This window comes from Amycolatopsis solani (genome assembly GCF_033441515.1).
In the GTDB taxonomy this organism is placed as follows: Bacteria; Actinomycetota; Actinomycetes; order Mycobacteriales; family Pseudonocardiaceae; genus Amycolatopsis; species Amycolatopsis solani.
On sequence record NZ_JAWQJT010000002.1, the window covers coordinates 108,530 to 164,863 of the forward strand.

Consider the following 56,334-nt stretch of genomic DNA (forward strand, 5'->3'; position numbering starts at 1 on the left):
TCTTCACCGCCTACGCCGAGATCTTCAAGGTGACCCTCGGGCTCATCGCGGCGCTGATGCTGCACCACATGCGCCGCGGGCGGGCGATCCTCGCCGGGGTGATCCTGCTGCCGTGGGTGATCCCGACGGTCGTCACGGCCTTCACCTGGCGGTCGCTGCTCGACCCGATCTTCGGCAGCGTCAACGTCCTGCTCACCGAGTCCGGGATCGGGCCCTTCCTCGCCACGATCGGGCTCGTCGACAAGTGGCCCGCGGAGTGGCTGTCCGACCCCGCGCTCGCGATGCCGTCGATCATCCTGGTCAACGTGTGGAAGGGCATCCCGTTCTTCACGGTGACGTTCCTGGCCGGGCTCAAGGCCATCGACAGCAACCTCCACGAGGCGGCGATGGTGGACGGCGCCTCGCCGTGGCAGCGGTTCGTGCACATCACGCTGCCGGGGCTGCGGCCCGTCATGATCGTGACGGTGCTGCTGTCGTCGATCTGGACGTTCAACAACTTCGACCTGATCTGGCTGATGACCCAGGGCGGTCCGGGGGACGCGACGGCGCCGTACGTGATGGTGGCCTACTCGAAGGCCATCCAGCAGCTGCAGCTGGGCGCGGGCGCCGCGGTCACGCTGGTGATGCTGCCGATCATCGCGATCCTCGTGGTGATCCTCGTGCGGATGATGCGCCGCAGCGACCAGCCGGGCGCGGCCGACCTGGGACGACGACGGCTGTCTCCCGCTCAGCGCCGGGCGCTGCCGTGGGTGATCGTCGCCGGTTCGGTGCTCGTGCTGGTCTGGGCGTCGCCGCACATCGTCTGGAAGGCCGCGCTCGTGCTGGGCGTGTTCGTGGTGCTCGCCGCCGTGGTCGGCCGGATCGTCTCGGTGCTCGCCACGCAGGGGAACCGCCTCGCCGCCCGCTTGGTCGCCGGCAGCGGCTCGGGGATCGCGCTCGTGGGGCTGCTGGGTTTCGTGCTCGCCCCGCTCTACTGGATGACGGTCACGGCCTTCAAGTCCGACGACCAGATCGTCGCGCGCACCGACGACCTCTGGCCCACCCCGTGGAGCACCGAGCAGTTCACCAACCTGTTCACCGGCCGGGCGTTCGGCACCTGGTACCTCAACACGATCCTGGTGTCGGTGGCGTCCACCGCGATCGCGCTGGTCTGCGCGGCGCTGGCGGGTTATGCGCTGGCCCGGTTGAAGTTCCGGGGTTCGGAGAGCTTCACGGTGACGATCCTGCTCACCTACGTGATGCCGGGCGCGCTGCTGTTCATCCCGCTCTACCAGCTGATGAGCGGGATCGGGCTCAACGATTCGCTGTGGTCCCTCGTGCTCGCCTACCCGACGTTCACCCTGCCGTTCGCGACGTGGCTGCTCGTCGGCTACTTCAAGTCGATCCCGGCCGACCTGGAGGAGGCCGCGCTGGTCGACGGCTGCACGCGGTTCGGGGCGTTCCGCCGGATCGTGTTGCCGCTGGCCAAGCCGGGCCTGCTCGCGGTCGCGCTGTTCACGCTCACCAACGCGTGGAACGAGTTCCTGTTCGCCTTCGTGTTCATCACCAAGGACGAGAACAAGACGCTGCCCGTCGGCATGCAGTCGATGATCTTCGGCGACGTCGTCCCGCAGGGGCAGCTGGCCGCGGCCTCGCTGCTGATCAGCATCCCGGTCGTGCTCATGTACGGGTTCGGGCAGCGGTTCCTGACCGAAGGCCTCACCGCGGGAGCCGTCAAGGGATGATCACCGAGGAGCACGTCGCGACGGCGTCCCGGCCGAGCGAGCTGCGCATCACCGACCTGCGGGTGGCCACTGTGGAGGGTGTGCCGTTCCGCTCGTCGATCATCCGCATCGACACCAACCAGGGACTCGCCGGCTACGGCGAAGTGCGCGACCAGGCCAGCGCCACCTACGCGCTCGTGCTCAAGAGCAGGCTGGTGGGGGAGAACCCCTGCAACGTCGACAAGATCTTCCGCAAGATCAAGCAGTTCGGGCACCACGGCCGCCAGGGCGGCGGGGTCTCCGGCGTCGAGATGGCGTTGATGGACCTCGCGGGCAAGGCGTACGGAGTGCCCGCGTACGCGCTGATCGGCGGCCGGTTCCGGGACGAGGTCCGCTGCTACGCGGACACGCCGTCGGTGCCGGACCCGCACGCGATGGGTGCCCGGCTGCTGGAGCGCAAGCAGCGCGGGTTCACGTTGCTGAAGATGGACGTGGGCGTCGACCTGCTGTGGGACGTGCCGGGGGCGCTGATCGCGCCGCCGGGCGCCCGCGCGGACGACACGACGATGCACCCGTTCACCGGCATCCAGGTCACCGCCAAGGGCGTCGACCACCTGGTGTCCTACGTGGACATCGTGCGGTCGGTGCTCGGCTACGACGTCGCGCTCGCCGCCGACCACTTCGGCCACATCGCCCTCGACTCGTGCATCCGGATCGGCCGGGCGCTGGAGCCGTTCACCCTGGCGTGGATCGAGGACCTGATCCCGTGGCAGCTGACCGGCCAGTGGCGCCGGCTCACCGAGGCGGTCGCCGTCCCGACGTGCACCGGCGAGGACATCTACCTGCTCGACGGCTTCCGGCCGCTGCTGGACACCGGCGCCATCCGCGTCGCCCACCCCGACCCGGCGACGGCGGGCGGGATCGCCGAGACCAAGCGGATCGGCGACTACGCGCAGGAGCGCGGGATCGCGATGGCGCTGCACCTGGCGGCGTCCCCGATCGCGACGATGGCGTGCGTGCACCTGGCCGCCGCCACGGAGAACTTCCTGGCGCTGGAACACCACGCGGCCGACGTGGAGTTCTGGAGCGACCTGGTCACCGGCCCCCTGATCACCGACGGCCGGATCACGGTGCCGGACACCCCGGGCCTGGGCTTCGGCGACCTCAACGAGGACCTGCTGCGCCGCCACCTCGACCCGCGCGACCCGGTGTTCTTCGCGGAGACGAAGCACTGGGACACCGAGTCGAGCCACGACCGGCTGTGGAGCTAGGCGCGCCCCCGCCCTTCGCGTCGGCGCCCGCCCATGCGCCCCAATGTGGCGTTGGGTGCGCTGGACGCACCCAATGTGGCGTTGGGTGCGCTGGACGCACCCAATGTGGCGTTGGGTGCGCTGGACGCACCTGTGGCGTTCGGTGCGCTGGACGCACCGAACGCCACATTGGGGCGCTTGGGGCCTGGGGCAGCCGGCTGTGGAGCTAGGCGCGGCCCTGTTCGGCGCGCCACCGCTCGTACTCGGGCCGGGCCTCCTCCGACAGCGGGTAGTACCGGCGCAGGTCGCCGCCCTCGGACAGCCGGATCCGGGAGAACTCCTCCCATTCCGCGTGTTCCTGGGCGTGCTCCACCAAAGCGGGGGCGAGCTTGACCGGCACCACGACGGCGCCGTCGTCGTCGGCGACCACGATGTCGCCCGGCTCGACGAGCGTGCCGCCGCACGCCACCGGCACGTTGACCGCGGCCGGGACGATTCCCGTCTGCGCGTGGAAGTTCGGGGTGGCGCCGCGGATCCACAGCCCGAGGCCGAGTTGCTTGGCCTCGCCGATGTCGCGCAGGCAGCCGTCGATCACCACGCCGAGGCCGCCGCGGCCCTTGAAGTAGGTCAGCATCATCTCGCCGAACACCCCGCTGCTCATGTCGCCGCGCGCGTCCACGACGATCATGTCGCCGGGCTGCGCGTGGTACATCACGTGGCGGTGCAGCTGCTTTTCCGGTTCCTCGTACTCGTCGACGGGGTAGAGGTCCTCCCGTTTCGGCAGGAACTGCAGCGTCAGCGCCGGGCCGGCCACGCGCACGCCGGGCGTCACCGTGACCGGGCCGCGGATGAACGCGCTGCGAATACCCATGCGGCTGAGCTCGCCGCTGGCCGTCGCGCTGCCGATGGCCGCGAGCGCCGCGCTGAGTTCGGCGGGCGGGCGGACGATGTCGTGCGTCTCGACCACGTCGGTGGCTCCCTCGGATCCGTGCTGATGCGTGCCTGTCGGAGAGTTCGAGCCTAGCCCGGTGAATCGCCGGGCAAAACCCGCTGCCGCACGGAATTCGTCGATCGCGCGTCAGCCGAGGGCGGCGTCGAGCGTGACCGCGGCGTCGATGAGGGCGAGGTGGGTGAAGGCCTGCGGGAAGTTGCCCAGCTGTTCGCCGGTCGGGGCGATCTCCTCGCCGTACAGGCCGACGTGGTTGGCGTAGGTCAGCATCTTCTCGAACGCCGTGCGGGCCTCCTCGATGCGGCCCGCGCGGGTCAGCGCGTCGACGTAGTCGAAGCTGCACAACGAAAACGTGCCTTCGGAGCCGGCGAGGCCGTCCGGGGACGCGGCCGGGTTGTAGCGGTAGACCAGGCTGTCGGTCACCAGGTCGGTCTGGATCGCGTCGAGGGTGGAAAGCCACAGCGGGTCGGTGGCCGGGAGAAAACCGGTGCGGGGCATGCGGAGCAGGGCCGCGTCCAGTTCGTCGCTCGTGTCGTGCTGGACGAACGCGTTGCGCGTCGGGTGCCAGCCGCGGCTCAGGATCTGGGCGTAGATGCTGTCGCGCTGCCAGGTCCAGTTCTCGATCGGCGCGGGACGGCCGTGGGTGCTCGCCAGCCGGATGCCGCGGTCGAACGCGACCCAGCTCATCAGGCGGCCGTAGGTGAAGCGGCGGCGGCCGGCCCGGGTCTCCCAGATGCCTTCTTCGGGCTGGTCCCAGTGTTCGCCGAGCCAGTCCAGTGCCGCGCGGACGGCGGTCCAGCCCTGGTCGGGGAGCTCGAACCCCGCCCGGTCGGCGGCGAAAACACTGTCGAGCGCTTCGCCGTAGATGTCGAGCTGCACCTGCCCGGCCGCGTCGTTGCCGATCCGGACCGGGCTCGACCCGCGGTACCCCGACCAGTGCGCGAGGCTCTCCTCGCGCAGGTCCGACGTCCCGTCCACCCGGTACAGCACGGCGAGCGGCCCGCCGGCCCCGCCGCCGCCTTCGCGGATGCGGTCGCCCAGCCAGCTCCCGAACCGGGCGGCCTCCTCGGCGAACCCGAGCGAGAGCAGCGCCGAGACCGAAAAGGACGCGTCCCGGACCCAGGTGTAGCGGTAGTCCCAGTTGCGTTCCCCGCCGAGCTGTTCGGGCAGCCCGAGGGTGGGCGCGGCGACCAGCCCGCCGGTCGGCGCGTACGTGAGCAGCTTGAGCGTGATCGCCGAGCGGGCCACGATCTCCCGCCAGCGGCCGCGGTAGGTGGAGCCCGCGAGCCACCCGCGCCACCAGTCCACAGTGGACCGGAAGAGCGCCTCGAACTCGGCGACGCGCAGTTCGCGCGGGGGCTCGGCGGCGTCGGTCTCGAGCACGACCCCGCGGACCTGGCCCGCGGTGAGGGCCAGCCGCAGGTGCACGTCACCGCCTTCGACACGGGCCTCGGCGAGGTGCTCGTCGCCGGGTTCGCGAACGGCGTGCAACACGAGGGACGTCTCGCGCGCGATGAACACCGCCCCGTTCGCGACGAGCATCGCCTGGTGCGGCCGCCTGCCGTAGTCGAAGCGGGGCGCGACCACGACGTCGAACGTCATCCGGCCGCGGACGCAGCGGATGAGCCGGGCGATCCGGTGCTCGGTGGTGGCGGTGGGGCCGCACGGCGGCATGAAGTCGACCACCTCGCCGATGCCGTCCGGGCCGGAGAACCGGGTGATCAGCACCGCGGTGTCCGGGTGGTACATCTGGGAGCTCGCGCAGGCGCCGGCCGGGCGGACGCGGAACCGGCCGCCGCGCTCGTCGTCGAGCAGGGCGCCGAAGACCGACGGCGAATCGAACCGCGGGGTGCAGAACCAGTCGATCGAGCCGTCGGTCGTCACCAGCGCGGCGGTCTGCAGGTCGCCGATCAGCCCGTGCTCGGCGATCGTGGTCTCGGTCATCGTTCCTCCAAGGGGGTCGCCTGCACCGTCGCCGGAGCGGGCGGCGGCTGCCTCATCCCCGCGGGGTGAGGTGGTCCGGCCCCGGCCACGCCACGGTGGGCGGCACCCGAGCAGGAAGGCCCGCCGATGATCGTGCTGCCACTGGCTTTGGCCCAGTTCGTCGCGAGTTACGCGGCCACCACGATGACCGTGGCCGTGAGCGCCATCGCCGCGGATCTCGGCACGACCGTGCTCGGCGTGCAGACGGCGATCACGGTGTTCACCCTGACCATGGCGTCGCTCATGGTGCCGGGCAGCAAGCTGAGCGACCTGCTGGGCCGCAAGCGCTGCTTCCTGGCCGGGCTGGCCGTCTACGGCTCCGGCGCGCTGCTCGCGTCGGCGGCGCACGGACCGGGGCTGCTGATCTTCGGTTATTCGCTGCTGGAAGGGATCGGGTCGGCGCTGATGATCCCGCCGATCTACATCCTGGTCACCGTGACCAGCCCCGGCCTCGAGGCGAGGGCGCGTGCCTTCGGCGTGGTCAGCGGCGCGGGCGCGCTCGGGGCCGCGGCCGGGCCGCTCGTCGGTGGCCTGGTCACGACGTGGCTCGGGTGGCGCGCGTCGTTCCTCCTGCAGGTGCTGCTGGTCGGCCTGATCGTCGTGCTGGCCCTGCGGATCACCGAGCCGCCCGCGCCGCCGCGCGAGCAGCGGTTCGACGTCGCCGGAGCGATCCTTTCGGCTGCCGGCCTGTTCTTCGTCGTCTTCGGCGTCCTGCAGGCGGGCACCTACGGCTGGCTGGTCTCACGCGCGGACTTCGCCGTCGGCGGGGTCGTCCTGCTGCGGGCCGGCGGCGTCTCCCCGGTGTGGCTGTTCGCCGGGATCGGTGCCGGGTTCCTCGCGGTGTTCTTCGCGCACGTCCGCGCGCGCGAGCGGGCGGGCCGGGAACCGCTGGTGCCCGCCGGGCTCTTCCGGGACCGCGTCACGCGGCTCGGGCTGTCGACCCAGCACGTCCAGTGGCTCGTCCTGCAGGGGTCGTTCTTCGTCGTGGCGGTGTACCTGCAGGAGGTTCGCGGTTACGACGCGATCGAAACCGGGCTGGTGCTGACCCCCGCGACCGTCGGCATCCTGGGTGCCTCGGCGGCCGCGGGCCGGCTGGCGCGGCGGCACTCCCAGCGCGGGCTCGTCCGCGCCGGTTTCGTCGTCACCGTCGCGGGGCTGGCCCTGCTGCTCCTGCTGGTCCGGGCCGACTCCGGCGTGGCGAGTACGGTGCCCGGCCTGTTCCTGCTCGGCGCCGGCGTCGGGATCATGCTGACGGCGTCGGTGAACCTGGTGCAATCCCGGTTCCCGGACTCGGCCCAGGGCGACATCTCGGGGGTGTCGCGCAGCGTGTCGAACCTGGGCTCGTCGGTGGGGACCGCGCTGGCCGGGTCCGTCCTGGCCGGCACGCCCCACCTCGGCGGCCGTTCCTTCGCGCTCTCCCTCGCCACGCTGGGCGTCGCGGCGGTGGCCGGGCTCATCGCGGCCCTGCGGCTGCCGGCGCCGGACTGAGCCGTCCTTTGTGGACGAACGACGCACGGCGGTCACGATCACGCGCAGCACCACGCCCAGCACCACCAGGTCGGTGACCATCTGCAGGGTCACCAGCACCCGGGCGGCGGCGGAAACCGGGGTGATGTCCCCGAAGCCCACCGTGGTGAAGACCGTGACCGCGAAGTACAGCGCGTCGGTCCTCGTCAGGCTCGTGCTGAAGGAACCCGCCCGGTTGAGCGCGAGGACGTAGTAGCCGTCGGCGAACAGCAGCAGGAACAGCGGGACGACGAGAGCGAGGGCTTGGACGCCCTGCCAGGCGGGGAACGGCGAGCGCAGGATCATCCGCACCTCGCCGACGACCAGCAGGGCCACGAGCGCGAGACCGGCCGCGAAGACGGCCGCCGTCCACGGCCGCAGGGCCTGGTCGACCGGCAGCAGGTAGTAGAGGCAGACGAGCGCGGTGACCGTCAGCACCGGCCGGAGCACCGCGAGGTGGACGAACCGCCACCGCCGCGCCGCGGTCAACGCGCGAGGGCCTTCTGCTTGAGCACGCGGTATTCCGCGTCGTCGATGATGCCGTCTTCCAGCAGCCGCCGGGCTTCGGCGATCTGTGCCGCGCTGGTCTTGTCCGATGTGGACACCGAGCGCACGTAGTCGTCGAACTGGTGCCGCGCGGCGACTTCTCGCGCCCGCTGCCGCTCCACGAGGTGCCGTCCCTGGGTGCCGAGGTAGAGCAGGACGCCGATGATCGGCAGCACGATCACCAGCACCGTCCACCCCGCCTTGGCCCAGCCGGACACGTCGGTGCGGCGGTACAGGTCGCCGAAGGCCACGAACAGCAGCCAGAACCAGGCGATCCAGCAGAAGAACACCAGCATCGTCCCCATGAGATCGAGAAACGGGTACTCCGCGCTCGCCAGGGCCATGACATCTCCTCGTCCGGGATCGGGGGCCAGGCACGCTCGCACGTGCCCGGCCCACTCGACCGGATCCGCGGCCCGCACGCCTCACCCCAACCGGGTGGGTCGCCCGCTCGATGCGCCCCAATGTGGCGTTCGGTGCGTCCAACGCACCGAACGCCACATTGGGTGCGTCTGACGCACCCAATGCCACATTGGGGCGCTGGGGGTCAGACCGTGAAGTCGGCGACCTCCGCGTCGAGCAGTCCGCGGGCCTGGGCGATCGCCACCGCCTCGCGTCGGCTGCGGACGTCGAGCTTCGCGTAGATGCCGCGGACGTGGGTCTTGACGGTGTTGGGCGAGACGGTCAGGTCCTGGGCGATCTCGTCGATCGACCGCTGCGTCGGCAGGAGGCGCAGGACGCTGCGTTCGCGCTCGGTCAGCGGCGCGGGCATCGGCGGGGTGTGCAGCCGGCGCCGCAGGGCGAGGATCTCGCCCGCGAACCGCTCGCCGGTGCCGAGGCCGCCCAGCCTGCTGGTGAGGAAGCCGACGAGCTCGCGGGGGGCGAAGACGAACGGGAACCGGACGCCCGTCGGTTCGGCCGTGCGCAGGGCTTCGTCGAGCAGCCGGGCCGCCCGGTCCCTGGCCCCGGCGGCCAGCGCGGCCTGCACCCCGACCAGTGCCGCCTCGATCGTGACCCACGCCAGCGTCATCGGGGTCCCGTCGTCCGCCAGTGAGCGCAGCACGGTGCTCGCCGCGTGGTGGCGGCCGAGGCGCAGCTGGGTGCGGGCGCGCATCAGGAGCAGCTCGCCCGAACCGGAGAGGACCGGCAGGGCCCAGCGGACGGTCTCCCTCGCCTGGCCGGCCGCCCCCAGCCGCAGGGCCGCGCGCTGCTCCAGGACGGCGCACAGCGCGACGTGCGCGGTGGGGCACGCCCGGCCGGTGCCGAGGCGGCCGCGGACCCGCCGCATCCGGCGCAGCCCGGCGTGCCAGCCGCCGAGCTCGAACTCGGCGGCGCCGCGCAGGGTTTCCGCGAAGAGCCGCAGGTCGCGGGCCGCGCGCGCCGGGGCGTCACCGAGCAGCTGCCCGGTCTCCTTCGCGTGCTTGACGCACTCGGCGGGCTCGCCGCGCAGCAGGGCGCCGTACGCCAGCGCGGCACTCGCCTGTGCGCCCTGGACCGACCGCAGGGGATCCGGCCGCGGCCGGCGGGCCTCCGCCCGGCGGGCCAGCGTCTCCATCACGCGGTAGTCGCCGTCGCGGCCGGCCAGCTCGGCGAGCGTGGTGAGGCACTGGGCGACCGTGAAGTCCTGCCGGAGTTCTTCCACCGTGCCGAGCAGGCCCACCAGTGCCTCGCGCGCCGGCTCGCGCTCGCCGCGCGCGGCGGTGATCCCGGCGCGGTGCAGCGTCGCGAGCCCGCTCAGGCCGGTGCCCGCCGCCAGGTGCTCGTCGACCTGCCGGGCCGCGCGGAGGGCCTGGGCCGGCGTGCGGTCGAGCTCGGCCAGGCGGGCGTAGGCCAGTTGCCGCAGCACGGTCAGCTCCGCCGCCGGCCGGTCCGGCCAGGCCGCCTCCGCGCGGGACAGCTGGAGGCGGGCCGCCGACGTCTCGGCCGCCTCCAGGCACAACGCGGCCGAGATCAGCGCGGCCAGGGGATCGGCCGCGACGCGGCGGTCTTCGAGCACGGTGAGCGCCAGGCGCAGCACGTGGTGCTCACCCGCGAGGAACAACGTGACGGCGTGTTCGCGCAGGAGTTCGCCCACGCGGGCGGGATCACCCGCGCGGACGCTGTGCAGCAACGCCGGCGCGGGCCGGTCGTGCTCGGCGAACCAGCGGGCCGCCGTCGCGTGCAGCGTCCGGACCCGGTCCGGTGCCCGTCGCCGCAGCTCGGCGCGCAGGTAGGTGCGCAGCAGCGGCGTCACGCGGTGCTGCGGCGGCGTGCCGGTGGAGTCGACGACGTGGGTGGCGGGCTCGCCGAGCTCGCGAAGCATCGCTTCGGCGTCCGCGCGGCCGCACAGCACCGGCGCGAGCCCGGCCGGGAGCTCGTCGCAGATGCTGATCATCCGCAGCACGTCCCGCTGCGGCGCGGTCAGCGAAGCGAGGACTTCGTCGGTCAGGTAGGCGAGCACGGCGGGCTCGCGTCCGGTGTCGAACTCGCGCAGGCTGCCGTGGCGGGCCGCGGACGACGCGGCGAGGCGCAGCCCGGCCGGCCAGCCGCCGGTCCGGGCGACGAGCGGGCCGGCCTGGTCCGGCGGGATCGCCGCGTCGGCGCCGGCGAACAAGGCTTCCGCCTCGGCGGCGGTGAACCGCAGCCGGGGGGCGCCGATTTCGACGAGCCGGTCCGCGAGCCGCGCCCGTCCCAGCGGCAGGGGTGGCTCCCGGCGGCTCGAGATCGCCAGGCACAGCCCCGCCGGCTGGTGGCGGACCAGCGCCTGCAGCCCGTGCCACGGACCGGGCGAGGTGATTTCCTGGGCGCTGTCGATGACGAGCACGACGGGGCCCGGCACCGCGTCGAGCGCGTCGGCCACCTGGGCCAGGAAGCCGAGGTCCGTGCTCGGGGACTCGGGGACCGCCAGCAGCCGCAGCGGGTTGCCCTCCGGGATCCGGCCGCAGCTGCCGAAGGCTTCGAGAACCGCCGACCAGAAGAGCCGGTCATCGTTGTCGTCGGCGTCGGCGGACAGCCAGGCGACCGCCTCGCGGTCCCGGCGCCGCGCCCACTCGGCGAGGAGCACGGTCTTGCCGAAGCCGGCCGGAGCACCGACGAACACCATGGCCGCATCGCTCGCCCCGTCGAGGACGCCGAGCAGCCGCGGCCGTGACACGAGGTCCGCCGGCGGGGCGGGGACGGTGATCTTCGTTCTCGGAACCCGTCTCCGGGACGCGGCACCGCGGCACTGGCGCATGCGCAATTCTCCTTTGTGATCGGTTTCGGGCAACCGGCGGATCTTGCCACGCCATTGGCGCGGCTCACCCCCTGTGGGCGAGGAAAACGAGGGCCGTGCGCAGAATCGTGTGCCGGGTGAAAAGCCGAGAGGATTTCCCCGAAAAGCGGCGCCGCCGATTCGCCGCGTCGCAGTTCTTCTGGCTCGGACCGGGTGAAGTCGTGGTGCTCGACGTGCTGCGGACGGGCCGGATCAGTGCCGGGTCGGTGCTGCTGTGGCTCGCCGTCCTGCTCAGCGCGCTGTCGCCGGTGACCGAGGTGCGGGTCGGCGTCCGCGCCGGTGCGGACCTCGTGGCACGCGTGATCTTCCTGCCGGTGCGCGGCTGGTCCGCGCTCGTGGTGGTGCTCGACGCGGTGGTGCTGGCTCGCGCGTGGTATTCCGCCGGACGGCCCCGGCGGGACGGCGGCGCCCGGTGACCCGGGCGGGTCTGCTCGGTCTCCGGGCCGGTGTGAATTACGTCTTCCGGGGCTGGGGCGCCATTCCGGATCGGGCCACCGAAGACGTCGATGATTTCCGGAACGTGCTCGTCGTACCCGTTCCGCCCGAAACAGTGGTTTTCGGGACCGTGGCCGACCCCGCGAGCCTGCCGCGAATCCTGGGCACGCTGGAGACGCTCGGGCTGCGCGTGGCGTCCGTCCACCGGGTCCGCGAGCTCCGCGGGGAGGGGCACCGCGCGACCCGGTGACGGGCCCGCGCGGTGCCTCCCGCGGCCGGAACGGCGTCACGACGCCGGCGCGGCCGCGATGTGGCCGCGCCGGATCGCCTGGCGCAGCGCGGCGTGGTCGCGTTCGTTCTGGTCGGCGCAGGCCACCGCGAACTCCCGGACGGCTTCGGCGAAAACCGGTCCGGAGCCGAGGTAGGCGGCGATCGCGAGCGCGTCCCCGGTGCGGGCGTGCGCCCTGGCCAGGGTCCACCCGCACAGCCGGGCGTTGGCGCGCAGGACGTCCGGTGTCATCGTCCCGGCGTCCGCCGCGTCCCGGCTGTCGCGCAGCCGGCGGACGTGGAACTCGCCGGCGTGCCCGTCGAACCCGGTGGCACGGGCCCAGCCGAGGAAGACGTCCCCGGTGGCCTGGATCCGCCGCTGCCCGGCGACCACCCGGCGGCCGGGGCCGCCCGGCACGGCGGCCCCGGTGTACTCCTCCAGCACCGACGGCCGGGCTTCCTTCACCTGCAGGAAGAGCGGATCCCCGGTGCCCGTCCGGACGAGCAGCACCACCCAGGACCGCGTCCCGGCGCCACCCGGCCCGGCGACCGTCCGAGCCGCGTCGGCGAGCCGGTAGCGGTCCAGCAGCGCCTGCCGCGCGGGGCCGAGCGTGCGCCGGTACCGCGAAAGCACGGCACCGAGGCGGTCGACGAGCGTCGCCGGGTCGCCGTCGCCGGCGAGGTGGCCGGCCGGGACGGCGAAGGGCGACCCGGCGGCCAGGCGCAGCTTGCCGTCCCGGATCTCGGTGAAGCGGTGCACGCCGGCGACGCGCCGCCCGGCCGGCCCGAGCCGGTGGGCCGCGACCACGCGCAGCGTCCGGGAATCGGCGGGGGTGAAGAAGATCTCGACCGGCGTCCGGCGCGCGAAGCCGTGCATCGCCAGCCGGTACGACTCGACCGCGGCCAGCACCGTGCGCCGGCGTTGCCCGGCCGGGTGCTCGTGGTGCCGCCCGGTGACCTCGAAGCTCGCGGCCAGCCGCTTGACGTCCCATTCCCAGGGCGCGGGCAGGGTTTCGTCGAAGTCCGCGAAGTCGAACACCAGCCGGCGGCCCTGGGCGGCGAAGATGCCGAAGTTGGCCAGCTGGGCGTCTCCGCAGGCCTGGACCGAAAACCCGGTCCGCGGGGTCGCGGCGAGGTCGGCCGCCGCCGGCAGCACGGCACCGTGGAAGTACGTCAGCGGGGAGGCGGCCAGCCTGCCGTAGCGCACCGGCAGCAGACCGGGCACCCGGTCGGCGTCCTGGCGGGCCAGCAGGGTGAGGGGATCGGTGCGCCGGAGCGTGGCGGGGAACTCCGCGTGGCCGGCCGCCGGCACGGCGAGGCGAGCGGCACGGGCCCGGGCGATCCGCCGGTCCGGTGCCGCGGTCTGCTTGGCAGTGAGAGGCATGGGACGGATCGTCGGACGTGGCACCCTCCGGGGGCGTCGCCCGCCGGGGGTGAAGCGGGGAGTCATCCACCGCGGGTGACGACCGGACGCCGCGTGGGCCCCAGGGTGGGCGGTGGAGGTGCGGTGATGGCGGAGCGGACGACGAGCGGTCGCAGGCGGCCCGGCGGGTGCGTCGAGGGGATCTCCCCGGCGGTGTCCGCCGCCTGCTCGGCGCGTGGCTTCGCTGTCCCGCCCAGCCGGCCCGGGCACTCTCGGGGGAGTGCCCGGGCCGGCTGAGCCTCTCGCCGGTGGCCGCGGCGGCGCGCGGGGGCGTCGCCGCGGCCCGGCCCCTGCGCGTACGGCTTTGCGGTCGAGCGCGCTGGACCGATCGGTTCAGCTACAACGCTTCCCGGTGCGGGGCTTCGCCGAAGGCGTCGCGCAGCCGGGCTTCCTCCTCGTCGGACAGGTTGGTGCTCAGCAAGGTCGCGCCGGTTTCCTTGAACGGTTCGACCACCCGGTCCAGCACGGTGCCCTCCGACATGACGAACAGCGCGGACGTCCCGGGCGTGACCTGGGTCCGGACCACGTCGATGAACTCTTCGTCGATCCCGACGTGGCTCAGCGATCCGGTCAGCGCCCCGATCGCCGCGCCGACCGCCACCCCCAGCAGCGGGACCAGGAAGATGAGGCCGAACAGCAGACCCCAGAAGGCCCCGCCCAGCGCGCCGGCGCCGGTCAGGGAGCCGAGATCCTTGGTCTTCGGCTTCTTCCGCCCCTCCGGCCAGGTCACGTAAGCCGCGTCCGCGATCGAGATCAACTGCTGCTTCTGCAGCTGCCGCAGCAGATCCAGTGCGGTTTCGGCACCTTCGACGGTCGGGAACCGCCACACGGTCAAGGTGGCCATGATGTCCTCTCAGTCCGGGATCGGTGGTCGTACCGCACTGTTTCCCCGGCGCCGTCGCCCGGCATCGCCCACGCCGTGTGAGCCGCGGACCAGCCTCGATCGGGCCGGCTGATCTCACCTGGGGCGGGCGAGGACCGCCGCCCGGGCGACCCTCCATGATCGCCCGGGTCCACAGCCCGTCGACGTACGAGGAAGAGGGATCATGACCGAACCCATGCCGCCCCGGACCGGACCCGCCGGTGCCCGGGCGCCCCTCCCGCCGGACCGGGCCGTCGCCCGGTCCCGGCGGGTCGGCTGGATCTGGTTCGCCGGGGCGATCACCGTCCTGGCCGGACTGTTCAACGTGGTCGAGGGCGTGGTCGCGCTGTTCGACCGGGACTACTACGTCATCGGCCCGTCCGGGTTGCTCGTCTTCTCCCTGGCCGGCTGGGGCTGGCTGCACCTGATCGTCGGCGCGCTCGTCGTGCTGACGGGCATCGCGTTGTTCACCGGCGCGCAGTGGGCGCGGGTCGTCACGGTCGCCCTCGCCGGCTTCAACGCGCTGGCGCAGCTGGCTTTCCTGTCCGCCTACCCGTTCTGGGGCGTCATCGTGATCGCCCTCGACGTCCTCGTCATCTGGGCCGTCATCGTGCACGGCGACGAAGCCACCTACGAAATCTGGTGAACCACCTCGGTCGCCCGCCGCGGGTGATCAGTACAGTCGTGGCCTCCGCCCGGCGTCGACCGCGGAGCCGGGGCGAATTCTCCCGACCGCCGAGAGGTTGACGTGCCCGATCCGAGAACGACTTCGTTCCGGCCGGTTCCCCACGGCAAAGTCGTGGTACCGCGCCTCCCGGGAACCTTCGTTCCCCGCGCGCGGCTGGCGGCCGTGTTCGACCGCGCCGTCGCCCGGCCCGTCACGGTGGTCCGCGCACCGGCCGGGGCGGGCAAGACCACCGCGCTGGCCGGCTGGGCGGGCGACCGTGGCGATGTCGCGTGGGTGTCGCTCGACGAGGACGACAACGACGAGTCGCGGCTGTGGGTGGCGATCCTCAGCGCGTTGCGCCGCTGTCCCGCGGTGTCCGGCGACCCGGCGCTGCACCGGCTCGGCCCGCCGTCGCCCGGGCGGCGGCGGGCTTTCCTGGCCGACCTGGACGACGCGCTCCCCGGGCCGGACCACCCGGTGCCGCTGGTACTGGACGACCTGCAGGAGATCTCCCGCCCGGAGCCGCTGGCGGCGCTGACCGCGCTCGCCCGCCACCTGCCGCCCGGGGTGCGGCTGGTGCTGGCCACCCGCGTCGAACCGCGGCTGCGGCTGGCCCGGCTGCACGTCGAAGGCGCCCTTTCCCGCGTGGAAGCCGCCGAACTCCGGTTCACCGCCAAGGAAACGGCGAGCCTGCTGCGGGCCACCGGTGGCGAGGTGGGCGACGACCGCGTCCGGGAGCTCACCGACCGGACGGCGGGCTGGGCCGCGGCACTCGGCTGGGCCGCGGTGTCGTTGCGCGAAGCGGAAGACGCGGACGCCCTCGTCTCTTCCGTCACCGGCGACGAGCGGGCCGTGGCGCGGTTCTTCGCCGACGAAGTGCTCTCGCGACTGCCTTCGGAGACGGCGGATCTCCTGCTGTGCACCAGTGTCTGCGACGCGGTCGGAGCGACCCTCGCGGTCCGCCTGTCGGGCCGGGCGGACGCCGGGGCGAGGCTCGACGAGCTCGAACGCACGATGGCCCTCGTCGTGCGCACGCCGGCCGACACCTACCGGCTCCCGCCGTTGCTGCGCGGTTTCCTGCGGGCCGAGCTGGCCCGGCGGGACCCGCGGCGGGTGCCGCGGCTGCACGGGATCGCCGCGCAGTGGTACGCCGGGGAAGGACGGTTCGGGGAGGCGCTCCGGCACGCCGTCGCGGGCCGCAGCCGGCCGCGGGTCCTGGCGCTGGCGCAGGACCACGCCGTGCGCCAGGCGCTGGCCGGCGACGGGGATCCGGTGCGGGGCGCGCTCACCTACCTCGGCACCGAGACCGTCGCGGCGAACCCCTCGCTGCGGCTGGCGTCGGCGGTGGAACACATCCAGCGCGGAAAGCTCGCGGAAGCGACGGCCGACCTCCAGGAGGCGGAGGCGGACGACCTGTGGCCGCTCGCCGCCCGCCACTTGGCGTCGGTGACGGGAAAGCACTTGCCGGGCGCCGGGCGGCCGGCGGCGCGGTGCCCGGAGTTCGAAGCCTGGGTCACCCTCGATCGCGCGTGGCGGTCGCTGCACCGCGGCGCCCGCCGGTACGCCGTCACCCAGGCCCAGGAAGCACTGCGCCTGGCCCACGACGGGCGGCTGGACCACCTCGTGCTCCACAGCAGACTCGCCGTGGCCCTCGCCACCGCGCTCGGCGGGCAGTACCCGGCGATGCGCCGGGCGTGCACGGGAGCCCTCGCGGTCGCGCGCCGGCACGGCTGGCGCCGGTCCCCGGGCGTGGCCGAGTGCCACCTGCTGCTGGCCTACGACGACCTGGTGCGCGCCGAACCGGTCGCCGCGGCCCGGGAACTGGCCCAGGCGGCCGCGGCGGAGGTGCCCGGCGGCCTGCCGCTGCTGGTACCGCTGCGCGAGTTCTTCGCCGGCATGGTGCGCTTCGACGACGGTGACGCGGCGGCGGGCTCGCAGGCCATGCGCGTGGCGCGGCTGCGGCTCGGCGACCTCGTGCTCCCGCGCGAGGTCGCCGGCGTGTTCGCGGTCGCGGAGTACCACGCGGCCCTCGGGCTCGGTGAAACGTTGCACGCGGCGGAAGTGCTCGCCTGGGCGCACGAGCGGCTGTCCGGCAGCGGCGAACTCGCCGTCCTGCGCGTCCGCGCCCACCTCGCCGCGGACGAAACCGACGCCGCCGAAGCGGTGCTGCGCGAAACCGCGTCGGCGAGTGCGGTGCTGCCCTCGACCCCGGTCGACCGGTGCCTGGCCGAAACCGCGCTCGCGCTGCGCTCGCACCGGCGGACCAAGGCGTTGAACGCCCTCGACCGCGCGCTCGCCCTGGCCCGGCCGAACGGGCTGGTGCGGCCGTTCGCCCTCGCCGAGCCGCGCGTCGGGGACCTGCTGATCGACCACTCCGGCGGGTTCGGTTCGCTGGACCGGTTCGCGCAGACGGTCCGCGGCCGGCTCGTCCCGCACGCCTCGCCCGGCCGGCTGACCGACCGCGAGCAGGTGGTGCTGCAACGCCTGCCCTCGCAGCGTTCCCTGGACGAAATCGCGTCCGACCTCACCGTCTCGGTCAACACGGTGAAGACCCACGTGCGGGCCATCTACGGCAAGCTCGGCGTGAACAACCGGCGCTCCGCCGTCGTGGTGGCCCGCCAGCACGGCCTGACCTGAGCTCTCAGCCTTCGTCGCGGCGGGGCGCGGAAAGCAGCGCCTCGGCCCAGCGGGCCCGCGGGTCGACGTCCACCAGCAGCGCCTTGGCCAGCAGGGTCGCCGGCACGGCGAGGACCGCGCCGAGCGGCCCCAGCAGCCAGGTCCAGAACACCAGCGCCAGCACGGTGACCAAAGTGGACAGACCGACCGAACCGGCGACGAACCGCGGCTGGATCAGCGACTGCACCACGAAGTTCAGCCCCGCGTACACGACGAGCACCACGAGCAGGCTCGACCAGCCGCCGTCGAGGAGCGCGATGAGCGCGGGCGGGGCGACCCCGATGATGAACCCGACGTTGGGGATGTAGTTGGTGACGAAGGCGAGCAGCCCCCACAGCACGGCACCCGGGATGCCCAGCAGGGCGAGCGCGGTGGTGTCGAGCGCTGCCACGAGCCCGCCGAACACGGTCGTCACGAGCAGGTACCGCCGGGTGCCCGACGCGAAGCCGCGCAGCGACGCGGAAATCCACGGGCGGTCCCGCGCGATCCGGCCGAGACGCTGTCCCGCCCAGGCCGTTTCGGCGCTGAGGAACAGCAGGAGGGCCAACAGGAACGCCAGGTTCGTGACCAGCCCGCCGACGCCGGCGAGCAGGGAACCGGCGAAGCCGACCAGCTTCCCGGCGTCAACGGACGACAGCATGGCGCGCAGCTGCGGTTCGCCGACGCCGAACCGGCCGAGCACGGTCAGCCCGTCGTGCAGCAGTTCGTTGGCCCGCCCGGTGTAGTGGGGGAGCAGGGCCGACAGCTGCGCGACGGACACGACGACGACCAGGAAGAAGCTGAGCAGGACCGCGTAGACGGTGATCACGAGGACGGTGACGGTCAGCCAGCGCGGCCATCCCTTGTCCCGCAACCACTTCCGCACCGGATCGAGCGTGATCACGACGACGAAGGCGAGGAAGACCGGGCCGGCCAGCCAGGCGACGGCCTGCACACCGGCCAGCACGATCACCGCGGCGGCGGCCCCCAGCAGCACGACGAGCGCGCGTGGCAAGGGGGTGCCGCCGGTCCCGAGGTCGCTCGCGGGCGGCCAGGGAACCGGCGGCGGGTGCGCGCCGGCGCCGAACCGGTCGGCGAGCCTCCGGAAGGAGCCCCGCGCGGCGCGGCGCTCCGTCCGCCCACCGGCCGCGGTCCGGTCCCGCCGGGGCTTGCGGGACCGGCGGGCCGGGATGTCGGTGAGCGTCGTTCGCACCATGCGGATCCTCCGGAGACGGGGCGGCGAACTCCACGGTGGCGGCTCCGGACCGCAGCTGCGTCACCCGGAGCGGGCGAAAGCCCAGCGCCCCAATGTGGCGTTGGTTGCGTCCAGCGCACCCAATGTGGCGTTCGGTGCGTCTGACGCACCCAATGCCACATTGGGGCGCTTTCCCGGCTGTGCACGTCGGCCGGGCCGTGGCGGGTGGGGTGGTAACGTCCGTCACCTGTTCGGACGGTCTTGGCGTTGCGCCCATCCGGCGGCACTGTGGCCCCGAACGAGGGGTATGGCCGCAACCAAGGTGACGTCCCCGCCCGACAGCCCCAGCCCGCCGCAGCGGACGCGGCTGCGGTTCTTCGCCGCCGCGTTCAGCGGGGTGCTGGCGCTGGTCGCCGCGTTGGCGGCCGGGCACCTCGTGGCCGGGTTCATCAGCGTCAACGCCTCCCCCTACCTCGCCGTGGGCAACGGCGCCATCGACCTCACCCCCGTCGAACTCAAGGACTTCGCCGTCCGCACGTTCGGGACTTACGACAAGCTGGTGCTGCTGGGCAGCATGGCCGTGGTCATGGTGGGCGTCGCCGCGCTCGCGGGAGTCCTTTCGCGACGGTCACCGGTCCCGGGGACCGTGGTCATCGCGCTGTTCGGTCTCGTGGGCGCGGTCGCGGTGTTCGAGCGGCCCGATCTGAGTGCGGTGGCGCTGCTCGCGCCGGCCGCCAGCTTGGTCGTCGGCATCACGGTGTTCCTGCTCCTGCACCGGATCGCGCCGCGGGTGTGGCGGGACACCGGCGGGGAGAAGACCGGCACCTCGAGGCGGGTGTTCCTGCTCGGCGGCGCCGGAGTCGTCGTCGGCGCGGGCGCGGCGGGGCTGGGCGGCCAGCTGATCAGCTCCGCCCGCGACGCGACGGCGTCGCGGGAGGCGGTCGGCAAGTTGATCCCGGCGCGCACCGCGCCGACGATCCCCGCCGACGCGGACTTCTCGAAGCTGGGCACCCCGCCGTTCCTCACCCCGAACGACAAGTTCTACCGCGTCGACACCGCGTTGTCGGTGCCGCAGGTCCGCACCGAAGACTGGAGCCTGCGCCTGCACGGCATGGTCGACCGCGAAATCCGCTACAGCTACGGCGACATCCGCAATCGGCCGCTGGTCGAACGGACCGTCACCATGACGTGCGTGTCGAACGAGGTCGGCGGCGACTACGTCTCGACGGCCAACTTCATCGGCGTGGACCTGGCCGACCTGCTCGCCGAAGCCGGGGTGCGCTCCGGTGCCGAGCAGCTGTTCTGCACCAGCGTCGACGGCTGGACCTCCGGCACACCGGTCGCGGCGGCCACCGACCGTGGTCGGGGGGCGATGCTGGCGATCGGGATGAACGGTGAGCCGTTGCCGCTGGAACACGGTTTCCCCGCCCGGCTGGTCACCCCCGGACTGTATGGGTATGTGTCGGCGACGAAATGGGTCGTGGACATCGAGGTCACCACCTGGGCCGCGCGCCAAGCGTACTGGCTCAAACGCAGCTGGGCCCGCGAGGCCCCGATCAAAACCGAATCACGCATCGATTCCCACCGCGGCTTCGCCAACGTCCAGAAAGGGAAGGTGCGCGTCGCCGGGGTCGCGTGGGCGCAGCACACCGGGATCGAGAAGGTCGAGGTCCGCATCGACCAGGGCCCGTGGCAGGCCACCACACTCTCCCAAGAGGTCAACCTGAACACGTGGCGGATGTGGTGGACCGAAGTGGACCTCCCCGCGGGGGTGCATCAGGTGTTCTGCCGGGCCACCGACAAGTCCGGCTACACCCAGACCGACCAGCGGGCGGGCACCGTCCCCGACGGGGCGACCGGCTGGCACAACGTCACCTTCACCGCCGCCTAGAAAATCTTTTTCCGCGATCGACCAATCCGGTCCGTCCGGGGGCCCGAATGACGGGTAACAGAGGCGGTCATCGGAACAGTTCGCCTTCAGCCGCGTCATCAATGGGAGTGAATTCTCGTGCGTAACCTTCGTATTGCCGGTATCGGCCTGGCCGCGGCCGCCGCGCTGACCCTGACCGCGTGCAGCGGCAGCGACACCGCGTCCTCGGGCAGCTCCAGCGCCCCCGCCCCGTCCTCGTCGATGGCCGCCCCGTCCTCCAGCGCCGCCGCGGCCGGGGACGGGATGACCACCAACGCCGACGTGTTCGGCCCGGCGTGTTCGCAGCTGCCGCAGGGGTCCGCGCCGGGTTCGCTGGACTCGATGGGCCCGCAGCCGGTCGCCTCGGCCGCGTCGACGAACCCGCTGCTGACCAAGCTGGTGGCGGCGGTCAAGGCCACCAACCTGGTGGACACGCTCAACAGCGCGCCGTCGATCACGGTGTTCGCCCCGGCCGACCCGGCCTTCGCCGCCCTCGGTGACGCGAAGTTCAACGAGCTGGCGGGCAAGCCGGCCGAGCTGTCGCCGATCCTGCAGTACCACGTCGTCGGCAAGCGCTACGACGCCAAGGGCCTCGCGGCCGCCGGCTCGCTCGACACCCTCAACGCGGCCGGTGGGCAGCTGAAGATCGAGGGTTCCGGGGAGAACATGACGGTCAACGGCGCGAAGATCCTGTGCGGGAACATCCCCACGAAGAACGCCACCGTCTTCGTGATCGACAAGGTCCTCACCCCCGGCACCAACAAGTAAGGCGACGTCCGGGCCGCCGACGGGCGGCCCGGCACCGATCGGCCGCCCCGGCTCCGGGAGATCGTCGAGCCGGGGCGGCCGCTCGCGGTCTGCCGGCGGGGTGCAGGGTCCGCCGGCGGGGGACACCCGCGCGGCGGTGTCCCGCCGGTCGCCGCCGTCGCCGAGGCACTCCACGGCCGTGGCGGCGACCGGCCCCTGGGTCGGCTGCGTCCGTTCGGGGGACAGCACCCTGGGCCTCGCGTGATGGTGGTACTTTCTTCCACTCGACCGCTGAGCCCGACCGAAGGGATGGACCGTGCCGGCGCCGGATGCGGAGGTCCCCGAAGGTCCGCTGGCCGCCGACGAGCGGTTCGCCGTGCTCTACCGGCACTGCCCGGCCGGAGTCGTCCTCGCCGACCCCGACGGCGTCATCGGCGCGGCCAACCCGGCTTTCCTCCGGCTGGCCAAGGCCGGCAGCGAGGACGACCTCGTCGGTACGCGCGTGAGCGACCTGGGCGCGGGCGACCGTGACCGGTCCACGCTGGTGCGGGCCATCCTGTCCGGCGACGACGTGCAGGACCAGATCGAGATCCGGTCCCGGCCGGACGGTGCCCGGTCCGTCCGGCTGACCGTCACGACCGTGCCCGGCGACCACGGCCGGTACCCGATCCTCCTCTTCGAGGACGTCCACGAGCTGCGGCAGCTGCAGGAGACGTTCCACCACCAGGCGTTGCACGACCCGCTGACCGGGTTGCCGAACGCCGCCCACTTCCGGTCGCGGCTGGAAGCGCTGTGCGCCGAGGACAGCCCGATTTCCCTGCTGTACGTGGACGTCGACGGCTTCAAGGTCGTCAACGACGGCCTCGGCGCCGACGTCGCCGACCTCGTGCTCCGCGGCGTCGCGGGCACCCTGCGCTCGGTCTTCGCGCACCACGAAGCGTTCATCGCCCGGTTGTTCGGCGACGGCTTCGCGATCGCGGTGTCCGGCGACCTGGACCGGAAAACGGTCGTCGAGCTGTCCGAACAGGCCATCCGCGAAGTCGCCAAACCGGTGTACGCGGCGGGAATCGGCATCGGGGTGAGCGCCAGCATCGGCATCGCCACGGCCGGCGCCCGCAGCGGCGACCACGAGAACCTGATGCGCTCGGCCCAAGTCGCGCTGCACCGCGCGAAAGCGCTCGGCAAGGCGCAGTGGGTGGTGTTCGACCCGGAGTCCGGCGAAGCGGATCGCGACCGCTACCGGCTCGCGGCCGCCATCGCCGGGGCGATCGAGCTCGGCGAGATCACCGTGACCTACCAGCCGCACGTCGTGCTGCCGGACGCGCGGATCGTGACGTCCCTCAACGCCGCGCTGGTGTGGAACCACCCGGCGCGCGGGCAGTTGCGGTCGGCGGAGTTCTTCCCCCTCGCGGAAATGACCGGGATGACGGTGCCGCTGGGCAGGCACCTGCTGGCGCAGGCGTTGCGGACGAAGGCGGAGTGGCAGATGCGCTTCGGCGACGGAGCGCCGATGGTGTGCTTGACGCTGCCCCGGCGCATGGCGATCGACGCCGATCTGGTCGGCATCGTCCGCGCGGAACTGGCGGAGAACGGGCTGGAACCACGCCACCTGATGCTGTGCGTGGACGTGGCGTCCCTGGTGGACGAGCGCGGCGACCTGCTCGAGTCGATGAGCAGGCTGGCCCACCTCGGCCTCGTTTTCGTCGTCACCATCACGGGCCTGCCGGACCTGGAACTGATCGCGGCTCGCGAAGTTCCGGCGCCGGCGGTGATGCTGACCGGTCCGATCGTCGAGAGCGTCACGGCGGTCGACGCGCCGGAGTGGGCCTGCCGCACCGTGAGTCAGCTGGTCGCGCGGGCGGACGAGCTGGGTATCAAGGTCGGGGCGTACGGCGTGGCGTCGCAGGAGCAGGCGGAACTGCTCCACAGCTTGGGAGTCGTGGTCGCGTCAGGGGGTTACCAGCCCGAATACCTGAGCCGCACGGAGGCGGAAGTCTGGGCGGGCCGGACCTTCCCGATGGGGTGACGGCCGGCCGCGTCAGCCGGAAAACTTCTCCAGTTCGCCCGGCGGGAAGTAGTTCTGGGTGGTCGCGTCGATGCGCACCAGGTACTTGTCCCGCTTGTCGTCGAAGTGCACGACCGTGCCGACGTTGCCCGTCATCGTCTTGCCGGTGATCCGTACCGTCTCGCCCACCTCGAACGCAGCCATGGTGGGCACGCTACCGGGCTCGCGGGTGATCAGCATCCGGGCGGCCAGCTCCGCGTAGGACTCGCCGAGGGCTTCGGGGGAGTCCGTGCCGTCGAGGCGGTACCAGCGCACCAGGTCGACGCCGAGCGACAGGATCGCGCGCACCGCCCGGCCGACGTCGGGCACGTCGAAAACGCCTTCACCGGCGCCGCGTTCCACCGCGGTCCGGACCACCGCGGAGAACCGGCGGCGGAGGTCGAGGACCTCGGCCAGGTGCGCCGGGGCGAGCGCCGCCAGTTCGTACTGGCAGACCCGCGCCACGGTGTGGTGGCGCGCGTGCCACGCCACGTGCGCGGCCACCAGGCGCCGGAGGTGCCGCGCGGGGTCGCCGTCGTCGTGCTGCGCCTCCAGTGCCGCGAGGGCGCGCTCGTGGCCGGTCCGTGCGATGTGGAACAGCACGGCCTCCTTCGAGGCGAAGTGGACGTACAGCGAGCCGGGGCTGAGGCCGATGACGGACGTGATGTCGCGGGTGGTCGTGGCGTGGAAACCCTGGCGGGCGAAGCACTGCACGGCCGCGGACAGCAGCGCGCGGGGCACCGGCGGCGTCTGCTCTCCCCAGAACTCGCCGGACACCGTTTCCGGGCCGAGGGCGGTCGTCAGCTCCGTCGCGGCCGCCGCCGGGTACCGCCCGCCGCCGCGACGGCGCTCCTTCGCTGGCATCTTCTCCTCCTCGGTGACCGGGCTTGACACCTGCCCGGTCCCGCGGTCATGGTAACTGGGCGCTCAGTTACTCGACGTCGACGAAGACACGAGGAGAGGTCGCGATGGGACGAACCGCTGCCAGGCAGCCGGCCGTGGTGCTCGACGGCTTCTCCTACCTGGAGTGTCCGCGGTGGCACGACGGCCGGTTGTGGGTGTCGGACTTCTACACCGAGAAGGTCGTGGCGATCGACGGCCGCGGCGGTGCCGAGGTCGTCGCCGAAGTGCCCGGGCAGCCCTCGGGCCTCGGGTTCCTGCCCGACGGGCGCCTGCTCATCGTGTCCATGCGGGACCACCGCGTCCTGGTGCGCGACGAGTCCGGCAAGCTTTCGGAGCACGCCGATCTGTCCGGTGTGGTGTCCGGGGTGCTCAACGACATGGTCGTCGACGACCGCGGCCGGGCCTGGGTGGGCAACTTCGGCTTCGACCTCATGGGCGGCGCGCCCTTGCGCTACACCACGCTGACCCGCGTCGACCCCGACGGGAGCGTCTCCGTCGCCGCCGAAGACCTCGGGTTCCCCAACGGCATGGTGGTCCTGCCCGGCGGCGTGCTGGTCGTCGCCGAGACCTTCGCCGGGCGGCTGACAGCCTTCGACATCGGCGACGACGGGGAACTGAGCGGACGGCGCGTGTGGGCGCAGTTCGGGGAAACCCCGCGGACCGAAGACGTCGGAGAAGCGGTGCAGGCCCTCGAAGTGGCCCCGGACGGCATCTGCGCCGACGCCGAGGGCGCGATCTGGGTGGCGGACGCCGTCCACAACCGCGTGCTGCGGGTGGCCGAGGGCGGCGAGGTCCTCGACGAGATCGACGCCGGCACCGGGGTTTTCGCCTGCATGCTCGGCGGTGACGACGGGCGCACGCTGTTCCTCTGCGCGGCGCCGTCCTTCGCCGAGCACGAACGCCGTCCGGTCCGCGAGGCCCAGCTGCTCGCGGTCGACGTCGAGGTCCCGCACGCCGGCCTGCCCTGATCCCGACGAGTGAACGGAAGGGCCGTCATGGACGTCTCGTGCGCTTTCCCGACCGCGCTGGATTCGCCGGACCACATCGCCGTCGCCGAAGAACTGGGCTACGCGCGGGCGTGGGTCTACGACACCCCGCAGCAGAGCCCCGACGTGTGGATGACCCTCGCGCTGGCCGCCGAGCGGACCAGCCGGATCGGGCTCGGCCCCGGCGTGCTGGTGCCCAGCCTGCGCCACCCGATGGTCAACGCGGCGGCGACCGCCACCCTCGCCGCGCTGGCGCCCGGCCGCGTCGCGGTCTCCTTCGGCACCGGGTTCACCGGCCGCCGCGCCATGGGCTACCGCGCGATCACCTGGTCGTTCATGGAGTCCTACATCCGGGCCTACCGCGGTCTCCTCCAAGGCGACGTCGTCGAGTGGGAAGGGGCGCGGATGCGGATGCTGCACCCCGCCGGGCACGCCCCCGCCCGGCCCGTCGACGTCCCCGTCCTGATCGGCGCGCTGGGGCCGAAGGGGCACCAGGTGGCCAAAGCACTCGGCGACGGGCTGTACGTGACGTTGCAGCTGCCCAAGTTCGCGACCGAGTACTCGTGGGTGCCGTACCTGGTGTGGGGCACGGTGCTCGACGAAGACGAGGGCACGGACACCGAGCACGCGCGCCAGGCGGCCGGGCCCGGGTGGGCGCTGGCCTACCACGGCGCCTACGAGTTCGGCGGGCCCGAGGCCGTGCGCGAACTCCCGGGCGGCGCGGAGTGGCTGGCGGTGGTGGAGCGGACCCCGCCGGAGCGGCGGCACCTCACTGTCCACACCGGACACTGCGTGGAACTGGGCGAGGCCGACGAGGCGGCGTGGCGGGCCGGCGGCCACACGATGCTGCGGGACGTGACCATGACCGGCACCCGCGAGCAGCTCCGGCAGCGGCTGGCCGAAGTGGCCGGCAAGGGCGTCACCGAGATCGTGTTCCAGCCGACCGGGCCCGACGTCCGGGGCGAGCTCGAGCGGTTCCTCGAAGCCGCGAAGCGCTGAGCGACCCCGGGGAACGGACGTTGTTCCGGCCGGGCCGCAGGTGCTATACCGGCAGCTGCCCGGTGTCGCGACGACGCGACGCCACGAGCGAGCGGAGTGGCTGGGTGGCAAACCGTACTGTGCGCTCATCCGTCGTGGTGGCGGTCCTGACCACGCCCGTCCTCCTGCTGGGGACCGCGACCGCGGTGGCCGCCACCGGCACCCCGCCCGGGCGGCAGCTGACGATCGAGACGGTGTCGAACCCGCGGCCCGCGCTCGTCAGCGGGGGACAGGTCCTGGTCAAGGTCGTGGCGCCGGCAGGGAAGGTCGCCGTCAGCGAAAACGGCCACGACGTCACTTCGGGTTTCCGGGCGCAGCCGGACGGCAGCCTGCTGGGCCTGGTGACCGGCCTGCGCGACGGCGTCAACACCCTGAGCGCCAGGACGAGCGGACCCGGCCCGGACCGGCGGGCGGACCTGCGCGTCACCAACCACCCGAGCACCGGGCCGGTCTTCTCCGGCGCGCAGCAGCAGCCGTTCTACTGCGAAACCCAGGCGTTCGGCCTGCCGACGGCCACCCAGCCGCTCTGCAGCGCGCCGACCCAGGTCAGCTACCAGTACCGGACCACCGCCGGGGCGTTCGCGCCGCTGGCGGACCCGGCGACTCGGCCCGCGGACCTCGCGACGGCGACGGTCGGCGGGCGCGCGGTGCCGTACGTGGTCCGCGTCGAGCGCGGCACGATCGACCGCGCCGTCTACGAGCTGGCCGCGCTCTACGACGGCGCACCCTCGCCCGTCGCGCCGGAGCCAGGCTGGAACGGGAAGCTGGTCTACACGTTCGGCGGCGGCTGCAACGCGGGCTACCACCAGGGCGCGTCGACGGGCGGGGTGGTGAACGACCTGTTCCTGGCCCAGGGGTACGCGGTCGCGTCGTCCACCCTGAACGTGCTCGACAACAACTGCAGCCCGATCATCTCGGCCGAAGCGGCGATGATGGTCAAGGAGCACTTCATCGAGACCTACGGCCCGGTCGCCCACACCATCGGCTGGGGCGGCTCGGGCGGAGCGATCCAGCAGTACGACATCGCCGAGAACTACCCCGGCATCGTGGACGGCATCATCCCCGGCGTCTCGTTCCCGGACCCGCTGACCGTGGGCGGCCCGGTGTCGGACTGCCGGTTGCTGAACCGGTACTTCGCCGGGCCGGGCGCGTCGTTCACCGCGGCGCAGAAGCAGGCCGTCGCGGGCTTCGCGAGCTACGACACCTGCGTCTCGTGGGACCAGACGTTCGCCAGCCGCGCCACCGCGACCGGCAGCTGCAACGCGGCCATCCCGGTCGCGGCCCGGTGGGACCCGGTCACCAACCCGGGCGGGGTGAAGTGCAACTCCAATGAGCAGCTGGTCAACCAGATCGGGCGGGACCCGAAGACCGGGTTCGTGCGCAGCCCGCTGGACACCACCGGCGTGCAGTACGGCTTGGCCGCGCTGAAGTCCGGCACGATCACGCCGGCACAGTTCGCCGACCTGAACGCGTCGATCGGCGGCCTCGACTACACCGGAAAGCCCGTGACGCAGCGAACGGCGGCCGATCCGAAGGCGCTCGCCGCGGCGTACGCCGACGGCATCGTGAACTCCGCGTCGCAGGGCCTGCGGGAGACGCCGATCATCGACCAGCGGACCGACCTCGACTTCGCCGGGTTCGGCAACGACATCCACACCACCGAGTGGTCGTACGTGCTGCGGCAACGGCTGCTGCGGGCCAACGGCACGGCAGCGAACCAGGTCATCATCGAAAACCACCCCACCGCGGCCGAAGCGGCGGCCGCCAGCGCGTACGAACTCGGCGCGATGGACCGCTGGCTGACCGCGATCGACGCGGACCGCTCGCACCGGAGCCGCCAGCAGAAGGTGCTGGCGAACCGGCCGGCCGACCTGGGCGACGGGTGTTACCTGTCCGCCGCGTCGCGGATCACCGAGAAGCTGACGTACCCGGCGAGCGGCCAGTGCGGTGCGCAGTACCCGGTGGCGGCCAACACCCGGATGGTGGCGGGGGAAAGCCTGGCCATGGACGTGCTGAAGTGCCGGCTGAAGCCGCTGGACTTCCGCGACTACCCGGCCGCCTTCACCGCCGAGGACCGGACGCGCCTGCGGGCGGCGTTCCCCGGCGGGGTGTGCGACTACAGCCGTCCGGGCGTCGGGCAGCGCGCCCCGATCGGGACCTGGCTCAGCTACGGCGACGAACGGACGGGCACCACCCCGCCGCGCTGACCGGGTGGTGCCCGTTTACCGCGACGCGAGCTGGGTACCCTCCCAGCGGATTTTGTGTGCCAGGCACGACTTCGATCACGAGCGGAGAGGTGGCAGCGTCATGAGCATTCCGTTGCAGCCGGAGCGCCTCAGGATCGTGCGCCCGGAAAAGACCAAGGACGGCGTCGTGGTGCTCGCCTTGTCGGGCGAGCTGGACGCCGGGACGACCCCGAAGCTCAGCAGCGCGCTCGTGCAGATGCTCGATTCCGGTCCCGAGACGCTGGTCCTCGACCTGTCGGGCCTGTCGTTCATGTCGGTGGCGGGCGGCCGCTCGATCCGCCTGACCCACGACGCGGCCGGCGCGACGCGCCTGCGGGTGGTGACGGGCAGCTGCCGCACGGTGGACCTCGTGCTCCACGCGACCGGCCTCGCCGCGGTCCTGGACTGCTACCCGACCCGTTCGGAGGCGCTCACGGCGGGCAGCCGCAAGCAGTTCCTCAGCGACGCGGAGGCCTGCTGGAACCTCGACCGCTGACGCCCCCGGTGATGTCTTGAATGAGTCATTCAGGACCTCCGGCGACAGGGTCCCGGCAAAGTCGCGTGTGCGCGGTCCGCCGCGATGTCCTGAACGACCCCTTCACGACGCTCGGGCCACCGATCCCCGGGCGCCTCCTCCCGCGCACCGAGCGGCGGCTTGCCGAAGGCGGTGTCGCGAATGACTCATTCGGGACCTCCGAAGCCGCCAATGACTCATTCGCGACCTCGCCCGAGCTGCCCACTCCGCCTGCCGGCGGTGAAGCGAGCCGGGGCAGGCGACTTTGCCGGAGCCCTGCCCGGGATGTCTTGAATGAGTCATTCAGGACCTCCGGCGACCTGAATGACTCATTCAAGACATCCGGCGAGCCCGCTGCTGCCCGCCGGCCGAGATGCGGGCTGTGCTCAGCCGACCGGGAACGTGGTGCCGATGCCCATGCCGGTGATCCACTCCGGCACCGGCTCGTAGCTGGTCCACGTCAGCGGGGTGCCCGCCGCGGCCTGGCCGATCAGCCAGCAGCGGACCTCGTGGCCGCCGCTGCCCGCCAGTGCTTCCAGCTTCTCGTGGCCCAGTGCGGCCACCGACTCCGGGTCGCCCGCGCGAAGGCGGTCGAGGAACCACCGGTCCCACTCCGTGTTCACCCGGGCGGCCGGGTCGCCGCCCATCGCGCGGACGCGGGGTTCGCGGGCCGCCGCGAAGGCGTGGACGTTCGCGCGGCCGTGGATCAGGGACTCGCGGCGCTCGCCCGCCACCTCGCGCGGGTCGTTGGACGGGAGCCAGTGGGACAGGCCGCCGCTCGCCGCCAGCAGGACGCGGCCCGGGAAGTCGGCCGCGGCCACGGCCGCGCCCAGTGCCCGGCCCAGTGCGACGCAGCGCCGCGGCGACGGGAGCGGCGGGGCCGCGGTGTTGACCACCAGCGGGACCATCGGCAGCGTGGTGCCGCCGGTGAGCATCTCGTAGGTCTGGACGATGCCGTGGTCCACCGTGAGCGAGTACGACAGCGAAACGTCGAAGCCGGCGTCGGTCAGTCCGTTGTGGACGGACCAGGCGAGCTCGCCCGCCACCGGCAGCGGGCCCTCGGTGCTGCCGAAGTCCCCGAACCCGGCCGCGTGCTCGACGCCGAGGACGAACGGCGGCATCACGTCGTAGAAGTTGCCGTGGAAGTGGTCCGGGCCGAGCACGACGATCGCGTCCGGCGCCAGCGCTTGCACCGCGCGGCGCACGACGGCGGCGTCGGCGAGGAACTTCGCGCCGGGGCCGCCCTCGGCAGGGGGTGGCAGCAGCGTCGCGAACGGGCTGTGCGACATGCCGGCGAACCCGATGAGCTCGGCCATCAGGACGGGTCCTTCCCGCTCAGCAGCCAGGTGCGGTGGACGTCGAGGAATTCGCCGACCTTTTCCCACTGCGGCCAGTGGCCGGCGTCGTCGATGACGTGCAGCCGCGCGTCCGGCAGCCAGTCCAGCAGCAGTTCGGCCTCGTCGAGCCCGCCGGTGGGGTCGTGGCTGGTCCACAGCAGCAACGTCGGCGCGGTCACGCGCGACACCCACTCCGGGTCCCACGCGAAGTCCTTGCGCACCGCGGGGTCCTGCAGCACCAGCGTGTTGCCGATGGCCTGGACGAACCCGGGCCGGGAGTACACCCGGCGGCGCAGGTTCACCAGCTCGTCGGTGACCATTTCCTTGTGGTGGAAAAGGAACTCGACCCGGCGGCGGACGGTCTCGTCGCTGGGGTCGAGCACCGCGGCCATCGTGCTGTCCCGCATCCGGGCCATCACCTCGGGCTTGTTCGCGATGTTGCCGGGGGTGTTGAGCACCAGCCGGTCGACGCGGTCCGGGTGGTGCGCGGCGGTCCACGCGACCACCCAGCCGCCGAGCGACTCACCGGACAGGTGCGCCCGCCCGATGCCAAGAGTGTCCAAAAGAGACACCAGGTGCGCCGACAGGACGTCGATCGTGTACGGCCGGTCCGGCGGGTCCGACCAGCCGTGGCCGACCATGTCGTAGACCGTGACGCGGAAGTCCCGCGCCAGCCCGGCCAGGTCCCGCGCGTACGCCTCGAGGTGCCCGCCGGTGCCGTGCAGCAGGACCAGGTCCGGTCCGGCGCCCGCCTGAAGGACGCGCGTGCGCACCGGCTCCCCGTCCAGCGGCACGTCGACGTAGCGCAAGGTGTGCTCGAGTTCGCCCAGCTCGCCCCAGATCCCGACGTGGTCGGGGATCGGCGGGGCGGCGCGTTCGGTGGTGGTCACTGGTCCTCCCGGTGGCGGGCTTCGGCGATGGTCGCCAGGCCCGCGCTCTGGCGGCGGCCGAGCCCGAACAGGCCGAGCAGCCGCGAGTTTTCGATGGTCAGGAACTCGACCGGGTGCGATGCCGAGTCGTTGTAGTGCCGGTGCCACGTCCACGGCGGGGTGTAGACGAAGGAGCCCGTCGTCCACTCGACGGTTTCGTCTTCGATCTCGCTGTGCCCGTCACCGGACAGGACGAAGTGGACGGTCTCGTGGTGGTGGCGCTGCATGTCCGAGCTCTCGCCGGCCGGGATGACCTGCCGGAAGAGCTCGAACGTCGTGGTCGGCAGCTTCCCGGCGATCCGCAGCGACGTCGGGTTCGGGACGGCGCCGGGCGGGATCTCCTCGAGCTCGCCGTCGTGCACGACGAGCGGGCGCTGCCCGCCGGGGCGGACGGCGTGGCCGATGGTCGCGAGGAAGTCGGGCATCGCGAAGCCGGGTCCGGACGTGGTCATGGCGCCCCTTTCAGGCTGGGCATTCGGTACGGCCGCCGTCGACGGTCAGCACCGTCCCGTTGACGTACCCCGCTTCGGGGGACGCGAGGAACGCCACCGCGGCCGCGACCTCGCGGGGTGCCGCGGCTCGTCCGGCGGGGATGGCGGCGAGGTCCTCGGCCATCGCCGTCGCGACGTCGATGCCGGCCGAGCCGGCCCGGCCGCGCACCACTTCGAGGCGCCGCGCGGTGAGGGTCGCACCGGCGGCGACGCAGTTGACGGTGACACCCCGGTCCGCGTACTCGAGCGCGGCCAGCTTCGCCGCCGACGTCGTCGCCGAGCGCAGCACGGTCGACGCGGCGAGGCCGGGTTGCGGCTGGCGCACCGCCGTCGAGGTGAGCACGACGACGCGGCCGAACCCGCGCTCGGCCATCGCGGGCAGCGCGGCGCGCAGCAGCGCCAGCGGGCCGAGGACCAGCAGGTCGAGGTCGTGGTGCCACTGCTCGGCGGGCACGTCGAACACCGTGCCCGGCGCGGGGCCGCCGGCGTTGGCGATCACGACGTCGAGCGAACCGTGCCGCTCGCGCACGTGGTCGGCGGCACCCGCGGCCGCGGCCGGGTCCGCGAGGTCGCAGACGACGTAGTCGGCGCCCGGACCGAGTTCGAGCGCGGTATCGGCGAGGGTGGTTTCGGTGCGCCCGGCGAGGACCACGCGGTGGCCGCTCGCGTGCAGCGCGGCCGCGCAGGCCGAGCCGATGCCGCCGGCGCCGCCGCCGACGAGGGCGACGCGGCACCGCTTCGGAGGGGACTGGTTGCTCTCCATGATGTGCCCTACATTCGGCCCATGACCCCCGGTGACCAAGGATGAGTCCCACCGCCCGGGACTCCGGCGCGCTCGAACGGGCGGCCGCGCTGCTGGACGCCTTCGACATGACCCACCGCGAGCTCACCCTCGCCCGGCTCGTCGAACGCTCGGGCCTGCCGCGCTCGACCGTGCACCGCACCGCGGCCCGGATGATCGAGCTCGGCTGGCTGGACAAGCCGGGGGAGAAGTACCGGATCGGCACCCGCCTGTTCGAGCTGTCCGGCCTGGTGCCGGTGCGCCACGAGCTGCGCGAGGCCGTCCTGCCCTACCTGCAGGACCTCTACGCCGCGGCCAAGACGACCGTGCAGCTCGGCGTGCTCGAAGGGACCCGGATCCTGGTCGTCGAGAAGATCAGCGGGCACCGGCCGCTGCCGATGCTCGACCAGGTCGGCGGCTTCATCCCGGCGCACTGCTCGGGCATCGGCCGGGCGATCCTCGCCTGGGCGGACGCGGACACGGTCGCGGCGGTGGTCGTGGCCGGGCTCACCCGCCGCACCCCGCGCACGATCACCACCGCGGACGCGCTGGCCCGCGAGCTCGCCGTCGTCCACGAGCAGGGCTGGGCCTACGACCGCGAAGAGGGCAACGCCGGCATCAGCTGCGTCGCGGCGCCGATCTTCGACTTCACCGGCGGCGTCACGGCCGCGCTGTCGGTCACCGGGCCGAGCGCCGCGGTGCAGCCCGACCGGATCGGGCCGGCCGTGCGGATGGCGGCCGCGGCGGCCAGCCGCGCCTACGCCGCGCGGCGCTGGGCGGTGCCCCGCCCGGAGCTGCCGTCCCAGTGACCAGGACTCGCGGTTGGCCGTGGCGGCGCCCTGGCGAAAGCTGGGCGCACGCCGAGCCGGCCACCCGCGCCGGAGGCCTCGACGAGGAGGAGCAGGCATGCGCGTCGCGATCATCGGGGCCGGGCTCGCCGGGCTGACCACGGCCAAGGTGCTGCTCCAGGCCGGCCACGACGTCGAGGTCTTCGACAAGGCACCGGACGTCGGCGGGGTGTGGAGCCGGACCCGGCGCTACCCGGGACTGACGACGCAGAGCCCGAAGGCGCAATACTCCTTCTCGGACTTCCCGATGCCGCGGGAGTTCCCGGAATGGCCGTCGGGCGCGCAGATCCAGGCGTACCTGGCCGCCTACGCCGCCGAGTTCGGCGTCACGCCGCACCTGCGCCTCGGCACCGAGGTGACGTCGGTGGTGCCCGAGGGCGGCCGCTGGGTGGTGACCACCGCGGCGCAGGGGGCCGCGGGGTTCGACCGGGTGGTCGTCGCGAACGGCGTGTTCTGCGAGCCCGCGCTCCCGGACTACCCCGGCCGGGCGGAGTTCGAGGCGGCCGGCGGGCGGCTGCTGGCCGGCTCGGACTTCCACGACGTCGAGGACGCGCGCGGCGAACACGTGCTGGTCGTCGGCTACGGCAAGTCCGCCTGCGACGTGACCGTCGCGATCAGCGGCGTGGCCGCGAGCACCGACGTCATCGCGCGGCAGCTGCTGTGGAAGGTCCCGCGCAAGATCGCCGGCGTGCTCAACTTCAAGATGCTGCTGCTGACCCGGATGGGCGAGGCGCTGTTCCGCTACCGGTGGCTGCGCGGCTTCGAGAAGTTCCTGCACGGCCCGGGAAACCGGCTGCGGCGGGCGATGCTGAACTCGATCGGGTCGGTGTCGGTGCGCCAGTTCGGCCTCGCCCGGCAGGACCTGGTGCCGCGCGGGCGGATGGAGGACATCGTCAAGAACGCCATCGGGCTGGCCACCGAAGGCTTCTTCGAAGGCGTGGCCGACGGCTCGATCCGCGTCCGCCGCGACCAGGTGATCAAGCGGCTGTTCGCCTTCCACGGCCGTCCGCACGCCGAACTGGCCGACGGCACGGAACTGCCCGCCGGCCTGGTCGTCTGCGCCACCGGCTTCACCCAGGGCGTGCCGTTCCTGCCCGCCGCCGTCCAGGAGCGGCTGTTCGACGAGCGCCGGAACTTCCTGCTGTACCGGCAGATCCAGCCGATCGGCGTGCCGGGGCTGTACTTCAACGGCTACAACTCGTCGTTCTTCAGCCCGCTCAACGCGGAAATGGCGGCGCTGTGGATCGCGGCCGACCTCGCCGGCGCGCTGAGCCTGCCGGACGAGACCGCGCGCCGCGAAGACGTCGTCGCCCAGCTCGCCTTCCTGGACGTCGCGACCGGGGCGCACCACTGCCGCGGCACGAAGATCATCCCGTTCTCCATCCACAACGTCGACGAGGTGCTCGGCGACCTCGGCGTCCAGCTGGGCCGGTTCACCCGCTTCACGCACTGGCTGAACCCGGTCGCGCCGTCGGCGTACCGCGCGCTGACGCCGAAGCTGCTGGCCCGCCTGGAAAGCACCCCCGAACCCGCCAAAGCCCCGCTGTAGGAAGGAGTCCGAAATGGACACCGCGACCGGCGTCATCCGCCCCGGCGACGGGACGAACCTCGGTGCGATCGGGCTGGGCATCCACGCCCGGCTCACCGGCGCCGACACGAACGGCGCGTACTCGTTGTTCGAATACGTCGTGCCGCCGGGCCTCGGCGGCCCGCCGACCCACGTCCACAGCCGCGAGGACGAGCTGTTCACGTGCGTGCAGGGCCGCGTCGAGGTCGAGCTCGACGGCGTCCGGCACGTGCTCGGCCAAGGCGACTCGCTGCTCATGCCGCGCGGGGTGCCGCACGTGTTCCGCAACCCGTTCGACGAGGAGACCCGCATCGTCGCGGTCGTTTCCCCGCCGGGGCTGGAGAACTACTACCGGGAGCTGTCCGAGCTGCCGCCCGGGCGCGACATGGCGCTCGTGGCGGAAGTGATGACCCGCTACGGCTTGAGCCTGCGGAAGTGAACCCCGAGCGGATGGTCCGCGAGATGTGCGCGGCGGTCGACGCGGGGGACGCGGAGGCGTTCGCGGCGTGGTTCGCCGACGACGCCACCTACGTCTTCGCGAACGACGAGCCGCTGACCGGCCGGGCCGCGATCGCCGCGGCGACAGCCGGCGCGGCCGGCGCCCTGCCGTGGGTGCGGCACGTCGTCGACCAGGTCGCGGTCGTGGGCGAGCGCCAGCTGTTCTGCCGCTTCACGATCGAGACGGAGTCACCGGCCGGGAAGCCGCTGGCGCTGCCGTGCGTGACGGTGATGTGGCTCGAGGGGGAGCGGGTCGTCGACTACCGCGTCCACCTGGACCTCACACCGGCGCTGTGAGCGCCGGCTCGCGGGCCCCGCTGCGTTCGGCGCCGACGCCGGCCGCCACGACGAACAGGACCCCGGCCACCGCGCCGGCGTTCGGGACCTGGTGCAGCACGACCAGCCCGATCGCCAGCGCGATGGCCGGCTCCAGGCTCATCAGCGTGCCGAACGCCGACGCGTTCAGCCGGCGCAGGGCGAGCATCTCCAGGCTGAACGGGATCACCGGCAGCAGCACCGCGAGCCCGAGGCCGGCGAGCAGCAGCTCCCAGCTCAGGTGCCCGAACGCGGCCGGCCCGGCGACGAGCGTCGCCACGATGCCCGCCACCGGCATCGACACGGCGAGCCCGCGCACGCCCGCCACCTCGTCGCCGACCCGCTGCGTCAGCAGGATGTAGGCCGCCCAGCACACCGCGGACGCGAGCGCGTAGCCGACGCCGAGCAGGTCGGCGCCGCCCCGCCACGGCTCGGTCAGCAGCAGCACGCCGACCGCGGCGAGGACGGGCCACAGCTTCTTGCCGCCGCGCCCGCGCGTGACGGCGACGGTGAGCGGCCCGAGGAACTCCAGCGCGCTCGCCGTGCCCAGCGGCAGCCGGGCGACCGCCTGCATGAACAGCATCGTCATCCCCGCGGTGACCACGCCGAGGCCGCAGCAGGCGAGGAAGGTGCTCCGCCGGAACGACGACGGCCGCGGCCGGACCAGCACCAGCAGCAGCACCCCGGCCCACGCGAGGCGGAGCCACGCGGCCCCCTCGGGGCCGACGCGGTCGAACAGGCCGACGGACACGGCGAGGCCGAGCTGGACGCAGAGCATGGCGGCGACCGCGAAGACCGCGCCGGTACGGGTCGAGGAGAGCACGTGCCGAGCAAAGCCGACGGGGACCGTCCGTGTCCACGTGCCGTTCGTGGACGCATCGTTCGTGAATCATGGACAATCGCGGCATGGACACCCGCAGGCTGCAGTTCCTCCTCGAGCTGTCCCGCCACGGCTCGATGCGCGCGGTGGCGGATGTGCTCGGCACCACGACGTCGACGGTGTCGCAGCAGATCGCGACGCTGGCGAAGGAGACCGGCGCACCCCTGCTCGAACCGGATGGCCGCCGCGTGCGGCTCACCCCGGCGGGACGGCGGCTGGCCGAGCACGCCGTGACGATCCTGGCCGCGGTGGAGGCCGCGCGTGCCGCCTTGGACCCCGGCGCCGAACCGGCCGGCACCGTGCGCGTCGCCGGGTTCGCGACGGCGGTGCGACGTTCCGTGCTGCCGGCCGCGGCCGCCCTCGCCGCGCACCACCCGCGGGTCGAGCTGCGGATCAGCGAGTACGAACCGCACGAGGCCTTCGCGGCGCTGCTGGCCGACGACATCGACCTCGCCCTCACCTACGACTACGACCTCGCCCCGGCGAGCGTCGACCCCGCGATCACCGTGAGTCCACTGTGGACCGCACAGTGGAGCCTCGCGGTCCCGGCAGCCGACGCGGCCGGTGTCGGTGAGGGCGGCACGGTGGCGGTGTTCGAGGCGTTCCGCGACCACGGCTGGATCGTCAACTCCCGCAACACCGCCGACGAGGACGTGGTCCGCAGGCTCGCCTCGATGGCGCGGTTCACCCCGCGCGTGACGCACCGGGCGGACAGCCTGGAACTGGTGGAGGACCTGATCACGACGGGCCCTTCCCCGGCGGTCGGGTTGCTGCCGTCGGGCCGGGCGGTGAAGCCCGGGGTCGCGTTGCTTCCGCTGGCGGGTCCGGAGGTGCGGCAGCGGGCCTTCGCGTGCACCCGTCGCGGGCGGGAGGTGTGGCCCCCGCTGGCGTTGGTACTGGGGCTGCTGGCGAGATGAAGGGGGGACGCGGCGATCACGCGAGCGCCTCGTCAGCCAGCCGTTGCAAGCGGTGATAACCGTGCCGAACCGCGATTTCCGCGGCGTCGGTCAGCAGTGACCTGGCCCGATCGGAGCGGGAGCCGGAGAACAAGCGACCCAGGGCGAGTTTCGTCTCGGCGACGAAGAACGGCGCTCGCAGGTGCTCGTGTATGCGCAGGGCTTCGCCGAAGTGCGCTTCGGCTTCGCGGGTACGACCCATGACCGCGGCCAGCTCCCCGAGGCTGTGCGCGACGCAGTGGTAAACCGCCAGGCCCGGAGTCGGAACCTGGGCGTGCCACGGCGCGAGCTGCTGGTAGAGCGTCCGGGCCGCGGGGACGTCGGCCAGTTCGGCCGCCGCGGCGGCCCAGGCGCAGGTGCCGGTCAGGCGGTTGTGGTCGTTGGGCAGCTCGAACCCCTGGACGCGGGCGGCGGTGAGCAACTTACGCGCGCGGTCGCGGTCTCCCTCCAGCGCCTCGGCCGATGCCAGCAACGCCAGCCACGCGGGAATGCCGGGGTTGGTGGCGACGTGGTCGCTGACCGCGGGAATCATCTCGCTGAGCCGGCCCTGGTGCCAGCGGGTGTAGAAGAGCTGAACCCCGAACAGCATGGGTGCGTCGGGCTGCCCGGTCTCGGTGCCGATCCGGAACGCCTCGGTCGCCGTGCGTTCGGCCCGGTCCACCTCGCCCGCGAGCAGAGCTCGCCACGACGAGGTCCAGGTGCTGATCCAGCGCAAACTCGGCTCGCCCACCTCGGCCGCGATGCGGTCGATCTCCGAGTGCGCCCGGTGGACCCCGTCGATGTCGCCGCGCTCGACCATCACGAGCCCCAGGCAGATGAACGCCCAGAAGCTCGCCACCGGATCCCCGACGACGTCGGCGAGCTGGACCGCCTCGGTGATGCGGTCGAAGCGCTGACCGGCGAGCTCGGGCACCATCAGGACGGTGTAGGGCCGGATCAGCGCGCCCAAGAGCGCGGCTTTGTCGTCGGCCCGCCGGGCCACGGCGACCGCTTCGTCGGCGAGGAAGCGGGTTCGTTTCGAGTCCGGGTGGTAGACGAGTTCGACGGCCAGGGTGGCCAGCAGCTGCGCTCGCTCCCCGGTGTCGTCCTCGACGGCCGCGAGCGCGGCATCGAGGACTTCGACGCGCTCGGAGTCGACGGCACCGGACGCGCTCTCGAAGCCGCGGTTGTTCGCCAGGGCCGCTCGCACGAGCAGGCAGGTATCGCCCACCCGACGTGCCTGCCGAGCCGCCGCCAGCAGCGTTTCCCGGAAGACGGGGGCGCCGACCTGGCGCTGGGCTTCACCGAGGCCCATCAGGCAGCGGGCCTGCTCGGCTTCGTCGTGTCCTCGGCGCGAAAGCACCAGAGCCTCCGAGTACCACCCCAAGGCGTCGTCCGGGGCGAGGGCGAGTAGCGCGTTGTCGCCGGCCCTGCGGGTGTGCAAGAGAGCTCGGGGGAGCATTCCGGGCGCCGCCGCGGCGGCGAGGAACTGGCGTGCCAGTTCCCCGACGCGTTCGCCCGGGTCGTCGCCGCAGAGCACCTCGAGCGCCTCCGCCACCCGGGCGTGGCCGAAGGTGCGGCGGGTCGGACCCAGGTTCTCGTACAGCGTGCGCTGGATCAGTGCGTGCGCGAAGCGGAACCTCCCCGCCGCCGGGGGTACCTCGGTCACGAGTGCGGCCCGCTCGACGACGTCCAGCCGGTCGAGCAGCCGATCCTGCGTGGTGCCGGTCGTCATCGAAAGGAGAGCGAGGTCGAATTCCTGGCCGATCACCGCCGCCGCCGACAGCATTCGTGTCACCTCGTCGCCCAGCCGGCCCACCCGGGCGCTGATGACCTCCCGGATGCTGTCGGGCAGGCCCGCGTCGCCGAAGCCGGCGGCCGCGGTGATCCGCCCCGTCTCGGCCAGGTGCCGCAGCAGTTCGGCCACGAAGAACGGATTGCCGTCGGTCTCGCGGTGGATGGCCCGGGCCAGCGTGCCGGCCTGGCCCGCGTCGTGCCCCGCGGCGCCGACGTACGCGGCGACTTCGGAACTGCTGAGACCGCCGAGAGGCAGGCGTTCGACAGCCAGTTCCCGGCGCAACGAGCCGAGCGCTTCGGTGAGGGGGTGGACGGCGGTCAACTCGGTGTCACGGCAGGTACCGACGATCAGTACCCGGCCCAGCGGCCGTGCGGCCAGGTGGCAGAGGAGTCTGAGGCTGGGCCGATCCGCCCAGTGCAGGTCGTCGAGGACCACCAGCACCGGCGTCCTCGTGGCGGCCCGCGCCAAGAGGTCGGCCACCGCCTCGAACAACAGGAAGCGCTCGGTGTCGGCGTCGGTCGCGGTCGGGGCCGGGACGGCGGGGAGTCGTCCGGCCAACCCGGGCACGAGCCGGCACAGTTCTCCGACCCGCTGGGGATCGTGCTCCGCGAGCCGGCTCGCCGGCGCGTGGTCGAGGTAGTGCGACACGATTTCGACGAAGGGCCCGTACGGGATGGCCAGGTTCTCATCACACCGTCCGTACAGGACAGTGGTGCCCTGGGCGTGCGCGGTCTGGCTGACGTTCGCCACCAACGTCGTCTTGCCCACGCCTGCCTCGCCGCCGACCATGACGACCCGGCGCGCACCGCCTTCGACGAGATCGTCGAGCGCAGCTGTCAGCGCTTTCCGCTCCGGCGCGCGTCCCACGAAGCCCGCCGCGGGTGCGACGGCCAGGCGCGGTGGCAGGACGACTCCACCGGCGACCACGGCTCCGTCGACGGCGGGAGCGTGCGGCCTCGGGGTTCGCGAGCCCGGGAAGTCGAGCCCGGATTCCTGGCGCAAAACGGACTGCTCCAGCGCGGCCAATTCGGCGCTGGGCTCGATACCGAGCTGCTCCGACAGCAACGTCCGCAATCGCCGATAGGCGCGAAGGGCATCGGCCTGACGGCCGGAGCGGTACAAAGCCAGCATCAATTGACCCCACCGGCGCTCGCGAAGCGGTTCTTCGCTGACCAGTGCGTCGAGTTCCGCCACCACTTCGATGTGGTGCCCCGACCCCAGTTCCGCGTCGATCCGGTCTTCGAGGACGCGGTGGCGGACCTCGTGCAGGCGCGCCGCTTCGATCCGGGCGAAGGCCGCGTCCGGGAACTCCGCCAGAGCCGGTCCTCGCCACAACGCCAGCGCCCGGTCCAACGTGGCCACGGCTTGTTCGAACCGCCCGGCGGCCAGCTCCGCCCGTCCCCGGTCGGCCCAGCTCCCGAACTGGGCCAGGTCCAGTGCGTCGGTGGCCACTTCGAGCAAGTATCCGGGTTTCCGCGTGATCAGCCGGCTTCCGTTGCCCGTCGGACGGTCCAGGATGTGGCGCAGCCGGGACACCGACGTCCACAGCGCGGCCGCGGCGTGGGAATGTCCGTCCGGCCACAGCTCGCCGATCAGCGTTCCCGCTTCGACGACCTGGTTGCCGTGAACCAGCAGGCAAGCCAGCAGCAGGCGTTCCTTCGTTCCCGGCACCGGGAGCACGACCCCGTCCCGGACCACGGTCAACCCACCGAACAGCCGGAACTCCGTCTCGTGCCGCACCGAAGCGGTTCCCGGCGACGGTCGGTCTGCTCTCGCCCGATCACTTCGTTCCATGCCGCCCGGCTCTGCCGTCGAGGATCGCGCTCGCCATGCGGTCCGAGAACGCGGCGATGGTCAGGGACGGGTTGACGCCGACCGGGCCCGGCATGGCCGCGCCGTCCGCGACGAACAAGCCGGGGTGGCCGAAGACCTCACCGAAGCCGTCGCAAACCCCCGCCATCGGGTTGGCGCCCATCGGGGCGCCCCCGAGCGGGTGAACGGTGATGGTGCGGTCGAGGAACGACCAGAACGTGTCCTTCAGCTTCTCGGCGCCGAGCTGGTTCGCGACGCCTTCCATCGTCGAACGGACCGCGCTGAAGTATTTCCTCGACGTCTTCGTCGTCCAATCCACGGACAGGTACGCCCGATCGCGCCCGCCGAGGGTCATCACGCCGTCCGGAACGTCTCGTCCCATGCCCAGCAAGGGCATCGAACTCTCCGCGCCGTTCCCGTCGCCGAGGATCCGGCCGATGCTGCCGCCCAGCCGGGTGTTCGGGTCGCCGGTCAGCCTGCCCCACACCCGGTCGAAGGCCGCGGTGGCGAGCCGCCAGTACAGCCCGGGGCGGCTCAGCTCGAAAAGCCAGTCGAACGCCGCGGGGTATCCGGCGTCCTCGACGAGGAACCCCCTGAGCCGCTCTCCGTCGCGCCCTTGCTCCGGACCCGAGATCGCAGTGGTGATCGCGGGGCCCGTCGAGGCGTGCAGATCCCGGGGCCGTCCGTCCGGGCCCCGAGTGCGCAGCATGATCGCGAAGTAGTCGCCGTTGCCTGAATAGCGCTTGCCGAGTGCCGGGCTCATCCCGGGCAGGTCGCCGCTCTGGCGCATGCGCAGAAGCAGGTAACTCGTGCCCAGGCTGCCGGCCGCCAGGATGAGCCGGCGGCAGCGGATCGTGCGCGGTTTCAGCCGGGCGGTGTCGTGGCGGCGGCCGTCGTCGTCCTCGGGGAGGTGCTCGACGTAGTCCACTTCGTAGCCTTCGCCGCGGTGGCGGAAAGATCGAACTTCACAACGCTCCCTGAGCACCGCGCCGAAGCCGGCCGCGGCGGAAAGGTAGGTGTGGTCGAGTGTGTTCTTGCTCCCTTCATTGCAGCCGATATTGCATTCCCCGCACAACGTGCAGGTGCTGCGTGGTTTCCCGTGGAGATTGCGGTAGTCCTGCTCGGACAACGGCCGTCCGACCGCCGGATCGGCCCCCGCGGCACTCCGAAAGCTCACGGCCAACTTGGGGAAACCGCACTTCAGGTCGAGGCCCTGTGCGGCCTCTCGCATCGCCTCTGCCCGGGTCACGTTTTCGAAACCCGGTCGGCCGACGGGAAACGGCTGGGCGTCCAGCATGGCCTCGACCGCGTCGTAGTGGGTTTCCAGGTCGCTTCGCGTGACGGGCCACGTTTCGGACTCGCGACCGAACGGTTCTTCGGTCACGAACCAGGCTTCCGGTTTGCGGATGAGGACGTTCGAATAGATCAGTGACCCACCGCCGAGGCCCGCGGCCACGACCGCGTCGAAACCCCGGAAGGACCACACGTCGAAGAGACCCTGCCTTCCCTCGCTGGGATCCCAGAAGTTCGTCGCCATCCCGCGGGGAGTCCGGGGGAACATCCCCGGCGCATAGGACTTTCCCCGTTCCAGAACAAGGGTGCCGTGCCCTTCGGACGCCAGCCGGTAAGCGGCGACGGCACCGCCGAACCCGCTGCCGACGACGACATTCTCTACGTAATCGTCCATTGCGACTTCCTTGGTGGGTCGCCAAGGCCCTCGGATCGAGCGAATCCTAGCCCTTCTGGTCGATCGGCATAATCCACTGTTCGGGCGATTCGCCGCCAGGTCGGCGGTACGATTTCCGGAACGTGGTGATCATTTGTTTCGCGACCCGGTCCGGTTCGGGAATTGCCGGACACGGGCCGCGCTTCAAGCGGCGGCCAGCGTCCGTCGGGCCTTGGCCAAGCAGCGGGCCCTGGTCGGCCCGATCGAGCCGATCGGGATGTCCAGGATCGCGCTGATTTCCCGGTAGCTCTTCGCCGGCGTGCCGAACAGCAGCGACAGCAGCCGCCGATCGCGGCCGGGCAGCGTGGCGACGACGTCCCGGACCGCATCGCGCAACTCGCGGCCGATCAGGCCGGCGTCGAACTCGGACTCGGCCACGACGTCGTGGAACAGCGCGGGATCGGTCGGGATCTCTCGCTGCCTGCTCCGCAGCAACCTCAGGCACTCGCGCTGGGTGACAGTGCGCAGCCAGCCGGGCAGCGCCTCCGGTTCCCGGATGCGATCCAGGTTCGTCATCAGCCTCAACCACACCGAACTGCTGACGTCCTCGGCGTCCGCGTCCCGGACACCGATGCGGCGGCAGACCGCGAAGACGAGTGGTGCGTAGCGATCGACGATCTCCAGCCACGCGGAATCGAGGCCGAGCGCGGCGTCACGGAGCAATGGTGCGGGCGATTTTCGATGCATGATTCCTCCTCCGCCCCCAGGGTCTCGCCGGTGCTGTCCGTTCACCTGGCGGAGAACTTGCGAAAACCTTGAGGTCCGGTCACCGAGGAGGCGGCCTGTGGTGCGAACGTCCCACAGTGCGGTGCCCGCTACCGCATTACCTTGCAGGGCAGTGAATCGCAGACCAGCTGGACCCGGCCCGAAAGGTGTTCCCGTCATGCGCGTTCGTCGTGTCCTGCCCCTCCTCGCCCTGATCGCCGCCGTCGGTTCGGCGGTGGCCGCTCCGGTTGCGGCCGCCGCTCCTGATCCCGTGGCGGTCATGGCCGTCACCGATGGGTGCTACACGTGGGGGCGCACGCTGGCGCAAGGGGCGTCCGGTACCGACGTGCGGAACCTGCAGATCCGGGTCGCCGGGTACCCGGGGTACGGGGGCGTGCTCGCCATCGACGGCCAGTTCGGGGCCGGGACCAAGGCCGCGGTCACCCGGTTCCAGCAGGCGTACGGGCTCGCCGCGGACGGGATCGCCGGGCCGGCCACCTTCGCGAAGATCTACCAGCTGCAGGACGACGACTGCACGCCGGTCAACTTCACCTACGCCGAGCTGAACCGGTGCAACTCGGACTGGTCGGGCGGCAACGTGCCGGCCGCGACGGCGAAGGCCAACGCGCTGGTGTCGATGTGGAAGCTGCAGGCGATGCGGCACGCCATGGGTGACCGCCCGATCGTGGTCAACGGCGGTTTCCGCAGCGTCGCCTGCAACAACGCGGTCGGCGGGGCGGCCGCCAGCCGGCACCTCTACGGGGACGCGGTGGACCTCGGCGCGGGGGCGCAGGGCTTCTGCGGACTGGCGCAGCAGGCCCGCAACCACGGCTTCAGCGAGATCCTCGGGCCGGGCTACCCGGGCCACAGCGACCACACGCACGTGGCGCACCGGTCGAGCCGGTTCTGGTCGGCGTCGTCCTGCGGGATCTGACGCCGCTGCCGCGGCGGCGGCCCGGTGGGTGCGGGAGCACCGCGCCCGCCGGGCCGTGCGCGGCTTGCGTCAGCGCCGCACCAGCTCGACCACCGGGATGAGCCGGCTGACGTTGGCCTGGTACTCGCCGAACTGGGGACGCTGCTCGACGTTCTTGGCGTAGATCTCGTCGCGCTCGGGACCGGTGATCTCGGTGGCCCGCACGGGGAACGTCTCGTCGCCGAACTCGACGGTCACGTCGGGGTGGGCCATCAAGTTGTGGTACCAGCCCGGGTTCTCCGGCAGGCCGGCCTTGCTGGCGAAGACGAACAGGCGCTCGCCCTCGGCGTAGCAGGCCAGCGGGGAGACGCGTTCGATGCCCGACCGGGCACCGATGTGGTGCACCAGGATGAGGGTCTCGCCGGCGAATCCGCCGCTGAGTTCGCCGCCGTTCGCGCGGTACTCGTCGATGACTTTGGCGTTGATCTCGTCAAAATCGGGCATGGCTCCCTTTCTCCGTCGCCGCACGACTGCGCCGTCGAATCGACCCTACCGCGATGTCGCGGTCGGAGGCCCGGTCCGCCGGCCGCCGGGCGGGACACCGTCGGCGAACTCCGCAGTCTCGAAGAAGTGGCGGCGCCGGAAGCGAATTCCGCGCGCGGGGCGCGGCGTCAGCCGACGAGGTCGATGACCGGGGCCAGCTTGCGGAGCAGGGCGATGAGCTGCGCGCGCTCCTCGGGGGAGAACACGCCGAACGCGGCCGCCTGACGCTCGCGACGGCTGGCCCGCAGCCGCGCCAGCCGCTCGCTGCCTTCCGGCGTCAGCGCCACCAGGACCTTGCGCTCGTCTTCGGGGGAGCGGCGGCGCACCACGACTCCGGCGCCTTCCAGCTGCTGGAGCATCCGGGTGGCCGTCGGGATGGACACGTCGGCGGCGGCGGCGAGCCTGCCGACCGGCAGTTCGGGCTTGGCCGCCAGCGGTTCGAGCATCGTGACCTGGGGCAACGACAGCCCGCCGTCCCGGTCCGCGCCCGCCGAGCGGGCCTTCCGCATGGCGAAGAACACCGCGTCGGCCGCCTGCGCGAGTTCGTCGATCTCCGTCACCGTGGGTGGCTCATTGCCGTTCTTCGCCATGCGCGCTAGTCTAGCAAAGCAATAGTTAGCAAGCTAGCTATTAGGGGGCTAGGCATCATGAGCGACCGGATCGACGTCCACCAGCACCTGCTCCCGGCCCGCTACCGGGAAGCCCTCGAAGACAGCGGCGAGACCGCGGGCGGGTGGCCGACGCCCTCGTGGAGCCCGGAAGCCGCGACCGCGATGATGGACGAGGCGGGCATCGCGACCGGGGTGCTGTCCCTCAGCGCGCCGGGTGTCCACTTCGGTGACGACGCCGCGGCTCGCGACCTGGCGCGCGAGATCAACGACTTCCAGGCCGAGCTGGTCAAGGACGCTCCCAGCCGGTTCGGGCACTTCGCCGTGCTCCCGCTGCCGGACTTCGACGGCGCGGTCGCCGAGGCGGTGCGTGCCTTGGACGAACTGCACGCCGACGGCGTCGTCCTGCTGTCCAACGCCCGCGGCCGCTACCTGGGCGACCCGGCCTACGAACCACTGTGGACGGAACTGGCCGCGCGCGACGCCGTGGTGTTCGTGCACCCGGCCGAGCCGCCGATCCCGCGGCTGGCCGGGCTGCCGAGCCCGCTGCTGGACTTCCCGTTCGACACCACGCGCACCGCGCTCGACCTGGTGGCGCACGGGGTGTTCGACCGGCACCCGGCCCTGCGGATCATCCTTTCGCACGCCGGCGGCTTCCTGCCGTTCGCGGCGCACCGGTTCGCCGGAGCGGCGATGTTCAACCCCGGCACCACCCCGGACGGCATCCTGGCCGGGCTGCGGAAGTTCTACTTCGACACCGCGCTGTCCGCCACCCCGACCGCGCTGCCGTCGCTGTTCGCCTTCGCCGAGCCCGGGCACGTCCTCTACGGCAGCGATTTCCCCTTCGCGCCCAAGGAATGGCGCGGGGAGTTCGACCGGTACCTCGGCGCCTACGACGGTCCCGGCGCGGAGCGGTTCCCCGACATCGACCGCACGGCCGCGGAAGCGTTGTTCCCCCGGCTCGCCACCCCGAAGCCGTGAACCGGGGGCAGGCGGCGCGCGCCTGCCCCCGGTTCCTTCAGCGCGTCAGCGCCGGCAGGGGTTGCCCGCCGGGTGCGCGGCGGTGCCGTGCACGTCGGCCTGGGACTCCGCCAGCACGATCTTCGCCAGCGCGGTGTCCAGCGCCACCGCTTGCTGCTTCACGACGCCACCGGACACGGTCTGGCCGTTCAGCTTCAGCGAGCCGATGACCAGCGGGATGGTCAGCGGCGCCGACCCGACCGTGACCGAAACGCCGTTGATCTTCAGCGAAGCGACGTTCGAGCTGCCGGTCAGCGCCGGGGCGAGCCCGCCGGTGACCGGCTGGCAGGTCGCCGCCGCCTGGGACTGGATCACGCCCAGCTCGATCGTCAGCCCGACGGTGCTGATCACCGTCTTGTCGATCTTGGCCGACGCCTGCGCGTGGTCACCGGCCGCCGGGGCCGCGGACTGGTTGTCCGGGGTCAGGTCGGTCGAGGCGGTCAGCGCGTGGGTCTGCACCTTGATCAGGCCGGCGTTGAGCGTCGCGTCGAGGACGGTCTTGCTGTCGTCGGCGCAGGGCAGGTTCGCCGGGTTCGCCACGGCCGCGGTGATGCCGATGACGTTCGCGGCGGTGCCGGTGCAGGAGAAGGCGCCGTCGCGGTCGTCGTCGACGATCGTGCCGACGCCGGTCGGGTCCACCAGGCCGGCGCCGGCCGGTGCGGAGAGGTTCACGGTGAACGTCTCGTCCGGCTCGTCGACGGTGTCCGGGTTGACCAGGACCGTCACCGGCTTGGCCGTCTCACCCGGCGCGAAGGTGACGTCCCCGCTCGCGGCGGCGTAGTCGGCCGGCGCGACGGCGGTGCCGTTCGCGGTGGCGTAGTGGACGGTCACCGGGTTCGGGCTCGCCCCGCCGAGCAGCGACACGGTGAAGGTGGCCGGCACCGGCGCGCCGCCGGAGCCTTCGTTCACCGTGACGTCGTTGATCGCCAGGCCGAGCACGCGCACGGTCGTCGTCTCGACGAAGCCGCGTGAGACGCCGTCGACCAGGTAGTCGACCGAGCAGTGGTAGGTGCCCGGCGCGGCGTCGCCCGCGACGGCGATCGTCTCGGTGAACGTCGCGACGTCCCCGCTGGCCACCTTGGCGCTCGCCGGCGCGTTGGTGAGCGTCAGCTGCGGGTCGCAGCTGGTGACGTGCGGGGTCACCGTGACCTCGATGGACTTGATGCCGTTCAGGATGGCCTGCGACACCTGGTTCGAGGGCACGTTGTTGAGCAGCACGCCACCGGTGGCTTCGGTGATGGCCGTGGCCTGGCCCTCGAAGTCGAGGGCGCCGACGTTGACCGCGACGACGCGGATGTTCGCCGCCTTCAGCGCGGCGATCGTGTCGGCCAGCGAGTGCCCGCCGCTGGGGTCGTGCGACGGCGCGTCGCCGAACCAGGCGACGATGCGGGTGCCGTCCGGGCGGAAGGTGACCGCGCCGGTGGCCAGTTCGAAGAGGGCGTTGAGGTCGGCCTCGGGCGTGTCGCCGCCGCCACCCGCGACCCACTGGTTGATGCCCGCCTGGACCGCGCCGGTGTCCGCGGTGATGCCCTGGTTGACCTTGAACGGCACGGAGTCGGTGAAGTCCTTGTATTCGGCGACGCCGAATCGCGCGGTCGGCTGCGCGGCGAGCACGTCCCCGGTGATGGCGTTGGCGTTGGCCCGGACGTTCGAGATCGCGCCGCCCATGCTGCCGGTGGTGTCGGCGAGCAGGACGAGATCGGGGTTCGGGGGGACGGCGGAGGTGGTGACGTGCTTGGTGACGGTGGTGCTCTGCCCGGCGGCGAGCGTGAGGTCGACGGTGGCCGGATCGACCCCCGGTGGCGCGGCGGCCGCCACCGTGCCCGGGGCCAGCAGCGCGCCGACCGCGGTCAACGCGACGAAAACTGATCTTCGCGACATGGAACGTCCCTTTCGAGCACCCGGCGGAAAGCCGGATCCGGTGTGGGTTGCCTGTGAGAGACGGCAGGCGCGGCAATTCGTTAGCGGGCGGGGAAGACGTCACCCGGACCGCCCTGTGTCAAGTGTCCCAACGGGTCATGCCTGGTCAGGGGGACCCACGCAGATCAGGTCCGCACTGCGCCGAGACGTTGAAGAACCGCCGGCGATCGCCACACTCAAGAGCGACGAGACGCGCCTTTCGCGACACGGTGAGTGTGCGTGAAGGGGCTTGATCGTCGTCGGCAGGGGGTTCCGGCGTGCGAATTACCACCGGATGTCGTAACGACGGGGCCGCGGCGGTGTCCCTCTCGCGAGCTACCCGGGTGTCCGGCACGGAGTGACGCGGCGGCCCGGCTCCCGCTCCTAATCTCGCCGCACCACGGAAAAAGCCCGGCGAGAGGAACCCCGATGACCAGCCCCACCGAGCGGAAGCCGGCGCTGCGGCGCTTCCGGTTCCCCGTCCTGCTCCTGGCCACCGCCGCGCTGCTGGTCGCGGCCCGCGGGGTCGACGCGCTCGTGGCGGGGGTGCCGGTCCTGCGGTTCCTGGCCGGGCTCGGCGCGGCCGCCGGGGCCGTCTTCGCCTACCGGTGGGTGGTCCGGCGGGTCGAAAACCGCGACGACGTCGCGGAACTGGCCACCCCTGGACACTGGGGCGCGCTCGGCCGCGGCGCGCTGATCGGCGCCGGCGCCTTCCTCGCGACCATGCTGCTCGCGTTCGTCTTCACCGGCGCCGACGTCTCCGGCGGCTCGTTCTGGGCGTGCCTCGGCGCCGCCGGTGCGATGGCTTCGGTGGCGGTGACGGAGGAACTGCTGTTCCGCGGCGTGCTGCACCGCATCCTCGAACAACGCGCGGGCAGTGTCGTCGCGATCGTGGTGTCGTCGCTGCTGTTCGGCCTCACGCACCTGGTCAACGGCAATGCCACCCTGTGGGGCACGCTGGCGATCGCGGTCGAGGGCGGCGCCATGCTCGCCGTCGCCTACACCGCGACGCGGTCGCTGTGGCTGCCGATCGGCCTGCACTTCGCGTGGAACTTCCTGCAGGGCGGCGTGTTCGGCACCGCGGTCTCCGGCGCCGACACCGAACCCGGCCTGCTGCGGACCGTCCTTTCCGGACCGGAAGCGCTCACCGGCGGGTCGTTCGGCCCGGAAGCCGGCCTGTTCGCGTTGCTGTGCTGCGGCGTGGTGACGGCGCTGCTGCTGCGCCGCGCGAAGCTCATCCCGCGGCGCTGACCAGCCCGGTCCGGTAGGCCAGCACCACGGCCTGCACCCGGTCCCGCAGGTCCAGCTTGGTGAGGATCCGCGAGACGTACGTTTTCACCGTCTCCACGCTCAGCACCAGCTCGGCCGCGATCTCGGCGTTCGACAGGCCGCCGGCGATCAGCTTCAGCACCTCCCGCTCCCGCGGTGCGAGCCGGTCCAGCGGGCCGTCGGCGGGCGCCACCGGCTGGATCCGGTCGGCGTACCGGCCGATCAGCGTCCGGGTCACCGCGGGCGAGAGCAGCGATTCGCCCCTGGCGACCGTGCGCACCCCTTCGGCGAGCTCGTCCAGGGGCGCGTCCTTGAGCAGGAACCCGCTCGCCCCGGCCCGCAGCGCGTCGTAGACGTACTGGCCGATGTTGAACGTCGTGACGACGAGGACCTTCGCCGGGATCGCCGCGTCCGGGCCGGCGACGCGGCGGGTCACCTCGATCCCGTCCAGCAGCGGCATCTGGATGTCCATCACGACGACGTCCGGGCGCAGCCGGCCGATCTCGGTCAGCGCGGCGCGGCCGTTTTCGGCCTGTCCCACCACTTCCATGTCCGGCTGGGCGCCGAGCACGGCCACGTACCCCGCGCGGATGAGCTGCTGGTCCTCGCAGATCAGCACCCGGATCGGGCCGTCGGTCATCGGTCGCTCCTGACGGGGATTTCGGTCGTGGGGAACGCGGCGCGGACGCGGAACCCGTCGCCCGACGGTCCCGCGCTGAACCGGCCGCCGAGCGCGTCGACCCGGTCGCGCAACCCGGCCAGCCCGCGCCCGCCGGAGCCGAGCCCACCGGCCGCGGTCGCCGGACCCTCGGTGGTCACCTCGATTTCGAGGAGGTCCGCACCGTAGCCGACGCGTACGGTCGCGGGCCGCCCGGCGGCGTACTTGGCCGCGTTGGTCAGCGCTTCCTGCACGATCCGGTACGCGGTGAGCTCGGTTTCCGCCGGCAGCGCCGGACGTTCGCCCGCTTCGACCAGCTGGACCACCCGCCCCGGCTGCTCGACGAGGCCCCGCAGCGCGCTCAGCCCCGGCGTCCGCGCCCCGGTCGCTTCGAGGACCCCGAGCAGGAACCGCAGTTCGGTGAGGGCATCGCGCCCGGACCCGGTGATCGCCTTGAAAGCTTCGGGCGCGTTCTCGGGCGGCAGGAACCGGGCGGCGTCGGCCTGCACGACCATGGCGGTCACGTGGTGCGTGACGACGTCGTGCAGCTCGCGGGCGAGCCGCGCCCGTTCGTCCGCCGCCGCGGCCCGCGCGGTGAGCCGCCGCCGTTCGGCCTCCTGCCGTCGTCGTTGCCGCACCAGGACACCCAGCGACCAGAAGAGCACGAGGACCGCGTAGTAGACGACGAAGGGCACCAGGTCCGACGGCGACCCGCGCAAGGTGACCAGCACCGCGAAGGCGAGGTACTCCACCGAAAGCGCGACGGGCAGCGCGAGGCGGAACCGTTCCTCGCGCGCGCCGGCCGAGTAGAGCGCGAAGTACAACGCGAGGCTGGCGACCGTGGGGGTGTAGGCGAGCACTTCGTGGGCGGCGAAGGAGGTCGCGACGACCACGAGGGTCGCGGCGGGCCACCGGCTGCGCACCGCGAGGGGGAGTGTCTGCCCGAGCACGAGCAGGACGGCCGGGAGCCCGCCGTCGTGCCGGGGCAGATCCCCGAACTGAGCCCCGAGCATCGAAAGCCCCGGCACGAACGCGGCGGCGGTGAAGACCGCGGCGAGTGCCGCGTCCCGGGCGTCCGGAGTCACGCGCGCCCAGCGGTTCCGGAGACGTCCCAGCGTCGGCATGGCGGCGAGCCTAGCGAGGCAGGGCGCGGGACGTCAGTGGCGTGCGACGTCGGTGCAGTCGAGGTCCTGCTCCGGCAGCCGTCCGGTGTCCAGGAACGCCACCGTCGCGCTGTCGGCGCACGCCGAACCCTCGTGGTAGACGTAGTGGCCGCCGTTGTCGACGCCGACCAGCACCGCGCTGTCACCCAGCGCCCGGCGCAACCCGAGAGCGGAATCCCACGGGGTCGCGTGGTCGCGCCGGTTCTGCAGGATCAACGTCGTGCGCGCGCCGCCGCCGCGGGCCGTGATCGGTTTCTCGATCGGCTGGGGCCAGAACGCGCACGGCCAGATGTTCGACGGCATGCCCGCGGTCAGGGGCCAGGTCTTCCGGTCGGCCGCGGTGCGGCGGGCGTAGCCGGCGACGTCGGGGGACCACTGCGCGTCGCCGCAGGTGAGGGCCAGGAACATGGTCGCCTGGTTGTCCGCGGGCACGCCCGGGGCGGGTGGGGTTTCGGCGAACACCTGCTGGAGCACCTGGCCGTCGGCCTCGGTGACGTGGCCGTCGGCCAGGTCCGCGGCGGCCTTCCAGACCTGGGCCAGCACCGGCAGCGTGTCGTTGTGGATCAGCAGCGCGTAGGTGATGCCGCGCAGCAGTGCGCCGTTCACCGCCTGCGGGGTGCCGGGGACCGGCGCCGGGGTGCGGTCGAGGCGGTCGGCCAGCGCGAGGTAGGTCCGCGTGACCTCGGCCGGGGTGGCACCGAGCCCGAGGACGCCGTTCTGGGCGGCGGCGACGGCGGCCGCGTCGGGGAAGCGTTCGGCCATTCCCTTGCCCCAGCTCTCCGCTTCGCCGGCCCAGACGTGCGCGGGATCGACGTTGCCTTCCAGGACCACGCGATCGGTGCGGTCCGGGAACAGCGAGCGGTAGACGGTCCCGACGTAGGTGCCGTAGGACTGGCCCCAGTACGAGATCTTGGCTTCCCCGAGCGCTTCCCGGACGCGGTCGAGGTCGCGCGCGGTGTTGGCGGTGGTGAAGTACCGCAGGTCGGGTCGGGCAGCGCACTTGGCGGCCGTCGCGCGGGCCGCCTGGACGTTCGCGTCGATCGAGCCGTCGGCGGCGGGGTAGGGGAACAGCGCCGCCACGCTGGGGTTGTCGAGTCCGCAGCTCTGCGGGGTGCTGGTCCCGACGCCGCGCGGGTCGAAGCCGATCAGGTCGTAGCCGTCCAGGACGGACTTCGGCAGCGTCGGCGCCATCGCGCCGGGCGTGTCGAGGCCGGGCAGCGCCGGGCCGCCGGGGTTCAGCAGCAGGACGCCGTGGCGCTTCGCGGGATCGGTGGCGCCCAGCCGGGAGACCGCGACGTCGATCGACGGGCCGTCCGGGTGGCCGTAGTCGAGCGGGACCTTCAGTTTTGCGCAGGTGAGCCGGGGATCCCGGGTCGTGCCGGGCGCCGCCGCCGGGCACGGTCCCCACGCGAGCGCCGCGGCCGCCGGAGCGTCTTCGTCGTCCGCGCTGTCGCAAGCGGCCACGGTCAGCGTGATGACCGCCAGCGCCGCGGCGACCCTCGTGCCGCGTGTCTTCCTCATGGTGCCCGCCCTCCGGTTTTCCGCGGCGGCGCACCCTTCCGGTCCGCCGCCCGCGTTGACGGCGACGAAATTAGCGAGCAGCGGCCCGGGAAAACGTCACCCCGGAGCGAGCAGGTCCGGTAGCTCGCCCGGGGGACAACGGCGGCTCAGTTGAGCTTGCGGGTGTCGGCGGGCAGCCCGCCGCCGGCGTAGACGTCCTCGGCCAGCTTCGCGAGCGCGGTGAGCGCGACGTTCTGGCTCCACGGCCCGTAGGACACCCGGGAGACGCCGAGTTCCTGCGCGCGGGCCAGGGGGATCGAGCCCGGGATGCCGATGAGGTTGACCTTGCGCTCGCCGAGTTCGCCGACGAGCCGCGCCACCTGGTCCTCGTCGAGCTTGCCGGGCACGAAGAAGTTGGACGCGCCCGCGTCGAGGTAGGCGCGGCCGCGGGTGATCGCCTCGGCCAGCGCGGTCTCCGGGTCGGTCTTGAGGAAGGCGTCGGTGCGGGCGTTGAGCACGAAGTCGATGCCCGCCGCCTCTGCGGCCGCGACGGCGGCTTCGACGGCCTTCACGGCTTCCGCGAGCGGTTTCATCTGGTCTTCGAGGTTGGCGCCGACCGCGCCGGCCTCGATCGCCTTGGCCACGGTGCCGCCGGGGTCGCCGTAGCCCGCTTCGAGGTCGGCGGTGACCGGGAGGTCGCCCGCCGTCCGCACGATCAGGGCGATCTCGGAGATCATTTCGTCCCGCGGGATCTTCTCGCCGTCCGGGTACCCGCGCGAGGCGGCGATGCCGTGGCTGGGGGTCGCGAGGGCCTGGGTGCCGGGCGTCTCGGCGACGACCTTGGCGGTGATCGCGTCCCAGACGTTGACGACGAGGAGCAGTTCGGGTGCGGCGTGCAGCGCTTGGAGACGGGTGGCCTTCTCGGCGATCGAGGTCATGCCACCCAATCTAGGCGGGCGGCGGTTGCCCCGCCTGAGCAGGCCGAGCTCGGCCGATGACCGGACGCGGGCGTTTCATCGGAATTTCATGATCGGGCCCTAGTGTCCCCGGTCCGGGTGTGCGGGCGGGTTCGACAAGTCGACATCGGGCGTGGGGAACGAGGGGATGGCGCGATGGAGCAGGGGAGCGGGCTCAGGCTCGTCGAGGGGGCGGTGCCGGACACGGCGGTCAGCGAGGTCCTGCTCATGAGTGCCGGCACCGGTGCGGCTTCCGTGGGCGAGTTCCGCCGGATCGCCCACGCGAACCTGCGTGCGGGGGTGCCCTGCCGGGCGCTGTTCCCCGACTCGGCGCGGCTGTCGGGCACCGCGCGGGCGCTGGCACTCGCCGGCGCGCGGGTGCGCACCGACACGGAGGTGCCGATGGAGGCGTTGGTGCTCGACCGCGAGTCCGTCGTGCTGCCCGCCGAGCGGTCAGGCCGGGGATGTCACTGTGTTGCGGCCTTCCGGCTGGCCGGGATGGTCACCGCGACGGCCGGGCTGTTCGAACGGGCGTGGCGGACCGCGGTGCCGCTCGGGCCGTCGGAGGCCACCGAGGACGAGATGCTCACCGCGCGCGAACGCGACCTGCTCATGCTGCTCTGCTCCGGCAGCACCGACGAATCGGCCGCGGCGCAGCTGGGCATTTCGGTCCGCACGGTCGGGCGGATGGTCGCCGACATCATGAACCGGCTCGGTGCGCGCAGCCGGTTCCAGGCCGGGGCCAAGGCCGTCGACCGCGGGTGGGTGCCGGCCGGGTACCGCATGACCGGGTGAACCGGTTTCATCGGAATTTCATGATCGCTCGGCAGCATTCCCCGTGTCGCGGTCATTCGGGCCGCGACAACGCAAGGGGGTTGGAATGAAGAAGGTTTCGCTTTTCCTGACGGGCGTTCTCGCTTCGGCGGGGCTGGGCCTGCTTTCCCCGACGGCGCAGGCCGCGTCGTGCGACGGGACTTACACGATCGTGGTCGGCGGAACGGGGGACAACGATTCCAACGCCCCTTATTGGCAGGGCAACATCAGCCAGCGCGTCGGTTACCCGGCCCAGCCGATCGGCTACAACGCCCGCCAGGGCGTCAACGAGCTGAACCGGCTGATCCGCGACCAGCGCAACGCCTGCGGTGGCCAGCACGTCAAGGCGGTCGGGTTCTCGCTCGGCGCCGCGGTCGTGCACACCTGGGTCACCGAGAACTGGCCGACCATCGACAACGTGAACGCCGTGCTCATCGCGGATCCGAAGCGCGCGCCGGGGCCGGGCAACGCGGGCGCGGCGGGACACCCGCTGATCGCGCCCGTCGCCGGTGCCCCGCTCGCCGGGGTGGACGACTTCTTCGGGAACATCCCGACGCTGACGTTGTGCACCGATGACGTCATCTGCGACATCGACGCGGCTTCGGGCCTGCCCGGATACCTCTGGGAAGGCAAGCACGGGAACTACAACTTCAACGTCGACGTCTATTCCGACGACGCCGGCGGCCAGTGGTACAACGGCGTTTACTACCCCTGATCCCGAACCGACCCCTAGGGTGAAGCTGTGAAGATGCGGGATCGGCTGGAAGCGAGCCTCGCCGAGTCCCGCATCGCATTGCCGTGGTGGGTGGCGGTCTGCACGAACGCGTTCACCGCGTTGCTGGCCGCCACCGCCGTCGCCCAGCGGGCGGGCGTGCTGCCGGTCCCGGTGCTCGCGCTCGCCGCGCTGCTCACCGTGGCGACCAGCCTGGTCTGGCTGGGCACCGGCCGCATCCTCCCGGTCTGGATCAAGTGCGTCACGGTGGCCGGCGCGGTCGCGATCCTGCTGACCGAGCCGCGCCTGCCGGACTTCGCGCCGATCGTGCTGGTGGTGCTGGCCGCCGAGGTGGCCTCGATCGCCCGGCCCGCGGTCGCGTTCCTGTTCCTCGGGCTCGACCTCGCGGTGCTCGGCTGGGCGGCGGCCGGCCCCGGCCTGACCGGGGCGGCCGTGTACCTGGCGGCGGTGCTGCTCGGGCACTCCGGCGGGTTCATGCTCCGCTGGTACGTCCGCGCGCTGGCCGCCGAGCGCGCCGGGCGGGAGGCCGAGCGGGAGCACACGATCCTCACCGAACGCCAGCGCATCGCCCGCGAGG

48 protein-coding genes and 1 pseudogene (2 of these 49 only partly in view) are annotated in these 56,334 nt (G+C 72.5%); 25 read left to right on the forward strand and 24 right to left on the reverse strand.

What is annotated here, in order from left to right; translation table 11 throughout:
• Positions 1 to 1,724: the 3' portion of an ABC transporter permease gene (locus SD460_RS21420; RefSeq protein WP_290054767.1), read on the forward strand. 295 nt of this gene lie to the left of the window's left edge; only the last 1,724 of its 2,019 coding nucleotides appear in the window; the start codon falls outside the window, past its left edge; the stop codon is at positions 1,722 to 1,724.
• Positions 1,721 to 2,974 (forward strand): mandelate racemase/muconate lactonizing enzyme family protein, encoded by a 1,254-nt coding sequence (locus SD460_RS21425; protein ID WP_290054770.1) that lies wholly within the window; start codon positions 1,721 to 1,723, stop codon positions 2,972 to 2,974. The genes SD460_RS21420 and SD460_RS21425 overlap by 4 nt, the downstream gene beginning before the upstream one ends.
• A 205-nt stretch (positions 2,975 to 3,179) precedes the next feature.
• On the opposite strand, the gene SD460_RS21430 is transcribed toward SD460_RS21425, so the two are convergent.
• Complete coding sequence (locus tag SD460_RS21430) at positions 3,180 to 3,920, reverse strand: ribonuclease activity regulator RraA (protein WP_318306608.1); 741 nt, start codon at positions 3,918 to 3,920, stop codon at positions 3,180 to 3,182.
• Positions 3,921 to 4,031: 111 nt separating this feature from the next.
• The gene (locus tag SD460_RS21435) at positions 4,032 to 5,846 is read right to left on the reverse strand and encodes a glycoside hydrolase family 15 protein (RefSeq protein ID WP_318306609.1); all 1,815 of its coding nucleotides are present in this window, start codon (positions 5,844 to 5,846) and stop codon (positions 4,032 to 4,034) included.
• Between the two features lie 126 nt (positions 5,847 to 5,972).
• On the opposite strand from SD460_RS21435, the gene SD460_RS21440 reads away from it, so the two are divergent.
• Positions 5,973 to 7,373 (forward strand): MFS transporter, encoded by a 1,401-nt coding sequence (locus tag SD460_RS21440; protein ID WP_290062617.1) that lies wholly within the window; start codon positions 5,973 to 5,975, stop codon positions 7,371 to 7,373.
• Positions 7,374 to 7,454: 81 nt separating this feature from the next.
• On the opposite strand, the pseudogene SD460_RS21445 reads toward SD460_RS21440, so the two are convergent.
• The 3 genes and pseudogenes from SD460_RS21445 to SD460_RS21455 all read right to left on the reverse strand — a co-directional run.
• Positions 7,455 to 7,697, reverse strand: a pseudogene (locus SD460_RS21445) (potassium channel family protein); the annotation flags it as partial.
• Between the two features lie 179 nt (positions 7,698 to 7,876).
• On the reverse strand, positions 7,877 to 8,281 hold the full coding sequence (locus SD460_RS21450) for an SHOCT domain-containing protein (protein ID WP_290062616.1): 405 nt from the start codon (positions 8,279 to 8,281) through the stop codon (positions 7,877 to 7,879).
• 203 nt (positions 8,282 to 8,484) lie between these two features.
• A complete protein-coding gene (locus SD460_RS21455) occupies positions 8,485 to 11,151 on the reverse strand; it encodes a winged helix-turn-helix domain-containing protein (protein WP_318306610.1) in 2,667 nt (888 codons plus the stop codon).
• 116 nt (positions 11,152 to 11,267) lie between these two features.
• Between SD460_RS21455 and SD460_RS21460 the strand changes: the two genes are divergently transcribed.
• Together SD460_RS21460 and SD460_RS47095 are read left to right on the forward strand one after the other, a co-directional pair.
• Positions 11,268 to 11,606: a hypothetical protein gene (locus tag SD460_RS21460; protein ID WP_318306611.1), complete on the forward strand. Its 339-nt coding sequence runs from the start codon at positions 11,268 to 11,270 to the stop codon at positions 11,604 to 11,606.
• A gap of 32 nt (positions 11,607 to 11,638) precedes the next feature.
• Positions 11,639 to 11,875 carry a DUF8691 family protein gene (locus SD460_RS47095; protein ID WP_498371785.1) on the forward strand — a complete coding sequence of 79 codons (237 nt, stop codon included), beginning with the start codon at positions 11,639 to 11,641 and terminating at the stop codon, positions 11,873 to 11,875.
• A gap of 36 nt (positions 11,876 to 11,911) precedes the next feature.
• On the opposite strand, the gene SD460_RS21465 is transcribed toward SD460_RS47095, so the two are convergent.
• Together SD460_RS21465 and SD460_RS21470 are read right to left on the reverse strand one after the other, a co-directional pair.
• On the reverse strand, positions 11,912 to 13,276 hold the full coding sequence (locus tag SD460_RS21465) for a DUF2252 domain-containing protein (protein ID WP_318306612.1): 1,365 nt from the start codon (positions 13,274 to 13,276) through the stop codon (positions 11,912 to 11,914).
• 376 nt (positions 13,277 to 13,652) lie between these two features.
• Complete coding sequence (locus tag SD460_RS21470; protein WP_290062662.1) at positions 13,653 to 14,159, reverse strand: DUF1269 domain-containing protein; 507 nt, start codon at positions 14,157 to 14,159, stop codon at positions 13,653 to 13,655.
• A 202-nt stretch (positions 14,160 to 14,361) separates the two neighbouring features.
• Here SD460_RS21470 and SD460_RS21475 point away from each other — a divergent pair, with 202 nt between their 5' ends.
• Complete coding sequence (locus SD460_RS21475) at positions 14,362 to 14,823, forward strand: DUF7144 family membrane protein (protein WP_290062661.1); 462 nt, start codon at positions 14,362 to 14,364, stop codon at positions 14,821 to 14,823.
• Positions 14,824 to 14,925: 102 nt separating this feature from the next.
• Positions 14,926 to 17,481 (forward strand): winged helix-turn-helix domain-containing protein, encoded by a 2,556-nt coding sequence (locus SD460_RS21480; protein WP_318306613.1) that lies wholly within the window; start codon positions 14,926 to 14,928, stop codon positions 17,479 to 17,481.
• A 4-nt stretch (positions 17,482 to 17,485) separates the two neighbouring features.
• On the opposite strand, the gene SD460_RS21485 is transcribed toward SD460_RS21480, so the two are convergent.
• Positions 17,486 to 18,715 (reverse strand): AI-2E family transporter, encoded by a 1,230-nt coding sequence (locus tag SD460_RS21485; RefSeq protein WP_318306614.1) that lies wholly within the window; start codon positions 18,713 to 18,715, stop codon positions 17,486 to 17,488.
• Positions 18,716 to 19,001: 286 nt separating this feature from the next.
• On the opposite strand from SD460_RS21485, the gene SD460_RS21490 reads away from it, so the two are divergent.
• From SD460_RS21490 to SD460_RS21500, 3 genes are all read left to right on the forward strand, one after another.
• Positions 19,002 to 20,585: a molybdopterin-dependent oxidoreductase gene (locus tag SD460_RS21490; protein WP_318306615.1), complete on the forward strand. Its 1,584-nt coding sequence runs from the start codon at positions 19,002 to 19,004 to the stop codon at positions 20,583 to 20,585.
• Positions 20,586 to 20,702: 117 nt separating this feature from the next.
• The gene (locus SD460_RS21495) at positions 20,703 to 21,371 is read left to right on the forward strand and encodes a fasciclin domain-containing protein (protein ID WP_318306616.1); all 669 of its coding nucleotides are present in this window, start codon (positions 20,703 to 20,705) and stop codon (positions 21,369 to 21,371) included.
• A gap of 295 nt (positions 21,372 to 21,666) precedes the next feature.
• Positions 21,667 to 23,376, forward strand: coding sequence for a diguanylate cyclase domain-containing protein (locus tag SD460_RS21500; protein WP_318306617.1), 1,710 nt, complete (start codon positions 21,667 to 21,669; stop codon positions 23,374 to 23,376).
• A 12-nt stretch (positions 23,377 to 23,388) separates the two neighbouring features.
• Here SD460_RS21500 and SD460_RS21505 read toward each other — a convergent pair whose 3' ends face one another.
• Positions 23,389 to 24,258: a TetR-type transcription factor C-terminal domain-containing protein gene (locus tag SD460_RS21505; RefSeq protein ID WP_318306618.1), complete on the reverse strand. Its 870-nt coding sequence runs from the start codon at positions 24,256 to 24,258 to the stop codon at positions 23,389 to 23,391.
• 104 nt (positions 24,259 to 24,362) lie between these two features.
• Between SD460_RS21505 and SD460_RS21510 the strand changes: the two genes are divergently transcribed.
• From SD460_RS21510 to SD460_RS21525, 4 genes are all read left to right on the forward strand, one after another.
• The gene (locus tag SD460_RS21510; protein WP_290062277.1) at positions 24,363 to 25,265 is read left to right on the forward strand and encodes an SMP-30/gluconolactonase/LRE family protein; all 903 of its coding nucleotides are present in this window, start codon (positions 24,363 to 24,365) and stop codon (positions 25,263 to 25,265) included.
• Between the two features lie 27 nt (positions 25,266 to 25,292).
• Positions 25,293 to 26,282, forward strand: a complete 990-nt coding sequence (locus SD460_RS21515) for an LLM class flavin-dependent oxidoreductase (protein ID WP_290062276.1) — start codon at positions 25,293 to 25,295, stop codon at positions 26,280 to 26,282.
• Positions 26,283 to 26,416: 134 nt separating this feature from the next.
• Positions 26,417 to 28,528, forward strand: a complete 2,112-nt coding sequence (locus tag SD460_RS21520) for a DUF6351 family protein (protein ID WP_290062274.1) — start codon at positions 26,417 to 26,419, stop codon at positions 28,526 to 28,528.
• A 100-nt stretch (positions 28,529 to 28,628) separates the two neighbouring features.
• Complete coding sequence (locus tag SD460_RS21525) at positions 28,629 to 29,042, forward strand: STAS domain-containing protein (protein WP_290062273.1); 414 nt, start codon at positions 28,629 to 28,631, stop codon at positions 29,040 to 29,042.
• Positions 29,043 to 29,446: 404 nt separating this feature from the next.
• On the opposite strand, the gene SD460_RS21530 is transcribed toward SD460_RS21525, so the two are convergent.
• Genes SD460_RS21530 through SD460_RS21545 form a run of 4 tightly spaced genes read right to left on the reverse strand, consistent with a single transcriptional unit; the run spans position 29,447 to position 32,580 of the window.
• Positions 29,447 to 30,376 carry a DODA-type extradiol aromatic ring-opening family dioxygenase gene (locus SD460_RS21530; protein WP_318306619.1) on the reverse strand — a complete coding sequence of 310 codons (930 nt, stop codon included), beginning with the start codon at positions 30,374 to 30,376 and terminating at the stop codon, positions 29,447 to 29,449.
• The gene (locus tag SD460_RS21535) at positions 30,376 to 31,287 is read right to left on the reverse strand and encodes an alpha/beta fold hydrolase (RefSeq protein ID WP_318306620.1); all 912 of its coding nucleotides are present in this window, start codon (positions 31,285 to 31,287) and stop codon (positions 30,376 to 30,378) included. The genes SD460_RS21530 and SD460_RS21535 overlap by 1 nt, the downstream gene beginning before the upstream one ends.
• Entirely contained in the window at positions 31,284 to 31,778 is a 495-nt protein-coding gene (locus SD460_RS21540) for a cupin domain-containing protein (RefSeq protein WP_290062922.1), read from the reverse strand. Before SD460_RS21540 ends, SD460_RS21535 begins: the two co-directional genes overlap by 4 nt.
• Before the next feature lie 10 nt (positions 31,779 to 31,788).
• Entirely contained in the window at positions 31,789 to 32,580 is a 792-nt protein-coding gene (locus SD460_RS21545) for an SDR family oxidoreductase (protein ID WP_318306621.1), read from the reverse strand.
• A 41-nt stretch (positions 32,581 to 32,621) separates the two neighbouring features.
• On the opposite strand from SD460_RS21545, the gene SD460_RS21550 reads away from it, so the two are divergent.
• From SD460_RS21550 to SD460_RS21565, 4 genes are all read left to right on the forward strand, one after another.
• A complete protein-coding gene (locus tag SD460_RS21550; protein WP_318306622.1) occupies positions 32,622 to 33,407 on the forward strand; it encodes an IclR family transcriptional regulator in 786 nt (261 codons plus the stop codon).
• 97 nt (positions 33,408 to 33,504) lie between these two features.
• Positions 33,505 to 34,995: a flavin-containing monooxygenase gene (locus SD460_RS21555; protein ID WP_290062549.1), complete on the forward strand. Its 1,491-nt coding sequence runs from the start codon at positions 33,505 to 33,507 to the stop codon at positions 34,993 to 34,995.
• A gap of 13 nt (positions 34,996 to 35,008) precedes the next feature.
• On the forward strand, positions 35,009 to 35,452 hold the full coding sequence (locus tag SD460_RS21560) for a cupin domain-containing protein (protein WP_290062547.1): 444 nt from the start codon (positions 35,009 to 35,011) through the stop codon (positions 35,450 to 35,452).
• A complete protein-coding gene (locus SD460_RS21565; RefSeq protein WP_290062545.1) occupies positions 35,449 to 35,808 on the forward strand; it encodes an SgcJ/EcaC family oxidoreductase in 360 nt (119 codons plus the stop codon). The genes SD460_RS21560 and SD460_RS21565 overlap by 4 nt, the downstream gene beginning before the upstream one ends.
• On the opposite strand, the gene SD460_RS21570 is transcribed toward SD460_RS21565, so the two are convergent.
• A complete protein-coding gene (locus tag SD460_RS21570; protein WP_290062543.1) occupies positions 35,792 to 36,649 on the reverse strand; it encodes an EamA family transporter in 858 nt (285 codons plus the stop codon). The genes SD460_RS21565 and SD460_RS21570 overlap by 17 nt on opposite strands.
• Before the next feature lie 83 nt (positions 36,650 to 36,732).
• Here SD460_RS21570 and SD460_RS21575 point away from each other — a divergent pair, with 83 nt between their 5' ends.
• Complete coding sequence (locus SD460_RS21575) at positions 36,733 to 37,623, forward strand: LysR family transcriptional regulator (RefSeq protein WP_290062541.1); 891 nt, start codon at positions 36,733 to 36,735, stop codon at positions 37,621 to 37,623.
• 16 nt (positions 37,624 to 37,639) lie between these two features.
• Here the strand turns inward: SD460_RS21575 and SD460_RS21580 are convergent, their stop codons facing one another.
• From SD460_RS21580 to SD460_RS21590, 3 genes are all read right to left on the reverse strand, one after another.
• A complete protein-coding gene (locus SD460_RS21580; protein WP_318306623.1) occupies positions 37,640 to 41,179 on the reverse strand; it encodes an ATP-binding protein in 3,540 nt (1,179 codons plus the stop codon).
• A gap of 40 nt (positions 41,180 to 41,219) precedes the next feature.
• Entirely contained in the window at positions 41,220 to 42,938 is a 1,719-nt protein-coding gene (locus SD460_RS21585; protein WP_290057198.1) for a GMC oxidoreductase, read from the reverse strand.
• A 183-nt stretch (positions 42,939 to 43,121) separates the two neighbouring features.
• Positions 43,122 to 43,664, reverse strand: coding sequence for an RNA polymerase sigma factor (locus tag SD460_RS21590; protein ID WP_290057196.1), 543 nt, complete (start codon positions 43,662 to 43,664; stop codon positions 43,122 to 43,124).
• A gap of 196 nt (positions 43,665 to 43,860) precedes the next feature.
• Here SD460_RS21590 and SD460_RS21595 point away from each other — a divergent pair, with 196 nt between their 5' ends.
• Positions 43,861 to 44,616 (forward strand): D-Ala-D-Ala carboxypeptidase family metallohydrolase, encoded by a 756-nt coding sequence (locus SD460_RS21595; RefSeq protein ID WP_290057195.1) that lies wholly within the window; start codon positions 43,861 to 43,863, stop codon positions 44,614 to 44,616.
• 69 nt (positions 44,617 to 44,685) lie between these two features.
• Here SD460_RS21595 and SD460_RS21600 read toward each other — a convergent pair whose 3' ends face one another.
• Together SD460_RS21600 and SD460_RS21605 are read right to left on the reverse strand one after the other, a co-directional pair.
• On the reverse strand, positions 44,686 to 45,099 hold the full coding sequence (locus SD460_RS21600; protein WP_290057193.1) for a nitroreductase/quinone reductase family protein: 414 nt from the start codon (positions 45,097 to 45,099) through the stop codon (positions 44,686 to 44,688).
• A gap of 167 nt (positions 45,100 to 45,266) precedes the next feature.
• Complete coding sequence (locus tag SD460_RS21605) at positions 45,267 to 45,728, reverse strand: MarR family winged helix-turn-helix transcriptional regulator (protein ID WP_290057191.1); 462 nt, start codon at positions 45,726 to 45,728, stop codon at positions 45,267 to 45,269.
• Positions 45,729 to 45,785: 57 nt separating this feature from the next.
• Between SD460_RS21605 and SD460_RS21610 the strand changes: the two genes are divergently transcribed.
• A complete protein-coding gene (locus SD460_RS21610) occupies positions 45,786 to 46,727 on the forward strand; it encodes an amidohydrolase family protein (protein ID WP_290057190.1) in 942 nt (313 codons plus the stop codon).
• 45 nt (positions 46,728 to 46,772) lie between these two features.
• Here SD460_RS21610 and SD460_RS21615 read toward each other — a convergent pair whose 3' ends face one another.
• Positions 46,773 to 48,647 carry a Calx-beta domain-containing protein gene (locus SD460_RS21615; protein WP_318306624.1) on the reverse strand — a complete coding sequence of 625 codons (1,875 nt, stop codon included), beginning with the start codon at positions 48,645 to 48,647 and terminating at the stop codon, positions 46,773 to 46,775.
• A 447-nt stretch (positions 48,648 to 49,094) separates the two neighbouring features.
• On the opposite strand from SD460_RS21615, the gene SD460_RS21620 reads away from it, so the two are divergent.
• Positions 49,095 to 49,916, forward strand: a complete 822-nt coding sequence (locus SD460_RS21620) for a CPBP family intramembrane glutamic endopeptidase (protein WP_290057186.1) — start codon at positions 49,095 to 49,097, stop codon at positions 49,914 to 49,916.
• Here the strand turns inward: SD460_RS21620 and SD460_RS21625 are convergent.
• The 4 genes from SD460_RS21625 to SD460_RS21640 all read right to left on the reverse strand — a co-directional run bounded on the left by SD460_RS21625 (position 49,900) and on the right by SD460_RS21640 (position 54,193).
• On the reverse strand, positions 49,900 to 50,574 hold the full coding sequence (locus tag SD460_RS21625; protein WP_290057184.1) for a response regulator: 675 nt from the start codon (positions 50,572 to 50,574) through the stop codon (positions 49,900 to 49,902). The genes SD460_RS21620 and SD460_RS21625 overlap by 17 nt on opposite strands.
• On the reverse strand, positions 50,571 to 51,716 hold the full coding sequence (locus tag SD460_RS21630) for a sensor histidine kinase (protein ID WP_318306625.1): 1,146 nt from the start codon (positions 51,714 to 51,716) through the stop codon (positions 50,571 to 50,573). The genes SD460_RS21625 and SD460_RS21630 overlap by 4 nt, the downstream gene beginning before the upstream one ends.
• Positions 51,717 to 51,749: 33 nt before the next feature.
• A complete protein-coding gene (locus tag SD460_RS21635) occupies positions 51,750 to 53,276 on the reverse strand; it encodes an alpha/beta fold hydrolase (RefSeq protein ID WP_290057180.1) in 1,527 nt (508 codons plus the stop codon).
• Between the two features lie 146 nt (positions 53,277 to 53,422).
• Complete coding sequence (locus SD460_RS21640; RefSeq protein ID WP_290057177.1) at positions 53,423 to 54,193, reverse strand: isocitrate lyase/PEP mutase family protein; 771 nt, start codon at positions 54,191 to 54,193, stop codon at positions 53,423 to 53,425.
• Positions 54,194 to 54,367: 174 nt separating this feature from the next.
• Here SD460_RS21640 and SD460_RS21645 point away from each other — a divergent pair, with 174 nt between their 5' ends.
• From SD460_RS21645 to SD460_RS21655, 3 genes are all read left to right on the forward strand, one after another.
• Positions 54,368 to 55,006 (forward strand): helix-turn-helix transcriptional regulator, encoded by a 639-nt coding sequence (locus SD460_RS21645; RefSeq protein WP_290057175.1) that lies wholly within the window; start codon positions 54,368 to 54,370, stop codon positions 55,004 to 55,006.
• A gap of 85 nt (positions 55,007 to 55,091) precedes the next feature.
• A complete protein-coding gene (locus SD460_RS21650; protein ID WP_290057173.1) occupies positions 55,092 to 55,739 on the forward strand; it encodes a cutinase family protein in 648 nt (215 codons plus the stop codon).
• A gap of 33 nt (positions 55,740 to 55,772) precedes the next feature.
• A protein-coding gene (locus SD460_RS21655) for a sensor histidine kinase (RefSeq protein WP_318306626.1) crosses the window boundary here: on the forward strand, positions 55,773 to 56,334 show its start. The gene runs 593 nt beyond the window's last position; 562 of the gene's 1,155 nt are visible here — the first part of the coding sequence; its start codon is at positions 55,773 to 55,775; its stop codon lies beyond the right edge, outside the window.

Bases quoted from the DNA above. Each gene is read 5' to 3' on its own strand.
- SD460_RS21425 (WP_290054770.1), top strand. From the start codon at position 1,721: ATGATCACCGAGGAGCACGTCGCGACGGCGTCCCGGCCGAGCGAGCTG.
- SD460_RS21435 (WP_318306609.1), bottom strand. From the start codon at position 5,846: ATGACCGAGACCACGATCGCCGAGCACGGGCTGATCGGCGACCTGCAG.
- SD460_RS21440 (WP_290062617.1), top strand. From the start codon at position 5,973: ATGATCGTGCTGCCACTGGCTTTGGCCCAGTTCGTCGCGAGTTACGCG.
- SD460_RS21450 (WP_290062616.1), bottom strand. From the start codon at position 8,281: ATGGCCCTGGCGAGCGCGGAGTACCCGTTTCTCGATCTCATGGGGACG.
- SD460_RS21455 (WP_318306610.1), bottom strand. From the start codon at position 11,151: ATGCGCCAGTGCCGCGGTGCCGCGTCCCGGAGACGGGTTCCGAGAACG.
- SD460_RS21465 (WP_318306612.1), bottom strand. From the start codon at position 13,276: ATGCCTCTCACTGCCAAGCAGACCGCGGCACCGGACCGGCGGATCGCC.
- SD460_RS21470 (WP_290062662.1), bottom strand. From the start codon at position 14,159: ATGGCCACCTTGACCGTGTGGCGGTTCCCGACCGTCGAAGGTGCCGAA.
- SD460_RS21475 (WP_290062661.1), top strand. From the start codon at position 14,362: ATGACCGAACCCATGCCGCCCCGGACCGGACCCGCCGGTGCCCGGGCG.
- SD460_RS21485 (WP_318306614.1), bottom strand. From the start codon at position 18,715: ATGGTGCGAACGACGCTCACCGACATCCCGGCCCGCCGGTCCCGCAAG.
- SD460_RS21490 (WP_318306615.1), top strand. From the start codon at position 19,002: ATGGCCGCAACCAAGGTGACGTCCCCGCCCGACAGCCCCAGCCCGCCG.
- SD460_RS21505 (WP_318306618.1), bottom strand. From the start codon at position 24,258: ATGCCAGCGAAGGAGCGCCGTCGCGGCGGCGGGCGGTACCCGGCGGCG.
- SD460_RS21510 (WP_290062277.1), top strand. From the start codon at position 24,363: ATGGGACGAACCGCTGCCAGGCAGCCGGCCGTGGTGCTCGACGGCTTC.
- SD460_RS21515 (WP_290062276.1), top strand. From the start codon at position 25,293: ATGGACGTCTCGTGCGCTTTCCCGACCGCGCTGGATTCGCCGGACCAC.
- SD460_RS21525 (WP_290062273.1), top strand. From the start codon at position 28,629: ATGAGCATTCCGTTGCAGCCGGAGCGCCTCAGGATCGTGCGCCCGGAA.
- SD460_RS21530 (WP_318306619.1), bottom strand. From the start codon at position 30,376: ATGGCCGAGCTCATCGGGTTCGCCGGCATGTCGCACAGCCCGTTCGCG.
- SD460_RS21540 (WP_290062922.1), bottom strand. From the start codon at position 31,778: ATGACCACGTCCGGACCCGGCTTCGCGATGCCCGACTTCCTCGCGACC.
- SD460_RS21545 (WP_318306621.1), bottom strand. From the start codon at position 32,580: ATGGAGAGCAACCAGTCCCCTCCGAAGCGGTGCCGCGTCGCCCTCGTC.
- SD460_RS21550 (WP_318306622.1), top strand. From the start codon at position 32,622: ATGAGTCCCACCGCCCGGGACTCCGGCGCGCTCGAACGGGCGGCCGCG.
- SD460_RS21555 (WP_290062549.1), top strand. From the start codon at position 33,505: ATGCGCGTCGCGATCATCGGGGCCGGGCTCGCCGGGCTGACCACGGCC.
- SD460_RS21560 (WP_290062547.1), top strand. From the start codon at position 35,009: ATGGACACCGCGACCGGCGTCATCCGCCCCGGCGACGGGACGAACCTC.
- SD460_RS21575 (WP_290062541.1), top strand. From the start codon at position 36,733: ATGGACACCCGCAGGCTGCAGTTCCTCCTCGAGCTGTCCCGCCACGGC.
- SD460_RS21585 (WP_290057198.1), bottom strand. From the start codon at position 42,938: ATGGACGATTACGTAGAGAATGTCGTCGTCGGCAGCGGGTTCGGCGGT.
- SD460_RS21590 (WP_290057196.1), bottom strand. From the start codon at position 43,664: ATGCATCGAAAATCGCCCGCACCATTGCTCCGTGACGCCGCGCTCGGC.
- SD460_RS21595 (WP_290057195.1), top strand. From the start codon at position 43,861: ATGCGCGTTCGTCGTGTCCTGCCCCTCCTCGCCCTGATCGCCGCCGTC.
- SD460_RS21600 (WP_290057193.1), bottom strand. From the start codon at position 45,099: ATGCCCGATTTTGACGAGATCAACGCCAAAGTCATCGACGAGTACCGC.
- SD460_RS21605 (WP_290057191.1), bottom strand. From the start codon at position 45,728: ATGGCGAAGAACGGCAATGAGCCACCCACGGTGACGGAGATCGACGAA.
- SD460_RS21610 (WP_290057190.1), top strand. From the start codon at position 45,786: ATGAGCGACCGGATCGACGTCCACCAGCACCTGCTCCCGGCCCGCTAC.
- SD460_RS21615 (WP_318306624.1), bottom strand. From the start codon at position 48,647: ATGTCGCGAAGATCAGTTTTCGTCGCGTTGACCGCGGTCGGCGCGCTG.
- SD460_RS21620 (WP_290057186.1), top strand. From the start codon at position 49,095: ATGACCAGCCCCACCGAGCGGAAGCCGGCGCTGCGGCGCTTCCGGTTC.
- SD460_RS21625 (WP_290057184.1), bottom strand. From the start codon at position 50,574: ATGACCGACGGCCCGATCCGGGTGCTGATCTGCGAGGACCAGCAGCTC.
- SD460_RS21630 (WP_318306625.1), bottom strand. From the start codon at position 51,716: ATGCCGACGCTGGGACGTCTCCGGAACCGCTGGGCGCGCGTGACTCCG.
- SD460_RS21635 (WP_290057180.1), bottom strand. From the start codon at position 53,276: ATGAGGAAGACACGCGGCACGAGGGTCGCCGCGGCGCTGGCGGTCATC.
- SD460_RS21640 (WP_290057177.1), bottom strand. From the start codon at position 54,193: ATGACCTCGATCGCCGAGAAGGCCACCCGTCTCCAAGCGCTGCACGCC.
- SD460_RS21645 (WP_290057175.1), top strand. From the start codon at position 54,368: ATGGAGCAGGGGAGCGGGCTCAGGCTCGTCGAGGGGGCGGTGCCGGAC.
- SD460_RS21650 (WP_290057173.1), top strand. From the start codon at position 55,092: ATGAAGAAGGTTTCGCTTTTCCTGACGGGCGTTCTCGCTTCGGCGGGG.